This is a genomic window from Staphylococcus argensis (assembly GCF_002902305.1).
Lineage (GTDB): Bacteria > Bacillota > Bacilli > Staphylococcales > Staphylococcaceae > Staphylococcus > Staphylococcus argensis.
This window is the reverse complement of record NZ_PPPX01000001.1, coordinates 468,728-526,398: the sequence shown is the minus strand read 5'-3', so window position 1 is coordinate 526,398 and position 57,671 is coordinate 468,728. Positions and strand designations below refer to the sequence as shown.

49 protein-coding genes, 2 tRNA genes and 3 pseudogenes (1 of these 54 cut by a window edge) are annotated in these 57,671 nt (G+C 38.0%); 18 read left to right on the top strand and 36 right to left on the bottom strand.

The features are described 5' to 3' along the window. Positions 1 to 618: the 3' portion of an LCP family protein gene (locus CD039_RS02665; protein ID WP_103371011.1), read on the top strand. Its footprint begins 648 nt before the window's first position; only the last 618 of its 1,266 coding nucleotides appear in the window; its start codon lies beyond the left edge, outside the window; the stop codon is at positions 616 to 618. Between the two features lie 21 nt (positions 619 to 639). Then, on the top strand, positions 640 to 1,110 hold the full coding sequence (locus CD039_RS02660) for a DUF2538 family protein (protein WP_002471869.1): 471 nt from the start codon (positions 640 to 642) through the stop codon (positions 1,108 to 1,110). 81 nt (positions 1,111 to 1,191) lie between these two features. Here the strand turns inward: CD039_RS02660 and CD039_RS02655 are convergent, their stop codons facing one another. The 4 genes and pseudogenes from CD039_RS02655 to CD039_RS02640 form a co-directional block, all read right to left on the bottom strand. Continuing rightward, on the bottom strand, positions 1,192 to 1,785 hold the full coding sequence (locus tag CD039_RS02655) for a response regulator transcription factor (RefSeq protein ID WP_103371010.1): 594 nt from the start codon (positions 1,783 to 1,785) through the stop codon (positions 1,192 to 1,194). Then, positions 1,782 to 2,420, bottom strand: a complete 639-nt coding sequence (locus CD039_RS12025) for a sensor histidine kinase (protein WP_240595031.1) — start codon at positions 2,418 to 2,420, stop codon at positions 1,782 to 1,784. Before CD039_RS12025 ends, CD039_RS02655 begins: the two co-directional genes overlap by 4 nt. A gap of 446 nt (positions 2,421 to 2,866) precedes the next feature. Continuing rightward, complete coding sequence (locus tag CD039_RS02645; protein WP_103371009.1) at positions 2,867 to 3,601, bottom strand: ABC transporter permease; 735 nt, start codon at positions 3,599 to 3,601, stop codon at positions 2,867 to 2,869. Continuing rightward, a pseudogene (locus tag CD039_RS02640) lies at positions 3,598 to 4,464 on the bottom strand (ABC transporter ATP-binding protein). Before CD039_RS02640 ends, CD039_RS02645 begins: the two are co-directional and overlap by 4 nt. A gap of 171 nt (positions 4,465 to 4,635) precedes the next feature. Between CD039_RS02640 and CD039_RS02635 the strand changes: the two are divergent. Continuing rightward, entirely contained in the window at positions 4,636 to 5,058 is a 423-nt protein-coding gene (locus tag CD039_RS02635) for a GNAT family N-acetyltransferase (protein WP_103371008.1), read from the top strand. Between the two features lie 207 nt (positions 5,059 to 5,265). Further along, positions 5,266 to 9,684, top strand: a complete 4,419-nt coding sequence (locus CD039_RS02630) for a GW dipeptide domain-containing protein (protein WP_103371007.1) — start codon at positions 5,266 to 5,268, stop codon at positions 9,682 to 9,684. A 211-nt stretch (positions 9,685 to 9,895) separates the two neighbouring features. Here CD039_RS02630 and CD039_RS02625 read toward each other — a convergent pair whose 3' ends face one another. Further along, positions 9,896 to 10,321 carry a MarR family winged helix-turn-helix transcriptional regulator gene (locus CD039_RS02625; RefSeq protein WP_103371006.1) on the bottom strand — a complete coding sequence of 142 codons (426 nt, stop codon included), beginning with the start codon at positions 10,319 to 10,321 and terminating at the stop codon, positions 9,896 to 9,898. Positions 10,322 to 10,783: 462 nt separating this feature from the next. Here CD039_RS02625 and CD039_RS02620 point away from each other — a divergent pair, with 462 nt between their 5' ends. Both CD039_RS02620 and CD039_RS02615 read left to right on the top strand, forming a co-directional pair. After that, entirely contained in the window at positions 10,784 to 11,794 is a 1,011-nt protein-coding gene (locus tag CD039_RS02620; protein ID WP_103371005.1) for an acyltransferase family protein, read from the top strand. A 101-nt stretch (positions 11,795 to 11,895) separates the two neighbouring features. Beyond that, positions 11,896 to 13,059, top strand: a complete 1,164-nt coding sequence (locus CD039_RS02615) for an aminotransferase class I/II-fold pyridoxal phosphate-dependent enzyme (protein ID WP_103371004.1) — start codon at positions 11,896 to 11,898, stop codon at positions 13,057 to 13,059. A gap of 51 nt (positions 13,060 to 13,110) precedes the next feature. On the opposite strand, the gene CD039_RS02610 is transcribed toward CD039_RS02615, so the two are convergent. The 5 genes from CD039_RS02610 to CD039_RS02590 all read right to left on the bottom strand — a co-directional run bounded on the left by CD039_RS02610 (position 13,111) and on the right by CD039_RS02590 (position 18,417). Continuing rightward, entirely contained in the window at positions 13,111 to 13,560 is a 450-nt protein-coding gene (locus CD039_RS02610) for a MarR family winged helix-turn-helix transcriptional regulator (protein ID WP_103371003.1), read from the bottom strand. A 228-nt stretch (positions 13,561 to 13,788) separates the two neighbouring features. Then, the gene (gene menB / locus CD039_RS02605) at positions 13,789 to 14,607 is read right to left on the bottom strand and encodes a 1,4-dihydroxy-2-naphthoyl-CoA synthase (protein ID WP_002471904.1); all 819 of its coding nucleotides are present in this window, start codon (positions 14,605 to 14,607) and stop codon (positions 13,789 to 13,791) included. Position 14,608: 1 nt separating this feature from the next. After that, positions 14,609 to 15,406, bottom strand: coding sequence for a 2-succinyl-6-hydroxy-2,4-cyclohexadiene-1-carboxylate synthase (gene menH / locus CD039_RS02600; RefSeq protein ID WP_103371002.1), 798 nt, complete (start codon positions 15,404 to 15,406; stop codon positions 14,609 to 14,611). After that, positions 15,393 to 17,072, bottom strand: a complete 1,680-nt coding sequence (gene menD / locus CD039_RS02595; protein ID WP_103371001.1) for a 2-succinyl-5-enolpyruvyl-6-hydroxy-3-cyclohexene-1-carboxylic-acid synthase — start codon at positions 17,070 to 17,072, stop codon at positions 15,393 to 15,395. Before menD ends, menH begins: the two co-directional genes overlap by 14 nt. After that, positions 17,065 to 18,417, bottom strand: a complete 1,353-nt coding sequence (locus CD039_RS02590) for an isochorismate synthase (RefSeq protein ID WP_103371000.1) — start codon at positions 18,415 to 18,417, stop codon at positions 17,065 to 17,067. Before CD039_RS02590 ends, menD begins: the two co-directional genes overlap by 8 nt. A gap of 183 nt (positions 18,418 to 18,600) precedes the next feature. On the opposite strand from CD039_RS02590, the gene CD039_RS02585 reads away from it, so the two are divergent. Continuing rightward, on the top strand, positions 18,601 to 19,539 hold the full coding sequence (locus CD039_RS02585; protein WP_070502992.1) for a 1,4-dihydroxy-2-naphthoate polyprenyltransferase: 939 nt from the start codon (positions 18,601 to 18,603) through the stop codon (positions 19,537 to 19,539). A gap of 149 nt (positions 19,540 to 19,688) precedes the next feature. Here CD039_RS02585 and CD039_RS02580 read toward each other — a convergent pair whose 3' ends face one another. The 3 genes and pseudogenes from CD039_RS02580 to CD039_RS02570 all read right to left on the bottom strand — a co-directional run bounded on the left by CD039_RS02580 (position 19,689) and on the right by CD039_RS02570 (position 21,335). Beyond that, positions 19,689 to 20,276: a GNAT family N-acetyltransferase gene (locus CD039_RS02580; protein WP_103370999.1), complete on the bottom strand. Its 588-nt coding sequence runs from the start codon at positions 20,274 to 20,276 to the stop codon at positions 19,689 to 19,691. 110 nt (positions 20,277 to 20,386) lie between these two features. Next, positions 20,387 to 20,956, bottom strand: a pseudogene (locus CD039_RS02575) (peptidoglycan recognition protein family protein); the annotation flags it as partial. Beyond that, positions 20,937 to 21,335 (bottom strand): phage holin family protein, encoded by a 399-nt coding sequence (locus CD039_RS02570; protein WP_103370997.1) that lies wholly within the window; start codon positions 21,333 to 21,335, stop codon positions 20,937 to 20,939. The gene CD039_RS02570 and the pseudogene CD039_RS02575, both read right to left, overlap by 20 nt. Before the next feature lie 307 nt (positions 21,336 to 21,642). On the opposite strand from CD039_RS02570, the gene CD039_RS02565 reads away from it, so the two are divergent. Next, entirely contained in the window at positions 21,643 to 22,782 is a 1,140-nt protein-coding gene (locus CD039_RS02565; RefSeq protein ID WP_103370996.1) for a hypothetical protein, read from the top strand. A 180-nt stretch (positions 22,783 to 22,962) separates the two neighbouring features. On the opposite strand, the gene CD039_RS02560 is transcribed toward CD039_RS02565, so the two are convergent. Then, on the bottom strand, positions 22,963 to 23,565 hold the full coding sequence (locus CD039_RS02560) for a CPBP family glutamic-type intramembrane protease (protein ID WP_103370512.1): 603 nt from the start codon (positions 23,563 to 23,565) through the stop codon (positions 22,963 to 22,965). 4 nt (positions 23,566 to 23,569) lie between these two features. After that, positions 23,570 to 23,755, bottom strand: a complete 186-nt coding sequence (locus tag CD039_RS02555) for a YkvS family protein (protein WP_002471890.1) — start codon at positions 23,753 to 23,755, stop codon at positions 23,570 to 23,572. A 286-nt stretch (positions 23,756 to 24,041) separates the two neighbouring features. On the opposite strand from CD039_RS02555, the gene CD039_RS02550 reads away from it, so the two are divergent. After that, entirely contained in the window at positions 24,042 to 25,031 is a 990-nt protein-coding gene (locus CD039_RS02550; RefSeq protein ID WP_103370995.1) for a lipoate--protein ligase, read from the top strand. 86 nt (positions 25,032 to 25,117) lie between these two features. Here the strand turns inward: CD039_RS02550 and CD039_RS02545 are convergent, their stop codons facing one another. Next, positions 25,118 to 25,336: an IDEAL domain-containing protein gene (locus tag CD039_RS02545; protein ID WP_103370994.1), complete on the bottom strand. Its 219-nt coding sequence runs from the start codon at positions 25,334 to 25,336 to the stop codon at positions 25,118 to 25,120. 279 nt (positions 25,337 to 25,615) lie between these two features. Between CD039_RS02545 and CD039_RS02540 the strand changes: the two genes are divergently transcribed. From CD039_RS02540 to CD039_RS02530, 3 genes are all read left to right on the top strand, one after another. After that, positions 25,616 to 26,182 carry a competence protein ComK gene (locus CD039_RS02540; protein ID WP_186303058.1) on the top strand — a complete coding sequence of 189 codons (567 nt, stop codon included), beginning with the start codon at positions 25,616 to 25,618 and terminating at the stop codon, positions 26,180 to 26,182. Between the two features lie 232 nt (positions 26,183 to 26,414). Next, a tRNA-Asn gene (locus CD039_RS02535) sits at positions 26,415 to 26,489 on the top strand. A 3-nt stretch (positions 26,490 to 26,492) separates the two neighbouring features. After that, positions 26,493 to 26,581: transfer RNA gene (locus CD039_RS02530), tRNA-Ser, on the top strand. Positions 26,582 to 26,908: 327 nt separating this feature from the next. Here CD039_RS02530 and CD039_RS02525 read toward each other — a convergent pair. The 8 genes from CD039_RS02525 to CD039_RS02490 all read right to left on the bottom strand — a co-directional run bounded on the left by CD039_RS02525 (position 26,909) and on the right by CD039_RS02490 (position 37,734). Next, the gene (locus tag CD039_RS02525; protein WP_103370993.1) at positions 26,909 to 27,643 is read right to left on the bottom strand and encodes a halocin C8 precursor-like protein; all 735 of its coding nucleotides are present in this window, start codon (positions 27,641 to 27,643) and stop codon (positions 26,909 to 26,911) included. A 291-nt stretch (positions 27,644 to 27,934) separates the two neighbouring features. Beyond that, positions 27,935 to 29,446: a bifunctional metallophosphatase/5'-nucleotidase gene (locus CD039_RS02520; RefSeq protein WP_103370992.1), complete on the bottom strand. Its 1,512-nt coding sequence runs from the start codon at positions 29,444 to 29,446 to the stop codon at positions 27,935 to 27,937. 178 nt (positions 29,447 to 29,624) lie between these two features. After that, positions 29,625 to 30,983, bottom strand: coding sequence for a TrkH family potassium uptake protein (locus tag CD039_RS02515; protein WP_049406746.1), 1,359 nt, complete (start codon positions 30,981 to 30,983; stop codon positions 29,625 to 29,627). Between the two features lie 18 nt (positions 30,984 to 31,001). After that, positions 31,002 to 32,963, bottom strand: a complete 1,962-nt coding sequence (locus tag CD039_RS02510) for a S1C family serine protease (protein WP_103370991.1) — start codon at positions 32,961 to 32,963, stop codon at positions 31,002 to 31,004. A gap of 361 nt (positions 32,964 to 33,324) precedes the next feature. Beyond that, entirely contained in the window at positions 33,325 to 34,119 is a 795-nt protein-coding gene (locus tag CD039_RS02505; protein ID WP_103370990.1) for a TerC family protein, read from the bottom strand. A gap of 324 nt (positions 34,120 to 34,443) precedes the next feature. Next, positions 34,444 to 36,006 carry a peptide chain release factor 3 gene (locus tag CD039_RS02500; protein ID WP_103370989.1) on the bottom strand — a complete coding sequence of 521 codons (1,563 nt, stop codon included), beginning with the start codon at positions 36,004 to 36,006 and terminating at the stop codon, positions 34,444 to 34,446. 20 nt (positions 36,007 to 36,026) lie between these two features. After that, a complete protein-coding gene (locus CD039_RS02495; protein ID WP_167386221.1) occupies positions 36,027 to 36,260 on the bottom strand; it encodes a YueH family protein in 234 nt (77 codons plus the stop codon). Then, complete coding sequence (locus CD039_RS02490) at positions 36,250 to 37,734, bottom strand: UDP-N-acetylmuramoyl-L-alanyl-D-glutamate--L-lysine ligase (protein WP_103370987.1); 1,485 nt, start codon at positions 37,732 to 37,734, stop codon at positions 36,250 to 36,252. The genes CD039_RS02495 and CD039_RS02490 overlap by 11 nt, the downstream gene beginning before the upstream one ends. Before the next feature lie 624 nt (positions 37,735 to 38,358). Here CD039_RS02490 and CD039_RS02485 point away from each other — a divergent pair. After that, positions 38,359 to 39,534 (top strand): diglucosyl diacylglycerol synthase, encoded by a 1,176-nt coding sequence (locus tag CD039_RS02485; protein ID WP_103370986.1) that lies wholly within the window; start codon positions 38,359 to 38,361, stop codon positions 39,532 to 39,534. Beyond that, positions 39,512 to 40,696, top strand: a complete 1,185-nt coding sequence (gene ltaA / locus CD039_RS02480; protein WP_103370985.1) for a lipoteichoic acid biosynthesis MFS flippase LtaA — start codon at positions 39,512 to 39,514, stop codon at positions 40,694 to 40,696. Before CD039_RS02485 ends, ltaA begins: the two co-directional genes overlap by 23 nt. A gap of 83 nt (positions 40,697 to 40,779) precedes the next feature. Here ltaA and CD039_RS02475 read toward each other — a convergent pair whose 3' ends face one another. From CD039_RS02475 to CD039_RS02465, 3 genes are all read right to left on the bottom strand, one after another. After that, positions 40,780 to 41,292: a 2'-5' RNA ligase family protein gene (locus tag CD039_RS02475; RefSeq protein ID WP_002472217.1), complete on the bottom strand. Its 513-nt coding sequence runs from the start codon at positions 41,290 to 41,292 to the stop codon at positions 40,780 to 40,782. 91 nt (positions 41,293 to 41,383) lie between these two features. Then, entirely contained in the window at positions 41,384 to 42,130 is a 747-nt protein-coding gene (locus CD039_RS02470) for an esterase family protein (protein WP_103370984.1), read from the bottom strand. Positions 42,131 to 42,216: 86 nt separating this feature from the next. Beyond that, positions 42,217 to 43,809, bottom strand: coding sequence for an alanine/glycine:cation symporter family protein (locus CD039_RS02465; protein ID WP_103370983.1), 1,593 nt, complete (start codon positions 43,807 to 43,809; stop codon positions 42,217 to 42,219). Positions 43,810 to 44,221: 412 nt separating this feature from the next. On the opposite strand from CD039_RS02465, the gene cozEa reads away from it, so the two are divergent. Beyond that, positions 44,222 to 45,307 (top strand): lipoteichoic acid biosynthesis protein CozEa, encoded by a 1,086-nt coding sequence (gene cozEa / locus CD039_RS02460; RefSeq protein ID WP_103370982.1) that lies wholly within the window; start codon positions 44,222 to 44,224, stop codon positions 45,305 to 45,307. Between the two features lie 231 nt (positions 45,308 to 45,538). Here the strand turns inward: cozEa and fabI are convergent, their stop codons facing one another. The 7 genes from fabI to CD039_RS02425 form a co-directional block, all read right to left on the bottom strand. Beyond that, on the bottom strand, positions 45,539 to 46,309 hold the full coding sequence (gene fabI, locus CD039_RS02455; RefSeq protein WP_103370981.1) for an enoyl-ACP reductase FabI: 771 nt from the start codon (positions 46,307 to 46,309) through the stop codon (positions 45,539 to 45,541). Positions 46,310 to 46,610: 301 nt separating this feature from the next. After that, entirely contained in the window at positions 46,611 to 48,449 is a 1,839-nt protein-coding gene (locus tag CD039_RS02450; protein WP_103370980.1) for a monovalent cation:proton antiporter family protein, read from the bottom strand. Between the two features lie 9 nt (positions 48,450 to 48,458). Then, a complete protein-coding gene (gene mgtE / locus CD039_RS02445) occupies positions 48,459 to 49,844 on the bottom strand; it encodes a magnesium transporter (RefSeq protein ID WP_103370979.1) in 1,386 nt (461 codons plus the stop codon). A gap of 25 nt (positions 49,845 to 49,869) precedes the next feature. Next, positions 49,870 to 50,721: an RluA family pseudouridine synthase gene (locus tag CD039_RS02440; protein ID WP_103370978.1), complete on the bottom strand. Its 852-nt coding sequence runs from the start codon at positions 50,719 to 50,721 to the stop codon at positions 49,870 to 49,872. Further along, complete coding sequence (locus tag CD039_RS02435; RefSeq protein WP_049406699.1) at positions 50,721 to 51,530, bottom strand: NAD kinase; 810 nt, start codon at positions 51,528 to 51,530, stop codon at positions 50,721 to 50,723. Before CD039_RS02435 ends, CD039_RS02440 begins: the two co-directional genes overlap by 1 nt. A 12-nt stretch (positions 51,531 to 51,542) precedes the next feature. Continuing rightward, entirely contained in the window at positions 51,543 to 52,178 is a 636-nt protein-coding gene (yjbM, locus tag CD039_RS02430; RefSeq protein ID WP_049406696.1) for a GTP diphosphokinase, read from the bottom strand. A 30-nt stretch (positions 52,179 to 52,208) separates the two neighbouring features. Further along, entirely contained in the window at positions 52,209 to 52,556 is a 348-nt protein-coding gene (locus CD039_RS02425) for a UPF0738 family protein (RefSeq protein WP_103370977.1), read from the bottom strand. 285 nt (positions 52,557 to 52,841) lie between these two features. Here CD039_RS02425 and CD039_RS02420 point away from each other — a divergent pair, with 285 nt between their 5' ends. From CD039_RS02420 to yjbH, 3 genes are all read left to right on the top strand, one after another. Then, a complete protein-coding gene (locus CD039_RS02420; protein ID WP_103370976.1) occupies positions 52,842 to 53,423 on the top strand; it encodes a CYTH domain-containing protein in 582 nt (193 codons plus the stop codon). 135 nt (positions 53,424 to 53,558) lie between these two features. Continuing rightward, on the top strand, positions 53,559 to 53,930 hold the full coding sequence (locus tag CD039_RS02415) for a globin domain-containing protein (RefSeq protein ID WP_213407215.1): 372 nt from the start codon (positions 53,559 to 53,561) through the stop codon (positions 53,928 to 53,930). A gap of 16 nt (positions 53,931 to 53,946) precedes the next feature. Then, positions 53,947 to 54,735 carry a protease adaptor protein YjbH gene (gene yjbH, locus CD039_RS02410; RefSeq protein WP_103370975.1) on the top strand — a complete coding sequence of 263 codons (789 nt, stop codon included), beginning with the start codon at positions 53,947 to 53,949 and terminating at the stop codon, positions 54,733 to 54,735. A gap of 567 nt (positions 54,736 to 55,302) precedes the next feature. On the opposite strand, the gene pepF is transcribed toward yjbH, so the two are convergent. Both pepF and CD039_RS02400 read right to left on the bottom strand, forming a co-directional pair. Continuing rightward, positions 55,303 to 57,111 (bottom strand): oligoendopeptidase F, encoded by a 1,809-nt coding sequence (gene pepF / locus CD039_RS02405; protein ID WP_103370974.1) that lies wholly within the window; start codon positions 57,109 to 57,111, stop codon positions 55,303 to 55,305. A 65-nt stretch (positions 57,112 to 57,176) separates the two neighbouring features. Beyond that, positions 57,177 to 57,671 (bottom strand): annotated as a pseudogene (locus CD039_RS02400) (hypothetical protein); the annotation flags it as partial.

Sequence of the window (57,671 nt, the reverse complement as noted above, 5' to 3'; positions counted from 1 at the left end):
CGTGGTCAAAGACAAATGGAACTGTTACAGTTACTCTTTGCGAAAGCGCAAAAAGTTGATTCTTTAAATAAACTTGATAATGTGATTAAAATTGTTGGTAAAAATTCTAGTCACAACTTAAGTTACAAAGAAATTCGTGCGCTCGCTTCTACTTACCTGAAGAGTGGTGTAGATATTAAGAAATCACAACTCTCAGGTAATGATGATATGCTCGATGGTATTTACTATTATAATCCAGACATAAAAAGTATAATGAAATCATCCAACCTTTTACGTAAAGATTTAGGTTTATCACCTATCAAGAATAAACGAGACTTCTTAAATCAACGAGTGATTGATCGTTACGGTGAACTCGTACCACAAACGCAACTCGACGATGATTTACTAGATAAGAACCAGAATGACACGACAAGTGACAAAGATGATGATAAGACTTTACATTCTAAATCTAATAAGGATCAAGATGACGACCAACAAGGTCAAGGTGGCAATCCAGCCAATGGTAATCAAGGTCAGAATCAGGATCAAGCACCTGCACAAGACTCAGATCCTAATCAATCCGGGCAGTACGGCCAAGATCCTAACAATCAACAACAAGGTGGCTATGACGTCTACTAATTTCTGAAAGGAGTGTGCGCGATGTCACGCAAAACATATGAGAAACTCTCGCACATTAACGGCATGTTCAACATATTAGAACAGCAGATGATTCATAGTAAAGATATGGCACTATTTAGAGGCCAGCTCTTCTATGTGAACCATGAACATCGTGAGAATTACGAAGCGTTGCGTATTTACTATAAAGACAGTGAAACGAATCCTGTAGTCGACGGTGCATGTTATATAGTGGCATTACCTGAAATCTTCGACAAAGTAGATGTATTCGAATCTGAACTTCCTTTCTCATGGGTTTATGATGAAAATGGTGTCACTGAAACGATGCAGTCGATCAGTGTGCCAATCCAATATTTAATCGCAGCCGCACTTGAAGTAACGAATGTCAATATCTTTACACCATCTGGCTTTACGATGGGTATGAATAACTGGAATATTGCTCAGATGCGCATCTTCTGGCAATATACTGCCATCGTACGTCAAGAAGCCCAATAAGAGATGAAGAAAAGGCGTTGTTCCTCCGCGAACAACGCTTTTTTCATGCTCCAATATTTCTCAAATCTAGCCTTAAATCCATCACTTCTCTACAGCTTTCTTACAAGCTTCGAAACGGTTGTCTACTTCTAATTTTTCGATAAGCGTAGAAGTGTAATTGCGGACCGTTCCGTTCGATAAATAAAGTGCTTTCGCAATGTCTTTACTTGAATGTCCTTTCCCAATTTCTTTCAGCACAAGTTGCTCTTTAGCCGTTAATGGATTTCTTTCTTTAAACACTGAAGTCATGAGCGAGGTACTATATTCTTTCTCACCTCTCATCACTTTATACATCGTCTCCACTAATTCATCTACAGAACGTTCTTTCAGTACATAGGCATCGACATCGTTCGCTACTGCGCTTTCGAAGTATCCAGGACGTTTAAATGTAGTAACGATAATAATCTTCGTCGGCATGTCTTGCGCTCTTACTCGGGCAAGCACATCTAACCCGGAAAGTTGAGGCATTTCAACGTCTAATATCGCGATATCTGGTGAATACGCTTCAATTTGTTGGAAAGCTTGTGCGCCATCGCCCGCTTCTCCTACTACAGAAATATCATCATGCATTTCAATGAGTTGTACCATCGCTTGGCGTAACATCGTCTGATCCTCAGCTATTGTGATTCGTATCAAAGTTGATCACCTCTCGGAACTGTAATTTGTACTTTCAGACCCTTGTCATTCGTCACTTTAAGTGCACCATTCACTCTAGTCACACGCTGTTCAATACTGTATAAGTTAGTGTTACTTTCTAGACCACGTCCGTTGTCATGCACTGTTAATGTAATCGTCTCTTGATCTTCTTCCAGACTACAGCATACTTTCGTCGCTCCGGAGTGCTTAATCACATTATTCAACGCTTCTCTCAAGATCATGGCTAAGATAGATTGTTTAGAGGGACTGAGTACACGCGCTTTCTCCTTATGGGTAAAATGAAATTCAAAATTCGCATTCTCTAATAAAGCTTCCATTCCTTGTACTTCTTCTTCAAAGGATTGGACCTTTAAATCATTGATAATATTTCTAACTTTATGGAGCGCTTCTTTAGAAAGTTGATTAACTGTCTCCATCTCTTTCTTTGCTTTGTCTGTATCTTGATCTATCAACTTCATAGCGAGTTCAGATTTTAAGCTCAGACTTGCAAAGACATGGCCTAACGTGTCATGAAGATCCTGACCAATGCGATTGCGTTCTTGTTCTGCAATGAGCACATTTATATGACGGTTCTTCTCATCAAGTTCTTGTTTCAACTTGCGATTTTTAACCATTCGCTTATTACCTATTAATATCATGACGATAACTGCGTAAAATAAAATAAGTGTAAAAAAATGTGAGAAGTTATAAAAGATTAAAGTAACCGTCAAACAACCGCTCATCGCTAACAACATCGTAAGAATAAACCACTTCTGAAATCTTTCCTGTACTATAAATGGAATAAAGAAAGCACTGTAAAAGAAAAACAACGATACTTCGGGTGTCATGCTATATACAAAGCTAATAGTCAATATACAATAAATAAGAAAACAACTGTACAACACATACGTATTCAATATAGGATTACATACAATCATTAATGAATAAACGAGACCGAACATTATAACTAAGATAATATTTAACCACATCGGTCCTCGAGGATGCATGAATAATCCAATAACGAGCATAAGTAAATATATTAATGAAGATAAGTGAATTAAGCTGATATTCAACTTTTTTCTCACTGTGATGCACCTCGTTTTCTTTTCAACAGTAAAGCTATCACTACAAAAATGATACTATATGTTATTAATACTAGCATAGACTGCCAGTTAAAATGCTCCCCTTTGCCGATATCTAAAGCGATTTGTTTCATGTGATAAGTTGGAGATTTATAAGCGATCACTTTTAACCACTCTGGAAATTGACTCACTGGGAACCACAAGCCACCTACCATCGCTAGGACGATGTATAGAATATTTCCTAGGCTACTCGCTTTCTGTAAATCATTGACTTGTGCAATAAGTACGCCAATGGATAAGAACAGGCTAGCACAGATCCACAGTGTCAGACCTGAAATTACCCACTCATTCATGGCCATTGATACATCACGTACAGTAGCAGCCACGATAAAGATCACAATTATCGATAAAGCAAATTGAATCATCGTCTTCAATACTTTCGTCATGTAGTAAGTAAAATAACTCATACGCGTATTAAGTAACTGTTTCTGCCAACCTATTTGTTGCTCCTCTATTAAATCCAACGGAAAGCTCATTAAACAGAAACTCGTTAAACTGAAAGTCACCATACTGTACATATATTCTTTGTAGAATGTGTTCTGTTGGGCTGTGGGAATATCAATAATTGCAGTAAATAGTAAATAGAAGACTAATGGTAACAATATTGATAATGCTAAATATACTTTCTTTCGAAATAACATTTTAATTTCTACACCTAAATACGTCAGTATCACGCATGTTCACCTTCCTTATAATCATTAAATATAGTCTCTAATAATGATGATTTAGTTATTTCTATATCATTAAAATCTACGCCGTAACCTGCAAGCTCTTTGAGTGTGGTTGCAACATTTGTGGTAGTAAATCTTAATAATTTATCTTTTTTTATACTTTCCACATATTGTAATTGGGATAGTTGGTCTTCATAGTCTTTAGTTACAGATATTACAGAATAACGCTGTGTTTGTTTCAAGGTTTGAGGTGTCGTTTACGTAGTAATACTCCCTTCATCTAAGACGACGATACGGTCAGCCATTCGCTCAACCTCTTCGATATAATGTGAAGTGTAAAATATCGTAGTCCCTTGTTGTTTAAATTGCGTAATAATCTTCCAAAAATGACTGCGCATTTCAACATCCATCGCACTCGTAGGCTCATCCATAATAAGTAATTGAGGCCGACCAACGATAGCAAGTGCGAAAGCTAATATGCGTTGTTGGCCTCCTGACAAGCGATTTGCAAATTGATTAAGTTGTTGTTCTGTAAAATGAGTTACGTCTTGAAATTGTTTTAAAGAGATTGGATTTTTAACTATTTTTGCATAAAGATGATATAACTCTTTCACCTTTATCACTTTTGGAAACTGAGAGGTTTGAAACAGTATTCCTAAATGATCTTTAGCTAGTAATCGCTGAGGATCTTGAATATCACCTTTACTCTGTTTCAACTCCCCTATCAAAATATTAATTAACGTCGATTTTCCTGCTCCATTTTTACCTATGAGCGCAGTACATTCCCCGCTAGGTATGTTAAAGTTCACGTCTTTTAGCACTTGTTTCTTCTGAAAGCCTTTTTCCAAATGTTTGATTTCAATCATGCGTTTCCCTCCTCAAGTTGTCTTAACCCTATGTTACAAATCGTCAAATGAACACAGTAGTAGCGTCTGTCACTACTTCAATGTGACAAATGTCATCTTCCAAACACTCTGATGTGAAATTTTAGACGGAGTAAGATATAATTGCTTTTAAAACTTCGAGGTGGGAGATAGATGTTTAAAAAAGTAACGAATAAAGAAGAATTATCGGATGCATTTTCAATAAGAAGAGAAGTATTTGTACACGAGCAAGGTGTACCGATCGAAAATGAACTCGATTCATACGAAGAGGTCGCGACACATATCATGGGATATGCCGAGAACAGGGAACCTTTCGCAGTTGCGCGCTTTCGACCTTATGAAGATGTAGCTAAAGTTGAGCGTGTGGCGATTAAATCATCCTATAGACAAGGCGGTAATGGCAGACAGCTGATGCAGTTTGTAGAGGAAGTTGCGCAGAAAGAAGGTTACTCAGCATTAGTTCTCAACGCACAATGCCAAGCTGAACATTTCTATCTTTCTTTAGGTTATGAGGCAGAGGGAGAAGTATTTTTAGAAGAAAATATTGAGCATATACGTATGACAAAGCAGATTTAAATAATGATTATACACTTTGTCTTAAAGTTGTAATGAAAATATAATATATCTGATATTTTAAGCGTAGGCACGCGTAATTCAATCAAATTATGTGTCAACTACGCTTTTTAAGATTACTTTTATATTACAATCCAGTGAAATTCAAGATTTTACACATACTCCGTATTATAATGTATTTAAATTTTGTATACATAAAGGAGTAGTTATATGGCTAATTTAAAGTTTAAATTCAAAGTGCCTTCAATTATCGCGTTAACGTTAGCAGGTACAGCTTTGACTACACATCATGCTCATGCGGCTGAAAAAACACAAGATCAAACTTCAAATTCTAACGTTCTTGACGATCAGCACGCATTAGATCAATCAAAAGAAATTAAAGATGAAATTAGCAACCCGACGACAAATATTTCAGGGACACAAGTTTATCAAGATCCTTCTATTGTGAAAGCGCCTGAAACAGCAGATACAGAATCATACGACGCTCAATTAGATTCGCTTAATAATGCTGCAGATAATGAAACTGAAGCGCAAGACGAAAGTACAGACGAAACGTCACAAGAGACTGACGTTCAACAAGAAGCACAGGCTTCTCAAGATGGACAAATTGAAACGTCAAATGTAGAAAATAGCGCAACAGACGCTCAAAGTGATGATGTGAGTGCGCAAGATACTGAAGCTAACACACAAGATGGTGTCGTAGCGTCTACGGATTCATCTCAGAATGATGATGACACTGCAGACACGGATCAAGACTTTTCTAAAAACGAAACAGTATCAGAAGATGCGACAACTTCAACTGACGTCGCACAAGACGAAGCTACTGAAACGCCTGTAACTACTCTTGATAATGAAGATGTAGCTCAACCTGTTACGGATGCTCAAAACGAAGATGCACAATCTACAGAACAAGAGACAACAGCGACGACAGACGACACAGCTTTGACTACTGAAAAAGATGCTAACGAAGACACTACAGGCCAGGACGACAAAAATCACGAGAATGTAAGCCACTCAGCGAGCCAACATGATTTAGATAATGAAGCTCAAGCTTCAACAACTCATAAAGTTGAAGATAATAATCACAATATTGTTGATAAAGTAGACAATTCAACTACACAAAATGATGAACATAACCCATCTATCCAAGACGTAGATGCTAACAGTACAGAGGTGGACACTGATTTACACGTAACTTCAACTGAAGACGCAGATGCAGCACAATCTGACAAACATGGTCAAGAAACAACTGCTAAAGCGGCTCAAAGCAATGATGCGAAATCAACAGACTCAGAAGGTGCTACTCAAAGTGCATCCACATCAGACGACGACTCAGATGTAGCTAAAGCTAATGAAGGCCTTACACATGCTACACCAACTGATGCGGCGCATGTTCAACGTACGTTAACACCAGTTCAAATCACTGCTGCACCTGATAAACAAGGCGTAGTCGAAGGTCATTATCAAGCAGATCATGACAAATTTGTGGAAGATGAGGTTTCTGAAACAACAACGCCATCCGATGAAGACGAAAGTAATCTTGCTGATGCAACACCAACAGATAAAGCGCACGAACATCATACTTTAACAGCGGCTCAAGTAACTGCTTCGCCTAATAAACAAGATGAAGTGGAACGTCATTTTGAAGAAGTTCAAGCAAAATATGTAGCAGCAGATGACGATGTTGATGTTCCATCTAATACATCGACATTCAGAGCAGCTTCTAAAGCACCGAAGTTGAAATTGCCGAAGTATGCACCTAAAGTGAATTCTTCAATCAACAATTACATTCGTAGTAAGAACTATAAAGTGCCAACTTACGAGCAAAGTATCGCGAGTTATTTGCCACAATTCAACTATCGTTATGGTAAACCTGAAGGTATCGTGATGCATGATACAGCGAACGATTCTTCTACAATTGATGGCGAAGTGAACTTCATGAAGAATAACTATAGTCTTGCGTTCGTACATGCTTATGTCGATGGTAACCGTATTATCGAAACAGCCAATACTGACTATGGCGCATGGGGTGCAGGTCCTGTTGCCAACCAACGTTTTATCCATGTTGAGCTCGTTCACACACATGACTATGATTCGTTCGCACGTTCAATCAACAACTATGCGGATTATGCAGCAACGAACCTACTCTACTATGGTTTGAAACCAGACAGCGCTGAATATGATGGTCAAGGTACAGTGTGGACACACCGTTCTGTAAGTAACTACTTAGGTGGCACGGATCACGTCGATCCACATGGTTATCTTGCAATGCACAACTATTCGTATGATGAGCTTTATGATTTAATTTATGAAAAATATTTAATTAAAACGAACAAAGTCGCACCTTGGGGAACTGCAAGCTCTGGTACAACGACACAACCGTCTAAACCTGCACCAAGTCAACCTAAACCATCTACTTCAACAGGTAAACAAGGTACACTGTCAGTAAACGCTAACAGTGGTGTGGCACGTATCAATAGTTCTAATAAAGGCTTATATACTACGGTTTATGACCAAAAAGGTAAAAAAGCGACACAAACGAACCAAACATTGAAAGTGACTAAGGCCGCTTCACTTGGTTCAGAAAAATTCTATCTCGTTTCTGATTACAACAAAGGCAATTTAATCGGTTGGGTACATCAGAACGATGTGAACTACAACAAAGCAGGCGCAACGAAATCAGTCAACCAAACATATAAAGTGAAGTCTGGCGAAACACTTTACCTCGTTCCTTGGGGTACGTCAGCTCAAAAAGCAGGTACAGTATCTGGTAAAGGACTCCAATCATTTAAAGCTACGAAACAACAAGTGATTGGTTCAACACCTTATATTTACGGTACAGTAAACAAACTTTCTGGTTGGATTAGTGCTTCACACTTAACAAGTACAGCACAGCCTAAACCAGCGCAACCGAAGCCGAAAGCACCTGCTGCGTCAGCGAAGCTCGTCGTTACACCATTAACGAACGCGCAAGGTACAGTAGCTAAATCTAATCATGGCCTTTACACAACCGTTTACGATCAAAGCGGTGTTCAGAAGTCATATCTTAACGGCAAGACGTATCAGTTAACGAAGAAAGCAACTTTAGGTCAGAAATCGTTCTACCTTTTAACTGATAAAAATACGAATATCGGTTGGATGTTAACAAGCGATGTGGCTTACAAAGACACAACACCTAAGAATGTTACTACAGCTGTAAGTAAGATTGGTCAAGTTAAGACGAATAACTCAGGTATTCGCGCAACTGTCTTTGACCCAGCTGGTAAAAAAGCAAACGTTTATGGCGGCAAAACTTTTACTATTACAAAACAACGCACTCAAGGCAACGAAACGTATGTCTTGTTACAAAATGAACGTCAAAATACACCAATCGGTTGGCTCAATGCGAAAGATATTCAATTGAAAAACTTAAGCAAACCAACTGCAGCGAAAGGTCAATATACGATCAAACCATCAACTCAAGGTCTTTACTCTATCCCTTGGGGTACGAATAAACAGTTGTTGGATAACTTGAAACAAGCACACAACAGTGTCTTTAACGTATCGAAATCAATTAAAGTGGATAATAACGCTTACCTTTACGGTACGACAAACAATAAGACAGGTTGGATTAATAGCAAAGATTTAACGCCTGTAAAAGCAACTGCGCAAAGTGGAAAAGCGGTTACGAAAGAGGCCGCTGCAAGTAAGGCAACGCCATTCTCATATGAGTTTGTCGTAACGAACAAAAATGGCCTATACTATAGCTCACCTACTGCGAAGAACGGCACAGCACTCACTGGCGCTTATGCAAGTATCTTTAAAGTCATCGAACAACAAACAGTAAACGGTGTAACATGGTATCATGGTAAGCTTTCAAACGGTAAACTCGTGTGGATTAAGGCGTCTGATTTGAGCAAAGCTTTAGTGAACTACTACCGCTCTAACATGACACTCGATCAAGCTGCGAAATTGCAATACAACTTAGCTTACCGTCCACAAGTACAACACGTTCCTGGTAAATGGACGAACGCTTCACTTGCTGAAATCAAGGCAGCGATGGATTCTGATAAACTCGCTAAAGACGCAACTCAGAAATACCAGTTCTTAAGACTCGATATGGCTCAGAATCTATCTGTTGCTTCACTCAACAAATTACTTGCTGGTAAAGGGATTCTTGAAGGCCAAGGTGAAGCATTCAGTGAAGCTGCGAAGATGTACAATATCAATGAAATTTATCTTATTTCACATGCCCTACTTGAAACAGGCAACGGTACTTCAACGCTCGCAAATGGTGGTAACGTCGTCAATAATAAAGTCGTTACTACTGGTAAGAAGTATTACAACATGTTTGGTATTGGCGCAGTAGACAGTGATGCTGTTCGCGGTGGTTTCAATTATGCGAAACAAGCAGGTTGGGATACTGTGAAGAAAGCGATTGTTGGCGGTGCACACTTCATCGCTGGCCGTTACATTCACGAGGGTCAGAATACGTTGTATAAAATGCGTTGGAACCCTGCTAACCCAGGTACGCATCAATATGCCACTGATATTGGATGGGCGAAACAAAATGCTATCCGTATTAAGTCATTCTACGATCAAATTAAACAAACTGGTAAATACTTTGATGTCAATACGTATCAAAAATAGTATAGTCGATTGAAATCAAAGGAATAAATCATAAACTTAACCCTTCAGTCATTGCTTCATTACAATGATTGAAGGGTTTTATTATGTAAATATTATTTTTAATAGCGACGTCATACGACAATAAAGCAGAAACAGCATACATAAGGTACATCGTTAGTTGACTACTGAGCTGCCCCAATAACTCATTAGTATATGAACTATTATTCTCTCGTTAAGCATCTATAGTCTTATCACTATCAGTCAACTTTTCCAACAATGTCGCGAGTTGCGCTTGCTCATCTTGAGCTAAATTCTGTCCCCGTACTTCAAGGAGAGAGACACGTGCTTCATTTATTTGGCGTACAAGTTCTAGTCCTCTTTCAGTGAGCAACAAATCTTTACGTCGCATGTCTACTGGAGACGTCTGACTTTTCACGTAATCGAGACGACGTAGTTTCTTAATCCAGCGCGACACCAATGATTGCTCTCTACGTAACTTGTGCGTAATGGCATGTTGAGACATCATCTGTTGATTATATAACAACCTTAATATGACGAACTGTTCATGGGATATATCGACTTTACTACCTATTTGCTGACTCACAAGTTCCAAATCCTCATTTAAAGAAGTGATAATTGTTTCGAGTTGTTTATACATGCGTTGTCCTCTCTTATTTAAGTTCTATCTGTAGTTGTGAATGACGGTTAAAATCAGTCTGGGAGATCATTAAAAATTACAATAAGCACAAGCAATAGCTATGCAGTCATCCCATTTGGAGAGAAGTTAGTTGTTGATAAAAATATTAACTCATGCTTGTCGCAGATGCTGCCCGTACTTGGGATAGCTTGCGATTTCACAAATACGAGTCAGACTTGTGGGGGTGTGATTACGAAATCAAGTCGATTTCTGTCTCACTCCCTCTTTACTAAGATCTCCCATTCTATTATTCACTTTTGCTACATGATGTAATGCTACACTTATACTGAATTTAAAAATATTATACGTTGCCCTCCCATTAAATACAAACAATTTTGCCACAATAATGCGATATTGTTGCATTAGCAACACTTTGTATAATAAATTATTAGATGTTATAAATTTTTTGAAGGAGCTAAATTTATGGGTAAGTCCTTACAAAGAGACTATTATTTTGACAATGCACGAGCGATATTAATATTTTTCGTAGTTTTCGGTCATCTTTTACAACCATATAAATCTGAAAGTCCGATTCTATCGGCGCTATACTTAACAATATACAGTTTTCACATGCCAGGATTCCTCTTCATCTCTGGTTATTTTGCGAAGAAAATTGGAGAACAAGGTTATTTAGAAAAGGTCTCTAAAAAGTTACTCATTCCTTACTTTATCTTCTTTGCCTTTTTCTCATTTTACTATTACTTTACCGGGCAAACTGATAAAGTGACATTCGATCCGTTCAACCCTGTATTCGCGTTATGGTTCTTGCTGACATTATTTTTATTCCATGTCATTCTCGTCATCGTTAAGGATTACAAACCCTATATCGTCTTACCAGTCGCAATTATCATCTCGCTATTCGCAGGGTTTTCATCGAATATCAATGAATATTTGAGTTTCTCAAGAACGATTATCTTCTTCCCAATCTTCTATATTGGTTATTTGTTCCAGAAACGACATACAGCGTTCTTGCGTGACAAACGTCTCATACCGATTTCAATCGCCATACTCATCAGTTTCTTTGTGATTTACTATATCCACCCTATCAATGCGGATTGGTTGCTTGGCAGTACACCTTACACCTCTTTAGAGGACGGCGATCAAGGTTTATACAGTCCATTGAAACGCCTAGTGCTATACGTCATTATTTTAGTGGCGATGTTCTCAGTCTTTAATCTCGTTCCACAAGACCAACATTGGTTCACCTACATGGGTGGTCGCACTCTCCAAGTTTATCTATTACATGGATTAGTCATTGGCGTAGTGAGAGGTTTTGAACTTTACCTATTCAAAGAACCGATTTCAATTATGACTTATATTTATCTCATCGGTCTGAGTGCGTTGATTGTTTACATTTTAACAACCAACTTTGTAGTAAAATGGTCGAATCCAATCATTCATTTGAAACGACCTTCTCAATTTAAATCGAAATAATTCGTAAGCCGAATTGCAATCTCTTGATTTATGTTAGAATAGACTTAATTTAATTCTTTCGACATGATAGAGTGAGCAATTCGGTTTTTTGAGGTGAAAATATGAAATTAGTGTTAAACCAACATTCTAAATACTTACAAGCACCAAGTATTCGACAATTTTCCAATCGCATGAAAGGCATGACGGATTGTGTCAATCTTACTATTGGTCAGCCTGACTTTCCTATGCCAGATGTAGTGAAAAAAGCATATATTCAAGCTATTGAAGAGGATCATACGAGTTACTCACACAATAAAGGGCTCCTCGACACACGTGAAGCGATTAGTGCGTACTTTAAACAACGCTTTGCAGTAGATTACGATCCAGAAGAAATTATTATTACAAATGGCGCGAGTGAGGCGCTCGATACAGCACTTCGCAGCATCATTGATGAGGGCGATGAAATTATTATTCCTGGCCCTGTATATGCAGGCTACATTCCTCTCGTGAAGACTTTAGGAGGTACACCAGTTTATATCGATACAACTCAAACGGATTATAAGGTAACGCCTGAAGCGATCAAGTCTCATGTTACTGACAAGACGCGTGCAATACTTTTAAACTACCCTACTAATCCTACAGGTGTCACGCTCAGCTATGATGAAGTAGCAGCGCTCGTGGAGACTTTAAAGCAATATGAAATCTTCGTCCTCAGCGATGAAATATACGCCGAGAACACTTTTAAAGGTCACCATACATCTTTCGGGCAGTTTACAGAGTTACGAGACCAACTTCTGCTCATTAGTGGGTTGAGTAAATCTCATTCTGCCACAGGCATCCGTATGGGCTTTCTGATGGGTCCTGAATACTTGATTGAGAAACTCACATTCATGCATGCGTATAATTGTATTTGCGCGAATGTGCCCGCTCAAATGGCTTGTAAGGCTGCTTTACAAGAAGGTTTAGAGGCTCCGCAATATATGAACGAAGCTTATATCGAAAGACGCGATTATTTAGTACGTCGTCTCACAGAACTCGGTTTCGACTTAGATGCGACACCTGAAGGCGCTTTCTACATCTTCCCTAATATTACACGTTTCACTGATGATGACTTTAACTTCTGTGTGGACGTTCTTGAAGAAACGCATGTAGCGATGGTGCCAGGTTCCGCATTTACTGATTATGGACAAGGCCATGTCCGAATCTCTTACGCTTACCCATTGTCACAGCTCGAAGAAGGCATGGACCGTCTTGAAAGATTTTTAGACAAACACTATCGTTCATAAAATGTGAAAAAAGCGATTGTTGGTTAACAATTTCCAACAATCGCTTTTGTGCTATTTCTTGTATTTTTCAATGATGTTTCGATCAGTAAATTTACGTAGTAAGTTGTAATAAGTCACAGTGTCTTCTTCTGGCATGTCAAATTGTTGAATGACATCTTCGGAAATCTTACTGAATTGTTTCCTAAGGTCGATGCCGTCTTGTGTAAGTTCAATCTTCACACGACGTTCATCTTCAAGCGTACGAATTCGATTAATAAGACCTTTCTTCTCAAGACGCTTAATAATCGGACTAATCGTACCAGAGTCTAAATAGAGCTCTTCACAAAGTGTCTTGATATATATCGGACGATCCGTGTCGATATACAGTAACACAATGTAATTCGGAAAACTAATGTCATATCTTTTCAAATACTGATTAAATTGATTCACTATTTCTTTGTTTGTTACGTAAAATAAGAAACAAAGTTCTTTTCTTAGTTCATCACCGTATTCTTTAGTCATAATACACTCACCTCATCAACTATAATATATTCTAAATATTAATATCTGTCAAACATTAATTATCAGATGATAAGATTTTATATCTAATGTGTTAATATTTTTATACTTATCGTATATATAACAGTTAGCAATAAATACAATACATCCATGTATAGAGTTATAAAAATAAAGCGATTGAATGTGTCTTACACTCAACCGCTGTCTTCATCATTATCTTGATTCTTTGAATTAAGGGAATTTAGGGAACTGATCAAAGTCTGGTTGACGTTTCTCTTTGAAAGCGTCGCGTCCTTCTTTCGCTTCATCAGTTGTGTAGTATAATAATGTAGCATCTCCGGCCATCTGTTGTAAACCTGCTAAACCATCTGTATCTGCATTCATCGCTGCTTTTAAGAAACGAAGTGCAGTAGGTGAATGTTGCATGATTTGTTGACACCATTTTACAGTTTCATCTTCCACTTCATCAAGCGGAACGACAGTGTTAACTAAGCCCATATCTAATGCTTCTTGCGCATTGTATTGACGGCATAAGTACCAAATTTCACGCGCTTTCTTATGACCTACGATACGTGCAAGGTAACCTGAACCATAACCTGCATCAAATGAACCCACTTTAGGACCTGTTTGTCCGAAGATAGCATTGTCTGCAGCAATCGTTAAGTCACACACTACGTTTAAGACGTTACCGCCGCCGATAGCGTAACCGCGAACCATCGCAATTACAGGTTTCGGAATAACACGGATGAGACGTTGTAAATCGAGTACGTTAAGACGAGGGATTTGATCGTCGCCTACATAACCACCGTGTCCACGTTTCTTCTGATCTCCGCCAGAACAGAACGCTTTGTCGCCTTCACCTGTTAAGATGATGACAGAAATACGTTCATCATCACGAGCGCGACTAAATGCATCAATCATTTGTTGCACTGTATCAGGTGTGAAAGCGTTACGTACTTCAGGACGGTTAATCGTAATCTTCGCAATACCTTCATAGAATTCATATTTAATCTCACTATATTCTTTGAGCGTTTCCCACTGTCTAGACATGTTAGTCCTCCTCATTCATAAATCTTAATACTATATTATCAAATTCCGTTATATTTTCCACGTTGATTGTATGGCCCGCTTCTTCCACTATATGCATGGTTGCGTTAGCAAGAGCAGGCTGCAAACGTTCTGCAATTCGACAGAATTTATGATCTAATTCCCCTACGATAATGCAAGTAGGCGTAGTAATCTGGTCTACCATAGGCCAGAGGTTAGGCATATATCCTGTGCCGTAGTCGCGTAGTGCTTTTGCAAGACGACTCGGTGTTTGTGAGAGTCTTAAATCTCTAACCCCGCGTTGCATTTCTTTAGGGAGTTGCTTTTGCGTTTGAAAAAGAGGGAGTTTCTCCCAATCGTTGACAAACACTTCAATCCCAGCAAGATTTAATACCTTCGCACGTGCGTCATCTACACGCTGACGTTCAATTCTATGTTCGTCATCTTCTATGCCTGGTAAAGTGCTTTCAAGTATTAAACCGCTAAGTTTCATTGTACCATATATTGCATAATAAAGTGCGACACGACCACCCATAGAGTAACCCTGTAAATAGAGTTGATAGTCATCAAATTGTTTCAACACGTCATCCAATGCATTACAAATAAATGGAAAATCCCATGTTTCTGCTTCACTCGACTGATCTTCCCCATGACCTGGCAAGTCAATGAGTAAGACGTTCGTCTGCTGTCGCAAAGCATCTAAATGTGGATGGTAAGTTCGTTGATCGCTAATAAACCCATGCAACATAATAAGTAGTTGCTCAGACTGTTGCTCTGCTGGATAAAAATTATAATTCAACATCAATCATATCACTCAATTTCTGATAGAGATTTTGGTGTTGTTGATGGTTATCATCACGTTCGGTCATCACTTCGTAGATATGACCACCAAACTCAGACAACTGCATTTCTTTAAATGATTGTAAATCATCATAGCGCTCAAATGTAAAGTTATAAAGTAAGGCAGTATGCTCGAAGTCTAAACCTGTTGGTGTACCAAAGAGCTGTTCGAAATAATCACTTGCAGATTGTTTCTGTGGCAAGTAAGAGAAGATACCTCCACCATCGTTATTCAAGATAACGATATTAAGATGAATATCATGCATTTTAGCCATCAATAAACCGTTCATATCATGATAGAACGCAAGGTCGCCAATCAGGAGCGTCGTCTTTCTATGTACTGCCATACCTAGTGCAGTAGAAACAACGCCGTCAATACCATTTGCGCCTCTATTCGCATAAATCATCGCTGCACAATCTGTAGCTAAGTTGTCAACGTCACGAATCGGCATACTATTACTCACAAACAACGTATCTTCAGCAGTGAGTTTCTCTAAAAGACGAGCGACATAAGCTGATTCGTCGGAAGCGTGTTCAATATAATCTTGAAGCTCGACTCTTGCACGTTTCTCTAATGACTGCCAGTGACTTAACCAGTTATGACGCTTCGTAGGCTCGAGCTCCATGATTTGTCTGAAGAAGTCATTCGCCGACATCTCATAAGAAATATGCGGTGCAACTGGATAAGCATCAGGTTGATCATTATTCTGTACTAGAATTTGATATGCTTCAGTACGTCCGAGCCATTGATTAATCACTTTAGAGACGACGGGTTTGCCCACTCGAATAATAAAGTCTGGCTCTACTTGTAAACCTGCTCTGAATAGCAAGTCATAAGTCGTAATAACATTAGGATGTTGACTTTGACGTAGCTGGCTCAATGGATCAGCGAGGATGGGTAAATCATGTATCGTGGCAAACTTGAGTATTTGTGACACATCTTGATGTTGCATATCTCCTACCACAATCAAACCTTTGTCCTTGTCTAAGCTGGATTGAATATGATCCATCGAAGCTGTTTTTTGATAATGCGGAATCGCATAGGTCTCTGAAGTAAGCAAGTCTAAGTTACTTAAATCCGGCGTTAACGGCTCTCTGAATGGCAAGTTAAAATGTATAGGGCCACGATGAGGACCATATAAATGCTGACTTGCTTTCTGCAATTGAAATTGAATCGTTTGCGCCATCGCTTCAGGATAATGCCCATCAGCAATAGGAAAGTCAAATTGATAATGGACATAATTCTCAAACATACGTCCCTGATTAATCGCTTGAGGCGCGCCAATACCTCTCAACTCATGAGGACGGTCACTCGTCAACACTACAAGGGGTAGTCGACTAATCTGAGACTCTGCTATTGCAGGCGTATAGTTTGCTGCAGCTGTACCTGAAGTACACAGAATAGCAACGGGTCGTTCGCTCCCTTTCATCAAGCCTAAAGCGAAGAATGCCGCACTGCGCTCATCAGGATGCACCCAAATCTTTATATCCGGATGCGCTGCAAAGGCAATCGCTAATGGTGTAGAACGAGATCCTGGACTGATAACCACCTCATGAATACCATAAGCATAAAGTTCAGAGGCGAGCTGGTATACTTGTTTCGTTAAAGCTTCCTTGTGTTTAGTCATTAACTTCTACTCCTAATGCTTTCATCATCGGTTTAAATTTCACTGAAGTCTCAGCTACTTCTGCATCTGGATCAGAATTACAAACAATTCCACAACCGGCAAATAGAATTGCTTGGTACTGTTTAAGTAACATTGATCTTATCGCAACGATAAACTCACAGTCATCATCCATATCGATATAACCTACTGGAGCGCCATAAAGTCCACGTGTTCCAAATTCATAACGTTCAATATAGTTAACAGCTTCTTCCTTAGGATAACCGCCCAATGCAGGCGTAGGATGCAATCTATCTAATAATTTAATATAGGCATTCTCTTTCAGTGACGCCTTAATTTGTGTATAGAGATGATAGAGATGATCGTTCGTTAATATTTCAGGCTTACGATTGTAATCCACTTCTGTCACGTAATCCTCAATATCTTGCAGAATACTATCCACTACAAATTGATGCTCATTCAAGTTCTTCGGATCATTTAAAAAGGCCTGAATGTTCTTCTCATCAAGTTGTTCGTCATGTGTACGACGTATCGTTCCAGCCACCGCTTTAGTAGAAAGCACGTTATCTTCAACTTCGATGAGTTGCTCTGGTGTTTGAGAGAAGAAGATGCTCTCTTCAGACTCAAGCACAAAGAGATAACTATTCTGTTCCCCAGTTAATGCGCGTTGTAATAAGTACGGCACTGAAATCGGCTGTTCAAATTGAATCAACCTTCTACGTGCGAGCACAATCTTCTTCGTTTCATCAAGTTCCTCTACTGTTTGTGCAACGAGATCACGCCATTCATCCTTGAATATATCTTCTATGCGTGTGATATCTTTCGGTGGTTCGATTGAGGATTCAGGACGTTCTGTCAGATGTTGAACGATGGCTTTGAAACGCTCTATATCAAATTCTTCCCGTGGAACTGTATACGTGACATATGTGACACCGTCTTCCATCGTGCTCAATATTTCAGGTAAGATAAAATGATTGATGCCAAATTGGCGCCATTCATCTCCTGACTTATGTGCTGAGAATTGAAAGCCTCCACATATTTTTAAGTGATGTTTAGCAGAATGAGGATGAATGCAATCGATTCGCTCTTTGTCTTTTTCCCATTCACGGAAGATGGATTGTTTATTTTCAAAGTCATTTTTATATCTTTTAAGTGCGTTAAAACCAAAAAAAGACATTTGATTATTATTCTTTTTAAAGTAGAACCGATTGCCCGCTTCATCTTCAGTCAGTTGAAAGAGTTCTACAAGATTTAATTCGCGGTCAATCTTCGCTTCTACAGAAACGAAATCATGATTACTTTTATAAACACGTTCTATGATTTCATCTTCCCTGACCTCAATAGTCATGCATGTCACTTCTTTCAATACAAAATTTATTCATTATAATATTGTACCATCTTTCAGAAACTGTGTATTTATTATTGCTTAAATCAATACAAACAATAATTCGCCATTTGACCTCTTTTACAACTTCTATTAAAATTAATTTGATTCATAAAAATTAATATACGAATAAGAGGTATGATATGAATGGCTTCTCAATATCAACAATATTCTACTGTCCGAAAGTATTGGCAATTAATGAGACCCCATACACTTACAGCAGCCATCGTTCCGGTATTAGTTGGAACCGCAACGGCTAAACTCTTTATGACAGGTAGCGAAGACCATCTGAAGTTCAGTCTCTTCTTAGCGATGCTCATCGCTTGTCTCTTAATACAAGCTGCTACCAATATGTTTAATGAGTATTATGATTTCAAGAAAGGCCTAGATGACCATACTTCCGTAGGGATTGGTGGTGCAATTGTACGCAATGGGATGAGCCCTAAACTCGTGCTCAATCTCGCTATTGCATTCTATATCATCGCGGCACTACTAGGCATCTTCCTCGCTGTAGCAAGCTCATTCTGGATTCTACCAGTTGGTTTAGTATGTATGGCTGTAGGTTACCTGTACACGGGCGGTCCAATGCCGATTTCATGGACTCCGTTTGGCGAGTTATTCTCTGGCGTGTTTATGGGCATGGTGATTATACTCATCGCTTTCTTTATCCAAACAGGCAACTTACAATGGTATGCGTTCTGGATTAGTATTCCAATAGTGATTACGATTGGTTTGATCAATATGGCGAACAATATTCGTGACCGTGTGAAAGACAAAGAAAGCGGCCGTAAGACGTTACCTATCTTATTAGGTAAAAATAATTCCGTACGCTTAATGGGTCTCTTATATATTGTCGCATATTTATTTGTAATCGGACTCATCATCTTCCATCCAGGTGCATCACTATTCTATTTACTCGTACTGTTATCATTTAATATGCCAATTAAAGCAGTTCGACGTTTCAAGAAGAATGATACACCACAAACTATGATGCCTGCAATGGCAGCTACAGGAAAAACGAATACAATCTTTGGTATCCTTTACGCGCTAGGTATTTATCTTAGTGGTCTTGCTGGCGTTATTTAAGAGATAAGATCTCCCTTATAAAAGGATCCAATATGGAGCCCCAACAAAGTATTCAACGCGCTTTGTTGGGGCTATTCTTATGTCATCTTATGATGTTGAGTCTTATGTTGTATCGTTCTTGCTAAAAGTTACGTTTTACGTCTTACCTTTTACGAATGATTAGAGCGATAACGTTCGCGTGCTACATCAGATAACACCATGTGGTAATGTTCGTGACCATAAAGATCGATCGTACCTGCTGATTCGAAACCAAGTTTGTGATACAAGCTCAACGCTCCTGTATTATCCACATCGCAGTTCAAACTCCATTGATAATCAGGATGCTGACCTATCACATGTCTAAACAACGCTGTGGCAACACCGCGTCCTCGATATTCAGGAAACGTAGCTACAGTTTCGATATACCACTCATCGTCTTTCGCTTCTTTCGTCGGCATCGGCAAACCATATGATCGAATGTCCGCGTCTAGATCTAACTCTAACCACGCTTTCTCAAGTTCCATCTCATCTTTACCCGGATAAGCAATCAAACATCCAGCTACTTGGCCTTCAATTAAATAAACCCATATATTATCAATGTGACCTCGATATTTCACATCTGTCATACTACGTTCAATCACATCTAATAAACGTGTACGCTCGATATGACGAACTAAATCTGTTTCAAGCCCTTCCCAAATGATATAACTTAAACGTGCGAGCTGTTCAGTATCTTCAGGTTGCGCTTTTCTAATCATAATTTCAAACTCCTAAATTGTTATTTGTTAGTCTTTTATATTATATAATATTTTACTAAATAAACATAATTATATACCTAGGATGATGTCCTATGCAGAAGTTTCAATTACATATAACGTGCTACGAGTTGATCAATGCGAGCCATATCCTCACGTGCATAACCACACGCTGCTAAGAGATTACCCGGATCTCGTTTGTCACTCTGTATCTCTTGATGTCCTGGCATTTGGTTCCAGTGATTGATTCCCCACGACTGACACAACGCTGCCATGACACGACAAGCATTGTCCAACGATTTTAAAGAGCGTTGTCGATCAGAGAAATAGCACGCTTCTAGACCAAACGCGCCATCATTCGCATCGATGCCATACCATAAATTATCCGTCACCGTGTTATACATCACATGCCAAGCTTTCTCGTCTATAGGTATACAGACGATAGCTTCTACATCGTCCACAAATATATGCGCTGAAGAGGTCCTTTCCCAAGGTATATTGTACGTACGCGTGTAGTAATCAACATTATTCTGAGCTGTACTGTCTATATTGCCCGTATCGTGAAAGACTGCAAATATCGGTCTACCCGTAGTTAATCTGGCTCCACATCGCCGTGTTCCTAGAGGTAACAGTTGTCGATAAACAGGAACATTATTCCAGTAATCAATGAGTATCTTCGTCATGTTTCACGTCTCCTTTGTTGTACATCATTAATTTGTCGCTCAATTGTTTAGGAACCGGGATGCCCATAGCTATAGCATTCTCTAGTACACTCGTTAACTCACCTACGATGTAAAATAGAACAAAACTATTAATAAACATCCCATGCATTTGAAAGATTACATCTATAAGGTTGCCTGCTAGGATGACACATAAATAACCGATCTTTCGCATATAACCATTCAGTGCACTTTTACTCCACAATTGACCTTTACAAAAAGCTTTCAATAAACCCGTAATCACATCTGTAATCATGAGTAATATCAACGCGTTAATCAGCAGCCAATTGCCTGAGTAGAAGAGAGAAGCGCCATGTACAGTAGATAGCGTTAAATAGTCCATCGTGATTTCAACCTCCTTTCAACATTGATTCAAACTAAATATCGAAAATAAAGGTATTGGAGGTTAAAACAATTAGAATCGAAGACTTGGAGTTTAAATTGGAGTAGTAAAATTTAAGCTTTTCTCGCTGATGAGTAGAATTAATTAGAATATTATTCTAATGTTATATTTTCAATTGAGTGGAGAGGTGTTTTGCTATATAATAACTTTAACAATGAAAACAAAGGCGCGTTCGTCGTCTTCTCCTTATATTCAACCCTCATTTGTAACTGTTACCATACGACAACCTAAGATAAAGGAGACATCAATGAGCTCTCGTTCGCATTTATACCAACCTTCTGAACTCAAACTCATGTTAAAGCAACCTCAAGCACCGCTCGCCTACCACTACCAAAGACATCTAGGAGATGAGAACATGACAAATTACTTAACTAAAGCAGAATTCTATAAACATAAGCAGAAATTGGATAGGAAGCACGCAGCTCTTGAAAGCAATATTTCAACGCATCAACAATCGCTTCAGCATTTACAAGCGTATGAAGACTTTACTAAGAAGACGCTCAACCAATTACAAGAGAATCAACAACACGCATTAGAGCATGTCCAATCAGAAATGACTGTCATGAGACAAGACAATCAGCACTTTTACGAATTACAAACGGAAGCGAATGATAAACTGAGACGCGAGTTAAAGCAAGAGTATAAGGATTTCGTTAAAGATACGAAAGAGGACAATAAAGCATTTAAATCTGAGTTAAACTTAAATTTCGATAAGTTTAAAGATGGAATGGAAAACAAATACTCCGAATTTAAGCAAGAAATGAAGGCTGAGTATGCTCAGTTTAAAAAGGAGAACAAATCTGATTTCGCGTCCTTTAAAAGCTATATGGAAGAACAATTCACTCACTTCAACAATGAAAGAAAAGAAGAATATGATCGTTTCAAAAATGATATGGAGAAGAAATTCGAACAAACTCGCAATGAAATGAAAGATGATTTTAATTATTTCAGAAACGAAATGAAAAATGATTTCGAAGCGCATAAAAATGAAATGACTCAATTCAAAAGTGAGATGAAGGATGAATTCAATTTACTTCGAGAAGATATGAAAGATTTCAGAAAAGAAATGAAGGCTGATTTCGATTCGCTTCGTGAAGAAATGAACGATTTCAAAAAAGAGATGAAAGCTGATTTCGACTCGCTTCGTGAAGAAATGAATGATTTCAAAAAACAGATGAAAGCTGACTTCGACTCGCTTCGTGAAGAAATGAATGACTTCAAAAAAGAGATGAAAGCTGATTTTGACTCACTTCGTGAAGAGTTGAATACAAAAATTGATAATTTGTTAAAAACACTAGAGCAAAGAGAGAATCGCTTACTCGTTAAGCTCGGTTTATTATTCACTATCATTAGCATTGTAGTATCAATCATATTGCTCTTTATCTAATTTGGTTTAAAAAATGTTTTAAAAGACCTCCACCATAATTTGGCAACCTGCTATTGAAAGTTAAGAACCAAACATGGTGGAGGTGTTAAAAATATATCGTTTGTCATTAAATAAAATCAGAACTGTCATTTATTTTAATAAACCTAAAACAAAACAGTTATGTACTCACCTATCAATGAATCAAGCATTAAAAATCAGTAATACGACAATCGCCACAATTTGCGCTACGATGGTTGTCGCAATCCGTCTTGTATATAGATAACTTGCTGATAATATTAATTGTGCTACAAAGATAAATAATAACAATGCTTTATTATCTAAGTAGAAGAACAGTGAAGCTGAAGCTAAAGCAGTAATAACGATACTTATCCATTTAGGTACCTTCAACTGCAGGATGCACTTCTGTAAAACGGTTCTCATATACAATTCATGACAAGGAATCACTAATAATAGTGTCACTAGCATTTGCCATTTGAAATAAACGCCCGTTCTAGAAAGCATCTTAATCAATGAAGCGTATTTAATATCAGAAGTGATTGCTGCAAATATCAACTGTAGGATAATCAGTACAATAGCTGTAACAATGCCCCACCCTATTGATGTAAGCAATCGTTTCGACTCTATATCTCTTTGATAGAAGACGTAACTGATCCCTGCAATCAGCATAATACCTGTATAGAGGTACCAGTATTCTTGTCTTTCTCCCCACATGATATAAAGAATGATATGAAAAACTATAAAACTAAGGATAAACCACAATAGTGCTTTTGAAACTTTTCCCATATTCTTATCCTTCTTGATCTATAATTTTATAACGTTTGTGATTGATAACTGTTTTTTCAGGTAAATCAAGCTCTTCAAAGTTATCCATAATTGTCAAATCTACAATTACAGAATTATCATTAATTTTCTCTACACGTCCTTTTAAACCATCATAAAATTCTACAATATTTCCTACTTCTGCGACAGTCATCTTAAGACCTCCTAGAATGTTAACTAGATAGTATTGTACTAAAAAAACCGCGACAAATAAACAGATAACCATTAACTCTAGAAGGAATGAAGAGGAAATTATCCGCTTTATCAAAGCTTTCAAGATTGTCACAGTATCGTCGCATTTCAAGCCTTCAAGATGAGTAAAAGAGTAGCTTTTTACCTCAATTTAAGGCATAAATAAAGTGAGGGGAATAGTAGCGTCAACTATGATGACATCTCATTGATGAACAATATTACCACTAGGGTATAGGAGTGAATGCACGATGAAATTTATTAGTAATAACAACATCACAGATCCAACTTTAAATCTAGCAATGGAAGAATATGTACTTAAACATATGCCGAATGACGATAGCTACTTCCTATTCTATGTCAATAGACCTTCAATCATCATAGGCAAGAACCAAAATACACATGAAGAGATTAATAAAGATTATGTGACTGAACACGGTATCGATGTCGTTCGTCGTATTTCAGGCGGTGGTGCAGTATATCACGACACAGGTAATTTGAACTTCAGCTTTATTACAGATGACGACGGTAATAGTTTCCATAACTTCAAGAAATTTACCGAGCCGATCGTTCAAGCTTTACAGTCCTTAGGTGTCGAAGCTGAAATGACTGGTCGTAACGATATTCAAGTGGGTAATGCGAAGATTTCTGGAAACGCTATGGTAAAGGTTAAATCTCGTATGTTTAGTCACGGCACACTTATGCTCAATAGTGAGTTGAGTGAGGTTCAGAATGCTTTAAAAGTTAATCCGGCCAAAATTAAATCTAAAGGGATTAAATCAGTAAGAAGTCGTGTCGCAAATATTGTGGAATTTCTAGATGAACCGATTTCTATTGAAGAATTCAAAAGCATTATTTTAAAAACAATATTCGGTGAAGCAGACCATGTTGAAGAATATCACCTTACAGATGAAGATTGGAAAAATATAGACCAATTAAGTAATGAAAAATATCGTACTTGGGAATGGAATTATGGTCGTAATCCGAAATATAATTTCGAAAGAAAAGAGAAATTTGATAAAGGCTTCGTACAAGTGAAACTCGATGTACGCAGAGGTCGTATTGAAAATGCGAAAATATTTGGGGACTTCTTCGGTGAAGGAGACGTAAGTGAGATTGAAGAGGCGCTCGTCGGTACATTACACGATTTCAACAGTATTAAAGAGGCACTTTCACATTATAGTATTTACCACTATTTCGGAGATATTAACAGAGATGAACTCATTCGCTTAATGTCATAAAGAATGATTAAAGGACGTCGTGTTAAATTAGTGATTCTAAACTTTAACACAGCGTCCTTTTGTTCATCGAGGAAGAATGACTTGAGTTATCCAACGAGACATGCCTCCAATTCATTGTATTCTTTAGTATAGCGCTTAAATTCTTCTTCATTTTTATTCTTGAGTGCTTCATCGATTAAATTCTCAAGCTCTTGCTTACGCACATGACGTAGCGCTTGATCGATGATAAGCTCAATTCCCAAATCGTTGATCGTGTTGATAAAAGCTTCAAGTGTTTCATACTTCAAATTTGCTTTGTTCTGCATGTGAATGCAACTCCTTTATTTCTATTTGTTAGTATTATACATACTTTGATATTTGAAATCAATGAATTTTCAGATATTTATTAGTAGAATTTTACCCTTTGGCAACCTTCAGTTTTTAAGTAATTACGAGCGTTTGCGGTCATTTTTTAAGTTGTGGAAAACCGTAAAATCGAGTTATATTATGAGTTTATTTTTCGATTGGGTTAGTATATGATTATCTTACAGATTCATATTAATTTAGAAGTAAATGTGCAATTACTTAAAGGAGGTTTCATCATTATGAAACTTGATATTATTCAGCAAGAAGACATGGCACTTTACCCTGTTAGCAATGGTAGAGGAATGCATGCAAGCACCAAAATCCTGAAAGTTGATTCACCATCACTTATTATACCGAGAAAGCCTCAGAAAGTGTTAGAGGCCTCGTGTAGGTTCTACGGTGCCCCCTACTTACATAAAAAGAATGAAGCAACCCGTATAACCGGAATTACAAGTAAGCCACCCATTTTATTAACGCCGCTATTTCCAACTTATTTTTTCCCTACGCATTCAGACCGTAAATCAGAGAACGCTTGGATAAATATCCATTATGTTGATAAGATTAAAGAACTCAAAGATAAAAGATGTAAAATCTTTTTCGTTGATAATCAAACCTTAACCATTAATGTTTCAAAACATAGCTTGGATCACCAATACAAAAATGCTATTTTATATAATTTTTTAATGGAGCGCGCAGTCAAAGTATTTACTAGTGATCCTAATAATCCTATTGACTATGCTAAAAAGGAACTGAACATTTACGAAGTGCTTATTAAATACGCGAAACTATTTCAACATAAAGAGTAGTTTCTAACTATTCTCTGAATTACAATACTCCCGGTCGTCTTCCCGAAGTGGTCGGGAGTATCTATATTAAAAATCAGTCATTTTATGCAGTATTTTGTCATTAAAGTTATTAAATAAATTTTAACTATATCTATACAGAGTGTAAATATTCTTTTATTTTTTGGGTTCAACCTCTTGAAAAAATCTGTGTACTTGCTATAATAATACTTGTGCTTGATAGAAATCACATTAATCCACAGTAGCTCAGTGGTAGAGCTATCGGCTGTTAACCGATCGGTCGTAGGTTCGAATCCTACCTGTGGAGCCATATGGAAACGTACTCAAGTTGGCTGAAGAGGCGCCCCTGCTAAGGGTGTAGGTCGCGAGAGCGGCGCGAGGGTTCGAATCCCTCCGTTTCCGTTAATACTTATTGCTCGTTATATCTCGTAAATCGAAACGTTGATATAACGAGCTTTTATTTTATATTGATTGTACACTTTTAACGGTTAGCGATAAAAAAATCACTAGCCTTTAATTTTTATATTGCCCGTTCCAATTAAAACTCTAAAACCTCAGCAAGTATTTAGTACTCTTACTGAGGTTTTCTTTAAAATTATGAAACTATATTATGATTAGTTTATAAATTTTTACTTTCTATTTCTTTTTATTAAAATACATCAGTGTGATTACTATAGAATACACAAATAGAAAAATTATTACAAATGTTGTCATTCTATCACCTTTTCTTTATTTACAAATATAGTTAGTTGCTCCTGTACAACCTAGTGAAGTTATAAGACCACAAATTGTTGCTAATGAGAAACCACCCCAACCAGTTGTTATACCTAAAGCTGCAGCAGCAGCCCAACATCCACCGGCTCCACCAGTACCACATAAAGCTCCTACTGCCCATTCACACCAGCTACGTTCTTTAGGTGGTAAGTTCTTGTAAGAATCTTCTTCAATTTTGTTTTTAGTAGTAGTTTTAAAATTTTCATCATAATATTGTCCATTTTTATCTATATTAAACTCGTAATAGGGTTTGTCATTTAAAACACCTTTCATATTAATAAACTTCTTATTATCATGTTTGACAAATTTAGAATACATCATATGATCATAGAAAACCTTTTTATTTGCCTCATTATACTTTAACTCTATCATTGCTAAATTTTTATTTTGTTTAGCTAATTTCTTTCCAAACACATAATTAACTGAATATACGTTTGTATTCTTACCTTTATCCAAATGAACAATGATATTATTATCTTTTATTGAATTAATTGATGTAGAATTTGCATGTTTTTGATATACATCTGATTTTTTGATTTTTTCGATTATACGTTGTTTAGTCTTACTATCAACATTACTTTCAGGTTTATTTACTTCATTAGTAGAGGCATTTGCACTCTCATGATTAAGCGGGATGCATAAACTTAAAATTACAAAAAATGATAATAACAATAAAAATGACTTTTTCATAAAAAATTCTATCCTTTTTACTTTATAATTTTATAATATCATTACTTTTGTTTTCTAGTTAAATATTCCCTAAGTGTTGATTATTAATTCCTAATTGTTTAGCAAAAGAATATTTATATTGAGCATTTCTATATTAGATTCAACTTTCATAACACTTCATTATTGATTGTAAACGAGATAAATAATCTCAATTCTTTACAAAAAAAGGGAGAACGCATCCACATTTTATACGTCCTCCCACTCTCAAATATTCGTATTACAGAACTAAATTTCAGCCACAAACAAACGTTACTACTTCAATTTCACTTTAAACGTCTGCTTGTGCTTTAATTCATATTCATCCTCTTGTAACTGTTGAGCAATTCGCTCACCCATCGTATTTTTATCAGTATGGTGAATAATCGCTGTATCGAGAATTTGCTGATAGTTACGGTAGCAATAATCTGTCATGACTACGCGATACATATGATCTAAATCAATATTGTGCAGTGTAACTCGATGATTAGGTGGTTGAGTCATATCGACATCATACTCTACTCCTTGCCAGAATGTGCATAATGTTTCATCGATAATCGTTAAGCTGAGCTCTCCGTCATTAAACTCTAAATGTCCATAACTGTATTCAAGGATTTGTTTAATATCTGCACCTTTCACCGTAATATCAATAGGGACATCTGGGTGCGGATAAGCTTCGAAGATATCTTGGTTAGTCACTTGACCGCTCAAACCTCGTTCGCCATTACACGGTAAATGTACGCACGAAATGTCAAAGGCATGCTCTCTTTGAATGCTGTCATGCAAGAGTTGAATGAACGGATGCGGACGTGTCACAACATCTTCTAAACCATCCACCGTTAAATCTCCTACCTGCTCGCTAATTATCTCATCCATCCAGTGTTCGACTGCTTTGCGATCGTAATACGTCGTAGTTAGCAGCGTGAAATCTTCTGGATACTGATTCAAATCCACAATTTCAGAATTGACGAAATCTACTTCGTAGGATGTCGTATGTTTTTTAAAATTCACATTGACATGAACGAGTTGTTCCGCATTCTGCCCCGCTTGTACGTAGAGTGTTTCATTATCTCTACCGATGTAAGTTTGATGCTGATGACCTGTAATTAATAAATCGATAACACCTAGATTTTGAATAATCTTCTCTGCTTCATTCACTTCTTGATCATGCTCACGCGGCTTCTGACTTAATTGGTTTAAACCACCATGATAAATCACAATCAGAAAGTCTGGTGATTCGCTTTCGTGGATATAGCGAATCCAACGTTTCGCCGTTAGCATTGTCTTGGCCATACTCACATCAGATTCCATTTCAAAATGTTCCCTTTTCATTAATCCGTCTGACGTTAAACCAACGATAGCTATTTTCACACCTGAAATCGTCTTAATCGTATAAGGTGTGGAGAAATAAGGCTCTTTCGTACGTTGATATTCAATATTTGCTGAAAGCCACGGAAATCTGGATAAAGCGATAGAACGGGAGAAGAATGGCAAGCCAAATTTAAATTCATTTGGACTAATTCCACTCGCATCGTAATGCATGGCATTCATCAACTTGATCATAGGATGACGTTTATACGGCGCTACAATTGCGTAGTAATAAGCAGCTAGAGAGCCTGCTAGACTTCCCCCACTGTCTAACAGAATAACGTTAGGGTTATTCTCACGTACACGATTGACATACGTCCCTACACGGTAAATATTCGATCCATCTGGCCCATTTAAGAAATAACTATGCATGTCAGAAGTCGCTATTACATCTATAGATATATTTTTACTTTTTTTCATCTTTTTCTCGCTCCTAACTATCTTCTTTAGTTTAACATGTGACCATGATGAGTGAATAGAAATATTTCATTCACCGCTTCGCTATATACATTTTACAATATATAAAAAAGGCAAGAACGAAAGCAAGAAATCATCAAAAATGATACTTACTTTGTCCTTACCTGTTTAAATCAATAAATTAACCAATTTGAATACGTTCTTTCGGATATTGATACTTATCTGGTTCGCGACGACCGCCTATCATGATGATAAAGGTAATCAAGCCTACACGTCCGATAAACATCAGTATCATAATGACCACTTTCGAGACGTCATCTAAGTTGCTCGTAATGCCTAGCGATAAACCACACGTTCCGAACGCTGACATGACTTCGAAGAAAATTTGTAAGAAAGACATCTTACCATTCTCAACCACGAGCATAATAATGACACCTATAAATGTGAGAACGCTGGCCATCGTGAAGACGGCGAAGGAACGTTGAATATCTAGCCCGTGAATTTCACGATTAAATACCTTAATCGCTGTTCGTTCGTTATTATTGTTAAAGTTAAGTAAGAAGAGGAGCAGAATCGCAAACGTTGTCGTACGAATACCCCCTCCTACTGAACTAGGTGATGATCCGATGAACATGAGTAATCCCATAATCAGATTCGTCGCTTGTCCAAATTGACTTACGTCGATAGTCTGTAAACCCGCACTACGTGTAGTAGATGACTGGAACATCGCGTAGAACAGTTCCTTGTGCCAGGACATCCCTTTAAATAGATGATTGTGTTCTAATAACAAGATAATCAAGAAACCGAAGATAAATAATGCGAAATAAGTGACCGTCGTTATTTTAGCAAATAATGAAAAACGGAAATTCGGAATCCGATTCTTGATATACGCTTTCGTTTCCAATAATACCGGAAAGCCAATGGAGCCTAAGACGATTAAAAACATGACAATCGTTTGAACGAAATAGTCATTCGCGTACGGCATTAAGGATTTACCAGTAATATCGAGCCCTCCGTTAGTGGTGGCTGATACTGAAACGAACACGCCCTGCATCAATGCATAATTCAAATCGTGACTGTCTCGATAGAAATAGAACGCGAGTAGTAACGCACCTACGAGTTCGATAATCAGAATCGTTCTCACGATTTCTATAATCAATTTCACTGTACCACTCATATTGTCCTTATTGTTATCTAACATGATGAGCTGGCGTTCACGGATACCAATATGTTTACCGAGGACCACCCAGAGCAGTGTACCGATGGCCATTACACCAATTCCACCGATGTTGAGAATGATAATAATGATAATCTGACCAAAGGTAGAATACGTTGATGCGATATCAATCGGCGATAGGCCTGTCACACTCACTCCTGAGACAGCTACGAACAATGAATCGATAGGATCAACATCTACACCCGGTTTATGCACAAATGGAAGGTTGAGTAATAAGAACGCGACCACAATCGCAAAGAGATAGTACATTACAATACCTTGTTGAGGACTCGATTTTTTTAATAATTGATTGAAAATGGACAACCTTAATTCACCTCAAGATTACTTCAATTTAATTTGAATATCTTTAACCTTTCCATTTCTGTATATTTTAGCTGTTAAAGATTTATGATCATCTTTATGATTGAAGATAATTTGTCTATATCTTAATTTATCTTCTACTTCTTTATCATCTAACTTCACGATAACGTCATTTTTACGCAAACCAGCTTTATCTCCTAGTGAACCATCATTCACATCTTCAACGACAATCCCTTTATCGACATCATTTGGCAGATTAAGCGATGCGCGTTCACCCTCATTTAAATCGCCTAAATTCGTTACTTTAATGCCTGTATTTGGATATTTGACTTCGCCTTTATCTTCTAGCTGCTTAGCGATCGATTGCGCATCATTAACTGGCAATGCAAAGGCCATACCTTCAACTTTATCCATATCAATCTTAAGTGAAGCAATACCGATGAGCTTACCACGACGGTCAACTACAGCGCCGCCTGAGTTACCCGGGTTGATTGGTGCATCCATTTGAATCGCATTCATCAACTCATCGTACTCACCATCTTTATCAATGTCGACAGGTACGTGACGATTGAGTCCAGAAATAATTCCTTTAGAGACGCTGCCTTTGAAATCCACACCTAGAGGATTACCGACTACGATGATAGGTTCGCCGAGCACAAGAATACTAGAGTCGCCCATCTTAATCGGCTTCACATCACTCTGTTGTTTAACATTTGCTTTCACTACTGCGATATCGGACCATTTATCCGTACCTATTACAGTTCCAGTAGTCGAGTCATTGTCACCATATGTAATCTTCTGTTTCTTCTTGTCACCTACCACATGGGCATTTGTCATGACATAAATAGCGTCGTCTACTTTCTTGTAGACGACACCTGAACCTAGTTCGTTATCTTTGCCAGATTCTTGTGTTTCTTTGTCTGCAGAAGAGCGCGACTTATCTGTGTCATTTTCAACTGTAACTACAGAGTGAATCGCTGAATTTGCACTTTTCATCGTCTCTGTGTAGTGTTTATCGTCATCGTTGTTGCTTTGGAAGAGATGATTGGATCCTTTACCATTGTTATTAACGTTATTAAAGATTGCAAATATGAGTATGATTAACAGTAAGACGCCTAGCGCAATGAGCAGTTTTGCCCAATGTTGCGTTAAGAAATTGCGCACTGTTTCTAGAATGTCTCGCTGTTTACCATGTTTGTCAGAAGATGTTGTACTTTGATCTCTACTTGTTGTATTCAAGTGATGCGCTGGTTTCTCCTCATCATCCGAAACATAACGCTCTACTCTAGACTGTTGTGCTTGTTCTGAGTAAAAGTTTGAACCCTCATTAGATGCTTTATCCTCACGTCCATCTCGAAGATGATCTTTCTCAGATACTTTCTTGTGATTTCCCGTTTTATCCTGATGGACAGTCTTTTGAGGACGTTTAGAGGCAGATACATCTTGTTCACTATCACGGCCACGTGCACCTTGCTCTATGTCGTCGTTGTGACTCCCCTTTAGATGTTGTCTCGTTTCTTGCTTATCATTATTTAAAGAGTGCGGTTTCTGAGTTTGATGGTGTGCGTCGGAAGATTCCAACTGCATCGATTCACCCGAATCTTCTCCTAGTTGCGTTTCAGATTCCATATCTTGTGGAACCTTGTCATCATTTGAATTGTTTACCTCAGAGTGTTGTGCATCTACTTCATTCTCTTCGGTTTGTTCAACTTGACGACGATAATCCTCAGCCTCTTCTTGAACTGCGCGTTCATGTTGGTGCTGTATTTCTTCTTGTGTGAGCTTCTCGATGCGTGCTTTACGCATATTGTCTTTCACACGTTCCTCGTTATTCTTCGCCAGTTGCGCTTCTCGTTGTTGTTCCCTTTCCTGTCTTTCTTGTTCTCGTTTCACACGTGCTTCTCGTTCTTCATTGTGGAAAAATTCACGTCGTTTACGCTTATATTTATGGCGTGGAATAACGTGTTTTTCATTCTTGTCCACACACAGCCCCTCCATTCAAATCTGAACATTTGTTTATATTATGACATATTAGAGCGGCAATTGCTTTGTAGTTAGAAGAATTTATTAACATTTCTACAACTCAATTGCTTATCTTAACTGAAAAATATTTTATCTTAATTGTAGGATAAAACCAACAGAATTATCAATTCTTAGTAAGATAAGAAGTGAAGTTATTCTATGAGTTGACTTAAAGTATCTTATTGGTGCCCCATCCCTTATCCTAGCGCGAATCTTCCCTATCTTTCTCACCCCAATCGTTGAGCTTCAATAAAAAACACGCTTTAAATTACAATTTGTAGAAGTAAAATGCAATGTTAAAGCGTGTATATATATGAAAGGGTTATTTACTTTGTTTCTTGTTCATTCTCAATGACGTTAGCCAACCTACAATCACTAGGATAATCATCACAGACCAGAAGATGATTTGCCATAACATACTATGCGGGAATGACTCTGGGAGGACACCTACATCTTTATGTGCGAGGACTAAGACGACAAGCTTAATTCCTACCCAGCCGACGATAGCAAATGCTGCGCCTTCTAATCCTGGATATTTGTTCAAGAGTTCCACAAACCAAGTGGCTGCGAAACGCATTAGAATAACGCCAATCATACCACCGAGGAACATCACGGCAAACTGACCTAAATCCATACCGCCGAAGTGAATTCCTAAAGTAGGTAACGTAAAGGCAATTGCCATCGCTGCAAGCATAGAATCAATCGCAAAGGCAATATCAGCAAACTCTACTTTAAAGACGGTAGACCAGAAATGCCCTTTACTGACTTTCTGTTCTTCTTCTGATTCAGTTGATTCTACGTCATCAGGATTCTGAGGTCCTTCATCTTTATTTTTAAAGAAATGATAGAGATTCTTCGCAGACATGTAGAGCAAGTAGATTGCTCCTGCAGCTTGAATATACCAGAAATTAACGATAATACTAATAAGAAATAAAGCGATAAATCTAAAGATAAAGGCGCCCAACAGGCCATAGAACAATGCTTTCTTGCGCTGTTCTGGTGGAAGATGCTTCACCATTACAGCCATGACAACAGCATTGTCAGCAGCTAATAACCCTTCGAGAAAGACTAATACGACGAGCACCCACAGATAAGGTAATATTAAACTCGGATCCATCAAGGACAACTCCTTCAAATATTATTGAATACAAATAGAGACCTATGCCATCCGTCAATCGAATATATGCCTATTTCACAAAGAAATATTTGCACTTCTAGACATAATTCATGACAGTAGCAAAGGTCTCACTTAGCAGATAATATTTGCCCACTTTACCGGAAGATATAGTCTTCGTAATGACGACAAAGTGACGCTATTCGACAGTGGCTGTGCTTTGTCATATGACAACCACTCTATATCGAATAGTTAAGTTACTCCCCTCTGACTATGTTAGTCATAGGTATGCTATTTGTTAAAGGTAATTATACACAACTCTAATAGTTATAACAAACTATATAATTTAATTTCAGGGAATTTCTCTTCAAACCATCTTGTCGCAAATTCATTTTCAAATAAGAAAACGTATTGGTCATAGCGATCTTTAACTAATATTGAGCGTGAAGTATTCATCTTATCTTTGATATCTTCTTCATTCTCAATCCAACGCGCAATCTTCTGACCTACTGGTTCCATGACCACTTCGACGTTATATTCTGTGTTAAGGCGATGCTCGAACACTTCGAATTGTAGTTGTCCCACAGCACCAAGAATAATTTGATTAGTGTGCAACGTTTTATAGTACTGAATTGCACCCTCTTGCACAAGTTGTTCAATACCCTTGTGGAAGTGTTTCTGTTTCATAACGTTTTTCGGTGACACTTTCATAAAGCGTTCTGGCGTAAATTGAGGTAAGTCTTCAAACTCAAATTTTTGATTTCCACCTACTAAAGTGTCGCCAATTTGGTAGTTACCCGTGTCATAAAGTCCGATGATATCTCCTGAAACCGCATGGTTCACAGTTTCTTTATCGTCGGCCATAAATGATGTTGAACGTGTAATCTTTTGTTTCTTATTCGTACGCTGTAGTTTCACATCCATACCGCGTTCGAAAGCACCACTTACGACACGCATAAACGCAATACGGTCACGATGTTTAGGATCCATGTTAGCTTGAATTTTAAAAATGAATCCTGAGAAATCAGTATCATAAGGGCTCACTTCACTACCATCTTTCGTCTGTCTTGCATTAGGCATTGGTGCGTGATCTACGTACGCATTCAAGAAATTCTCTACACCGAAGTTAGCCAGCGCTGAACCGAAGAATACAGGTGTGAGTTCACCGCCTAACAATGCATCAGTATCGAAGTCTTCGCCTGCTTCATCTACGAGCATTAACTCTTCAATAGCCTGTTCATAAGCAGAATCATTCGCAATCGGATGAGACTCTTCCAATTCGAAATCGTCATTAAGATGAAGTAAATTCTCTTCATCTCTAAATGGTTCAATCGTCTTCTCATTACGATCAATAATACCGAAGAAATTCTGACCCATTCCAATTGGCCAATTCATTGGATACGTTTCAATATTAAGTGTTTCTTCAATTTCATCAAGTAATTCAAACGGTTCTTTCCCTACTCGATCGAGCTTGTTGATAAAGGTGAAGATAGGAATGCCTCTCATCTTACAAACTTTAAACAGTTTAAGTGTTTGAGGCTCAATTCCTTTCGCACAGTCGATAACCATGACTGCACTGTCGACTGCCATCAATGTACGATACGTGTCTTCGGAGAAATCCTCGTGTCCTGGGGTATCAAGAATATTAATCTTATAGTGATCATAATCAAATTGCATCACAGAACTTGTAACAGAGATACCACGTTCTTGTTCCACTTTCATCCAATCACTTGTCGCAAATTTACCCGTCTTCTTACCTTTAACGGTACCTGCTTCTCTAATCGCACCACCGAAAAGCAGTAATTTTTCAGTTAATGTTGTCTTACCAGCATCCGGGTGAGAAATGATGGCAAAGGTTTTTCTAGATTCAACTTCTTCTTTGATAGACATGCTTTAACTCCTTTAATTATTTATTGTAACCATTGAATAATTTGTCTAGCTATATGTTCAGCATCATCGTCATCCATTAAGATAAATAAATGCATCACGAGTTCCGTTTCGACTTCTTGTTCGTCTTGCGTATCAGGAAGTAACATTGACCATTCCAAATCAGGTATGGCTATCAATGTCGCTCGTTCTGACTCATTTTTATAAATATAGACTTTACGTGCTACTTCTGCTAACTGGACCTCTTTAATCTTCAACCGGTCCACCGCCGAATTTCTTATACGCCGCTTCTAAACCGATTAAATCATCACGATGAGGTACTTTAACATGCCCAGGCATGATTTGATAAGGTTCACGTCCTTTAGAAGCAAGCACGACGGTATCACCTGGCTCAGCTACTTCAATAGCGTGACGAATACCTTCAGCACGATCATCAAACTCGACATAGTTATCATGTGTAGCACCTTTAGCAAGCTCAGCAGTCAACATCTTAGGATCGTCATTGGCTGGGTTGTCTGGTGTGAAGATGACGTAATCTGCGCGACATGCAACGGTTCCCATTTCTGGCGTCTTGCCCATGTCTCTTTCTCCAGCCATGCCTACGAGGAAGATCAGTTTCTGTTTAACGAAAGGTTTTACTGCGTCGATCAATTTATTCATTCCGTCAGCTGTATGCGCATAATCGATAATCAAATCAATTGGCAGATCAGGATCGAGCACTTCAAGACGACCTTCAACTGGTTCTAAACGAGGTACTACTCGGCTGAGTTCTTCGAGGCTGATACCTGTACTCCATACAGCGATAATAGCAGCCATAATGTTAGAAATATTAAACTTACCTACATATGGGGATTGAATAGGATATGTACCGAAAGGCGTTGCTAAATCAAATGTGACACCTTGTAACGTTTCTTGAATATTGGTAGCCATAAATTGGGCTTCATTATCTATACCATATGTGAAGGCTTCGAACGGTGTAACCGTCGCCAAGTATTCGGAGAAATCATCATCTTTATTAAGCACTACGAATTTGTCTTTAGAGAGGTCTTGACCAAGTTGACTAAAAAGCAACGACTTCGCGTGCCCGTACGCTTCCATTGAACCATGGAAATCTAAATGATCTTGCGTTAAGTTCGAAAAGATCGCAACATCGAATTCAACGCCACGCAAACGTCCTAAAGCTAGGCCGTGACTTGAGACTTCTAACGTCATTGCTTCGGCATCTTTTTCAACGGCTTCTTGTATCTTTTTAGTTAAAGAAACTGTTTCAGGTGTCGTGTTCTCGCCTTTAGATTTCTCTTCATTAATTTGAAAGCCATTCGTTCCTAAATAGGCACTATTCTTATCCAGCGCTCGGTAAATATTATGAATCATTGTTGCGATAGAGGTCTTACCATTTGTGCCTGTGACACCATACGTCGTTAGGTGTTTACTTGGAAAGTCGAATAACTTATTCGCTAATAAACTCGCTACTCGTAGCGTGTCCGGAACGATGATTTGTGTGACATCACCATTAATATCTTGCTCATGATTCACGACAACAACTTCACATCCTGCATCAGCCACTTGCTGACAGAAACGATGACTATCCACTGTGTAGCCTACTGATGCAACGAAGATACTTCCTGGCTTTGCAGTACGAGAATCTGTCGTAATATCGTTCACTTCTTTATCTAAACTGCCGATAACCTGTTTTACTTTAATTTTTTCGAACAATGCACTCGCCTTCACGATTCTCTCTCCTTATTACGTATAATCTATAGTAAAATGTAAGGCTTAATTGTTTTATGCCAATAAGATATATTATACACTTTTTCACTAGTAATATATATGTATAGATAGGCTAATGTTACTACCAATCTTGCTTTAACTTGTACGTAGTAACAACCTATCATTTTATTCACTACTGACATTAAGATAAGATTAATTTACTTTTAATATTTATATAAATTACATATAAATTAAAGAAAAATGTAAAGATTCATGATATGCTAATGGCATAATCAACCTTATTACTTAATTACATGACTTTACATTCTTATCCATTCCGACTCTAACACGTTAGACCCTCTCGACAATCTATGTCGTGGTCATTATAGTCACTATTGATCAACAGAGATTACTAACGATGTGGATAATATTTATGTCGATTATAGTATGACTGATTCCACACAGGGTTGTAAAATGATATAATGTAATGAACTGTATAATTTGAAGTTTAAAAAAAGAGCTGAATAAGCTTTGACAAATGATGAAACAAATAGAGCATTCACAAGGGTTTGAACTCTTTTATACGCCATGTAAATGCGTTACACTAACTTTGAGTTAAATTTGACTACTGGAGGGTGCCTCGTTATGGTGACTCAAACTAAAAAGATATTGATACTTACTGGTTCTTTTGGTAATGGTCATTTGCAAGTGACACAAAGTATAGTTAATCAGTTTCAGAAGATGGATTTAGATAATCTTGAAATTATCGAGCATGATTTATTTATGGAAGCACATCCGATTGTGACAACAATTTGTAAAAAATGGTATATCAATAGCTTTAAATACTTCCGAAACACTTATAAACAGTTCTATTATAGTCGTCCGGACAAATTAGATAAATGTTTCTATAAATATTATGGTTTAAATAAATTACTCAACTTGCTGATGAGAGAGAAACCTGACCTTATACTACTTACTTTCCCTACACCAGTGATGTCAGTATTAACTGAACAATTTAATATGAATATACCAGTAGCTACCGTAATGACAGATTACCGTCTACATAAGAACTGGATTACACCACATTCTGAGCGCTATTACCTTGCCACTGAAGATACGAAGAAAGAGTTTGAGTCTATTGGCATTCCTAGTGACGCAATTAAAGTAACTGGTATTCCTATTGCTGATAAGTTTGAAGACGATATTGATCAGGCACAATGGTTAGCACACAATCAACTCAATCCTGACAAGCCAACCATTTTAATGTCAGCGGGTGCTTTCGGAGTTTCTAAAGGCTTTGATGAGATGATCACGTCAATACTCGAGCGTAGCCCTCAATCTCAAATCGTGATGATTTGTGGTAAAAGTAAAGAACTCAAACGTTCATTGTCAGCGAAATTTAAGGATTACGACAATGTATTGATACTTGGCTATACCAACTATATGAATGAATGGATGGCTTCTAGTCAGCTCATGATAACGAAACCAGGTGGCATCACAATTTCTGAAGCGTTAACTCGGAAGATTCCGATGGTCTTCTTAAATCCGGTGCCTGGTCAAGAATTAGAGAATGCGATTTATTTTCAGGAGAAAGGATTCGGTCGCATTGCTGACACGCCAGAAGAAGCCATTGATGTCGTTTCTAGTCTAACGAATCACCCAGAAACTTTAGCACACATGACTGAAGCCATGCGTAAAGCGAAAGTTCCTTATTCTACATACAAATTATGTAGAGATTTACTTGATTTATTAAATCAGTCAGCACAATATCAAGAAATGTATGGAAAGGTTCCGTTATATGCAAAGTTCCTCCTTAAATAAGCAAAGCGTCAGTAAAAACTTTATAATCATGTTATTGATACTATTTCTAATGGAGTTTGCGCGAGGTATGTACATTCTCGGCTACCTTTCAATGCTACCTACTGCGACATCTGTAGCCGTTGGAATCACTTCATTAGCTGTATCTGTGCACTTCATTTCAGATGCCGTGACCAACTTCGTTATTGGGTTCATTCTCAAGCGTTTAGGTACCAAAGTCGTCCTTACATTAGGCTTTCTACTCGCCTTTGGAAGTTTGTTCTTAGTCATTTGGTTCCCAACACATCCATTTGTACTTATTCTTAGCGCAATTTTACTTGGCGTAGCTGTGAGCCCTATTTGGGTCATCATGCTCGCTAGCGTAGACGATCGACAACGCGGTAAGCAGATGGGTTACGTTTACTTTGCTTGGTTATTAGGTTTACTCGTCGGTTGGATAGGCATGAATCTCGTCTTTAAATTCAGCCCGACACGTTTTACCTTCCTAATGGCGCTCGTAGTTCTTCTCGCGTGGATTATGTACTACTTTGTGAAAATTCGCCTGACTAACTACAATACAAGACCCGTCAAAGCACAATTGGTTCAAATTGTAGATGTAATGAAACGCCACCTTATATTATTTCCAGGGATATTATTACAGGGTACAGCCATTTCTGCGCTACTCCCTATCCTACCTATATATGCGAAACAAACTGTCGGCGTTTCAACTGTAGAGTACACGTTAACTCTAATCATCGGAGGAATCGGTTGTACGATATCCATGCTCTTTTTATCGAAGATGATAGATAATAATAGTAGACAATTTATGCATAGCGTTGTCTTCGGTGGTTTCGTACTCTACATGATATTAATCTTCTCGCTTACTTTGATTACAAATATTTATATTGTGTGGGGCTTAGCGCTCATCATTGGATTGATGTACGGCGTCCTACTTCCTGCTTGGAATACATTTATGGCTGGCTATATCAATCCTAAAGAGCAAGAAGAAACTTGGGGCGTATTCAATAGTGTGCAAGGTTTCGGAGCGATGCTTGGGCCGCTTCCAGGTGGATTTATTGCCCAGTTCACAGGTAGTGAAATTAATACATTCTATTTCTCAGCGGCAGTTTACCTCTTCTTAGCTTTATTCTACGGTATTTACTTTTTAAGATTACGTAAGCATTAGAAAAAGCGGGTGAAAGAATAGTGTTCCATCACTCTTTCACTCGCTCTTCTTATCTGTATTCACTCTTTACTTTATACTGCTTATTAACCTTCTAATGGGTATGTTTCAACAACTTCCCATTTATCTTCGTCATGATTGTATTTTAATAAAGTAAGCTCATTAATTGTTTCTTTATGATCCACACCAGCTAATTTCATTTGACCGTAAATATCTTCAAATTCTTGGCTTGTTAAGTCTTGTGCGATAGTAAAATGAGGAACAAATGGATGTTCAGCTGTTCCATAGAATTTCTCAGTGTTAAATGAATCAAATAATGATTGTAAAGCATCCGTATTCTCTACTTTAAAGTAGATAACATTTTTAGTTGGCGCAAAGCTTGAAGCTTTCGTCGCTTGAATATCCGCTGCGGGTATACCTTGAATACGTTGTTTAATTTCATCTTTTACAGAATCAAAGTCTTTATCATCAATTTCAAATGCGCTCTTAATTGTTAAATGAGGTTTAATCATTGCATAATGTGAATCATAACGTTTACGGTATGCGTTTACCTCATCTTGGAAGTCTTTTGACGGAATTAATGTTAATCCTAATATCATTGAAATTCCTCCTTTGTTTCTCTTACTTTTCATTATATCAAAATTCTGAAAAAAGCGTTACTTATAACTAATGTATTCCTATCTTAATGATTTAAAATGAAATATCATCAGATAAATAATAAATTAGCAGTTCTTCTAATAAGCCTTGCCATGATTTCCAACGATGCCCACCATCAAATTCCTGATATTGAGTGGTTACATTGTTTTTCACTAACAATTCGTGAAGTTCTCTATTTGGAGTTAAAAAGTCCGCTTCTTCACCAGTAGTTGGTAAGTTGAACTTTTTCTCTTCTAATCCAACAACGTGCCAAATATTGAGAAGTTCTTTAAACTGACAGCGTTCAATTAATTGGTCCATCGGTTGTGCAAATTGTGGACTTAAAACGCCAACTTGACTAAAGATTCTCGGATAAGATAAGGCCGTCATCAAAGCAATACTTCCAGCTAAGCTATCGCCAAACAGTATGCGACTATTACCTACTTTAAAAGTCGAGAACGTTTGATCAATATAAGGTAGAATCTCTTGCGTTACAGCTTTCACAGTTTTTGGTGCTTTACTTCCTTGAGGATGGAATTCTTCACGTCGTTCATCTACCGTTTCATAGTGAAAACCAACGAAAATGGCTTTTTCTACTTTGTCCGCTTGTCGTAATTTTTCATATTTGCGATGTAATTGACCAAAGCTAAAGAAATCACGGCCATCAAAACAAATAATCACTTTATGTTTAAATAATTCAGTATAGTCTTTGGGTAAGTAAATAGATAATTTAATCGAACGTCCAAGTGCTTCACTTGGAAAGTCGATTGTCGTAATCTTACCCGGTTGAAATTCGGTCATTCTTAACACGCTCCCTCATACTCCTATCGCTATTGTACCAAGAGACGTGTGAATTTGAAATATGAACTTTTGTCATTCAAAGCGCCTTACATCTTATCATAATCGTCGATGTTGATGTTCGTTTCTTTACGGATGCGTTCTGGATAGTCTTTTAACCAGAAATCAGCATTAGGTACTTCACGAGGATCAGGACGATAAATTGCGTAACGACCAGAACCTAAGCGTTTCTTCTGCATCTCGTAGTCTTTCAGCGCATTCAATGCTTTACGATGAAGTATCCAAATCGCCACAATATTGAGCCATGCCATCATACCTACCCCTAAGTCACCCATACTCCAAGCGACGTCGGCAGTCTTGACAGCACCATAGATGGTCGCGAGTATTAAAAGTATCCGCGTAATGTTCACCCATAATTTCGTCGTTCGCTCAGAAGCATGTCGTGTTAAGTACGAAATATTGGTCTCTGTCGTATAGTAATATGACAGAATCGTGGTGAAAGCGAAGAAGAATAACGCAATCGCAATGAAGTATGAACCAAAGCCTGAGAATAAAGGATCAAAGTGATAATGACTACCTTGGAAGGCCTTATCAATACCGGCTTGCGCGTACATCGCTGTACCAGAATAATCTTTATCACCATTCGCAGTCTGCACGAATATACCGTGATCTTTAATTAAATGCGGTTTGCCGTGAGCGTCACTTCCTCCATCTGTCACGTTATAAGTGCCTGAAATCAAGATGATGAGTGCCGTTGCGGTACATACAAACAACGTATCTACGTATACTGAGAACGCTTGTACAAGCCCTTGCTTAGCTGGATGAGAAACTTCGGCTGCTGCAGCTGCGTGAGGTCCTGTTCCTTGACCAGCTTCGTTTGAGTACAATCCTCTTTTAACACCGATATCAATCATAGCACCAAAGATACCACCAAATGCTGATTCCATACCAAACGCTGATTTAAATATGAGTGAGAATAATGCAGGAACTTGATCGATATTTATAATAATAATAATGACTGCCATAATAATATAGGCAACTGCCATAAATGGTACACAGGCTGTCGCTACCTTCGCGATAGATTTAATACCGCCAAAGATAATCAAAGCAAGTAGAATCGCTAAGCCTATCGCTGCAAACCAAGGATTCACATTAAAGGCATTTGTCATTGAACTCGCAATCGCATTAGACTGAACGCCAGGCAGTAATAGTCCTACTGAAATAACCGTCACTACCGCAAAGATTAGTCCATATATCTTACCAGTACGACCTTTGATACCGCGCTCAATGTAGAATGCTGGACCTCCTCGGTATTCCCCTTTCGTTTCACGTTTGTATATCTGGCCTAAAGTAGATTCAATAAACGAACTACTCGCACCTAAGAAAGCTGTGACCCACATCCAAAATACTGCTCCAGGTCCACCGATGAAGATGGCAGTAGATACCCCTACGATATTACCTGTCCCTACTCGACCTGCGAGCGATAATGCAATCGCTTGGAAACTCGAAATACCTGTGGGCGATTTCTCCCCTTGAAACATCAACCGAATCATTTCTTTAAAATGACGTATTTGTAAAAATCTTGTGAATAATGAGAATATAATACCGGTTAGTAACAATAGAATCACTAACGGCTTACTCCACACAACATCGTTTAACCATGATACAACATGTTCTAACATATGTACCATCCCCCTTTTTTACTTGTTGCGCAAATGGTTATGTTTTTAAAGATTATACACTTTAAAAAATTACCAATCAACTTTTATTCTTTTTATACTAGATGAAAAACTTCACTAAACGCTGTAGCTATCCCTTTTAACTGAGTATAAAAATTTTCTTAAACCACGAGACAATTGCGAATGAAATTCCACTCAAATCATCGAAAATATGAAGTATCTTGAAAGAAGTTCAAAGGAATTTTCTTTTTATGACTTTTAAAGGAAGAGAAGTGGGAAATAAAGTAAATAGTTGTACCAGTAGATTCAGTAGCGCAAAATTTACATATACTCGCAATTTGTACTTTAGTATCACTGGTGAATAAGCTATACTTAGTAGTATCGTATTCAAAGATTAATAGGAGGAAGCTAGCCAATGTTAAACAAAGTTTGGTTTAGAACAGGGATCGCGCTGATCATCTTGTTCGTCTTAATCAGATTGGTTATGGAAGTACATCAAATATTCACTCCTTTCATAATTATCATCCAAGCCGTCTTACTTCCATTCTTGCTCAGTGGCTTTCTATTCTACATATGTTTGCCATTTCAAAAGTTATTGGAAAAATACAAAGTGCCAAGATGGGGTAGTATTCTTATTATCTTCATCGTCTTGATTGCACTTATCGCATTAGTGATTGGCGTTGTTGGTCCACTTATCGTTGCTCAAGTGGAAAACCTGATCTCACAAATCCCAACACTTCAGCGTGAAGCGCAAGACATCATTCACTTTGCACTTAACCAGAAAGACCGTCTACCTGACGATGTGACAAATCGTATCAATAATGTAGTGAAATCAGCAGGTAATAGCGTTACAGATATCTTATCTAACTCTATCAGCTATATTACGTCATTTATCTCTACATTATTCTTACTCATCATGGTGCCGTTCTTCTTAATCTTTATGTTAAAAGACCATGAGCGTTTCATCCCGTTCATCGCACGTCTATTCAAAGGCGAAAGAAAGGTCTTTGTCGTTAACTTACTTAAAGATTTAGATCATACACTTAAATCTTACATTCAAGGACAAGTATTAGTCAGTATTATTCTCGGTATCATGTTATATATCGGTTATACAATTATCGGTTTACGTTACACACTTTTACTTGTAATGTTCGCCAGTGTGGCACACCTCATCCCATTCCTTGGGCCATGGATGTCATTCATTCCAGCAGCTATCATTGGTATCATCCAAAGTCCAGTCACGTTCATTTGGGTCTGTGTCATCACGTTGATCGCACAACAAGTTGAAAGTAACGTCGTCACTCCAAACGTGATGGGTAAATCATTAAGCATCCATCCACTTACAATCATCGTAGTAATCTTAGCTTCAGGTGAACTTGGTGGATTTGGTCTTATCATCATAGCGGTACCACTTTACGCAGTGATTAAGACTGTTGTTAAAAATGTCTTCAAGTACCGTCAACACATTCTTGAAAAAGCAAATAGTGATGTTAAAGACTAAAGTGAGATACAGTAACGTCACAATCCTTTAACAAGCACAATTAGGGTTCGAAGAGATAGTCCTCTTCGAACCCCTTTTTTAATATGAGAATGGTTTCAATTTTCTCCTATACTTTCTTCTTTCACATTTCATTAACTTACTTTACTCATCTATGCATAAGTAACTCATTTCATCCATTGAAAAAGACAGATGTCCTACGACATCTGCCTCTATATCATCATTCTATTCATCTTATTTAATTGCGTGGAATCCTGCATCCACGTGGATGTTTTCACCAGTCACACCACTTGATAAATCACCGAGTAAGAATGCTGCAGTCTTACCTACTTCTTCTTGGTCAACATTGCGTTGTAATGGTGCACGTTCTTCAATTTCTTTCAAGATCGCGTTGAAACCGCCTACACCTTTCGCACTTAAAGTACGGATAGGACCTGCAGAAATTGAGTTTACTCGAATGTTATCTGCACCTAAATCAGCTGCTAAGTAGCGTACATTCGCTTCTAAGCTCGCTTTCGCAACGCCCATTACGTTGTAGTTAGGTACGGCATATTCGCCACCGATGTATGTTGTTGCAACGATACTGCCACCTTCTGGCATTAATTTACTTGCTTCTTTAGCTACAATTGTTAGTGAATAAGAGCTGATGTCTTGAGCGAGTAAGAAACCATCACGTGACGTATCAGAGAAACGACCTCTTAATTCTTCAACATTGGCGAATGCGATAGAGTGATAAACGCCATCAATATTTCCTACTTCTTGACCGATCTTCTCGAAACCGTTCACGACATCTTCATCTTTTTGAACATCGATTTGGTAAAAGTGTTTTTCTGATTGGTTTAAATCATCAACTAATTTATCAAGTTGTTTCAAACTACGTTCTTTACGATAAGTGAATACAAGCTTTGCACCTAATTGATCAAGCACTTTAGCTACACCAAAACCAATACTACGTTTGTTTGCAATACCCATAATTACAAACGTCTTACCTTCTAAACTAAACATATGACTAACTCCTTTAACTTTATTCATAACGTTTCATTCGTTCAGTCAGTTACCTCGATGAGCATCATTCCTATAAAACTCATCAATTTATCGTGTAACTGCTACAATTTTTAAATTGTTCACACCTTTTATTCTAACATTATCATCTTTAATTAAACAATTGTAAGCGCAGGTGTTTCAATTGGTCTGAGATTTTACAATCACTGATAAGGCTCATAGGATGTGCTAGCCATAAAGTAAGTGAAATCTCTCCCATGAGCCTGTTTCTATTTATTTTACTCGAATGAGCTTTCAATACCTATTAAAACTCCAGCTCACGTTTCAACTCATCTACGTACTCCTTGGCACCAGTAACGATGACGCGGTCGCGATAACGTAATTGCGTATCACCGTGCGGCACGATAGACTCGTTATTTCGAATAATCCGTACGAAGATCACATCGCCGCCGAATGGGAAGTTGCGCAGTTGAATGCCCTCATATTTATGGTTGAGCATAGCAATCTCGTAAAGTGATGTCTCAACATTGCTGAGGAGATTAAGCATGTTCGGTGTCTCGATAAGCCCTTTGAGCAAGATCTTATTACTCGTAAAGCTACTGAAGATCTCTATGCCTTCAGCTCGTAACTCTTGATCATCAGAGCTTGACTCTAGACGACAAATCACGCGCTTAATGCCTCGCTCTTTCGCCATCAAAGCAACCTTTCTATTAATATCATCGTCATTCGTTGAACAAACGATAATATCTTTCTCAAATAGACCGAGTCGCTCTAACATCGTCGCCTCATAATCGGCAATTTCTATAATAGTAATATCATCTGATAAACGTCGATTATCACTTAAGTCATTGCGATAATACAACGATACTTTATAAAGTTCTGACGATAGATTCTGAGCGATAGGAATCGTAAGTTGGTTCTTCCCTATCATACTCACTTCAATGCGACGATTACTTTCGTCAGGCACTGGGAAGATCTTTTTAAACACAATCGGCACAAACACACATGTGATGACTGCACTCAAGATGAGAATACCTGATATGTCTGCTGAAATCGTACCCAACTGTTCCGCAATCTTAGCTGCGGCAATCACCAATGACAATGTCGATGTGAGTAAAAATGCTGACGCAATCGTCGTACGCTGATCAAACCATCGACGTATGTACATCACCGGGAAGATCTTCGACGCTAAAAACGCGACAATCAGTACCGGTATAATAATGAGCACTGAAGGCTCTTTAATCAATGAAGGGATGTTCAAGTCTACCCCTACCATGATGAAGAAGATTGGAATAAAGAATCCGTAACCAAAGGAATCGAGTTTCTCTACCATATCTTCGTCAGGTCCAAGAAGTGAGACGATAACTCCGGCCAAGAACGCACCAAGTATATTCTCTGCGCCCACACCTTCAGCAAGGGCGACGAGAAGTAAGATTAATGCAAAGACGGCACGTATACCAATTTGTGTCGTTCCATCCATTAATTTACGTAGGAAAGTCACCTTCTTGAGTTTCACACCTAGAATGTAGAAGATGATCGCAGCCACAACGAGAATGAGTGTTAACCATAATGGCACGTTACTTTTAGAATTCATAGCACCATAAGCCGTTAATAGAATCATTGTAATTAAATCGGCCAAGACAGCTACGAGTAAGATGAACTGGCCAATCGTGGTACGCATCACGTTCATTTCCTTCAGTGTCGGCACGACCACACCTAATGAAATGGTCGAAATGATGATAACCATCAAGAGGACATCGTCGATTAAGCCAAACCATTTAAACATATAAGCGAACACGATGGAGATAATCATGATTAATGCAAAGACAGTGATCGCCATCCGGAAGTGACCTGGCGTCTTGTTCTCTCCTTGTTCTTCCTTCGCTTTAGTTCGTGGATCCTTTCTAAAGGTCTTAAAATCAATTTCTAATCCACTCAAGAACATGAGAAAGATAAAGCCTAAAGTGGACAAAATATTAAGCATGGCATCCTTTTCTACTAAATTGAGAAAAGAATGCCCGATGATAATACCCATGAGTACTTCCGCAACTACTACAGGGATGAAATTGAGATTTAGTCTATTAACGAGTATCGGTGTGAGGAAAGCAGCAAGGACAACTACAACAAGAGATACAAATTCCATAGTTCCTCCTTAGATTAAATAGCTCATTAATGTAGTAGCTAGGCCGAAATAAATCAACATACTAATAATGTCGTTGATTGTTGTGATAAACGGACCACTTGCTACAGCTGGGTCAATATTGAGTTTATTCATAATTAATGGAATCACTGCACCCATCAATGTACCGACTGTCATCGCTGCAGTTAAACTACCGCCGACAATCGTTGCGAGAATAGGTTGACGATGTAGCACGATAATACAAAGTATCAATAAGATACCACATACGACACCACTGATTAAACCGCTTCCCGCTTCTCTTAATGCGACTAAGAATTTACTTTGTTCATTGATTTCGCCTGTAGATATTTTACGCACAGAGACGGCAAGAGACTGCGTTCCGGAGTTACCGGACATCCCACTAATAATCGGGATAAAAGCACCTAGCAATGCGACTTTGGATAGCGTGTCTTCAAATGAACCGATAAGCGTAGCAGTAATCATACTTAAGAAAGTCAGTGTAATCAGCCACGGGAGCCTTTTACCTGCAGTCTTAAACACGGAATCGTGCTTAGCGTTAACGTCAGACACACCGGCTAAACGAGAGTAGTCTTCGCTTGCCTCTTCGTCCATAACGTCTAAGATATCATCGATAGTGATGATACCAAGCAAGTGGTCTTGATAATCTACAACCGGCATCGCGATAAAGTCGTAGTCACGCATCTTCTGAGCAACATCTTCTTGGTCGTCCGCGACATTTGCACTCACGACACGCTCGCTCATTACATCTTCAATGTAAGCATCGTTCTCAGCTACGATCAAATCACGTAACGAGAGCACGCCCACTAACTGTTTGTGATCATTTACAGCAAAGATGACGTAGATCGTCTCGGCGTCAGGTGCTTGCTCTTTAACGTGCATCAAGGCCTCTTTCACCGGTGTTGTCACTTTCAAGGAAATGTACTCCGTAGTCATGATACCGCCGGCAGTATCTTCCTCGTAATGAAGTAAGGCTTTGATTTCTTTCGCATCTTCTTTATTCATTAAAGTGAGCATGCTAGCGACTTTCTGTTTAGAAAGCTGATTCATGATATCGACAGCGTTGTCGGAAGACATGTTCTCTAATACTTTACTCGCGTAGTTGGCGTTCATCGTATCGAAGAGAGGATCGTATTCTTCCTCTTCAAATTCGAGCTGTTCAAAGAAATCAGCGACTTCTTCAGGGGATAACACTTCGAAGATACGTTGCCTAATCTCGTCATCACTATCCTCGAAGTATTCACTCTGTTCGTATGTATGCATGCCGAGGAACTCATCTCTAAATGCATCAATATCATTATCAAGCAAATGCTGATCTAACAGAGATTTGTTGTAAACTTCTTCCTCATCAATATATTTATTATCGCGTTCGTTCGCCACAATACTCACCTCCGAATCACCACTATTATACCATATTAAATATGGTTTCTATTGAGTGGTAATTATCTTTAATTTCTATTTGTTTATTCGTTATTGGATGTTGAAAATGCACACAAACACATCTTAGTAACTGAATTGAATACTTAGAATGTGCCCCTCCATATAATGAGTCACCCACAATGGGATGATGAATATGTGCAAAATGTACTCTCAACTGATGCGTCCGCCCTGTGATGAGTTGGGCTTCACACAAGCTATAGTTATGACTCGTCTGTAATGTTGTATATCGAGTTAAAGCGCGTTTCCCTTCAGCGGTCACTTGTCTTTCAATAATACTATTACTCCGTCGACCAATGGGCGCATCAATTAACCCTTCCCTAGGTGTATGCCCTTCACATACAGCTAAATACCATTTTTTCAAATGACAAGAAGACATAAGATGATGGATAAAGCCATGTTTCGCAAAGATGACTATCCCTAAAGTATTACGATCTAAACGTGTCACAATGTGAGGGACAGTTTCATCAGTGGATTGTAAATAGCCTAGGGCCTGTTCAATCAGGCTACCATGCGGATGTTCTCTCGAAGGCGCACAATTTTGCTGTGCCCCTTTTGAAACGATGAGCAGAAATTGATCTTCATACAAGATCTTTAAATCTTGTTGAAAGGGTTGAAGATAATCACTGTACTGCTCTTCTTGCAAGTGCACGTCGACGATATCACCTGGCTGTAATACCTCTCTCACTGTAACAAATCGGTTGTTAACAAATAGAGCGCCATTACGTTTAATGGCGCTCAAAGTCTTCTTAGAATAGCGTTGTGCTTGAAGGAATTCACGCAATAATTGCGTAGACTCCACACGATAGCTTAACTTCATCACTCATCTTCCTCACTAGATATAAACGAGTCATGCACACGTTTCCAGAACGGAAATGGTCTGAAACGCGCAAAGCGTATCTTCTCATCAGCTACTCGGAATTGTATAGCATTGACATTCTTATGACGGATACTGACATGGTCAATCGTCGTAAGAATAGTATCGATATTCACAGGCTTAATGAGACAGGTATGATGCTTCGGTAACACAAGGGGTGAACCGACTGTTCTAAAGACTCTATTATTGATAGAAGCGATTTCTGTTAATTGCATCGCTTCGAGAGATGGATGGATGAGTGCGCCACCAAGCGCTTTATTATATGCTGTTGAACCAGAAGGCGTCGAAACACAGAGACCGTCCCCTCTGAAACGCTCGAATTGCTTACCTCGAATGTTGACGTCCACTACTAGTGTCGAACCATTTTCAGTCTTCATCGTAGCTTCATTAAGCGCGAGATGACGGGTTTCATAACCATTGTCGTTGTAGCGTACAATCAGTTCGAGTAAAGGGTATTCAATCACTTGAAATTCTGAGTTCGTAATCTCGATAATCAGCTTTTCTACTTCGTGGGGTAACCAATCAGCGTAGAATCCTAAATGCCCCGTATGCACACCGACAAATGCACATCGTGACAACATATGACTGTATTGATGAAAGGCCTGAAGTAACGTACCGTCTCCCCCTACTGAAATCACAATTTCAGGGTTGTCTACATCTTCGACCATTTCAAAGTCTTGCATATAATTCATCATCTTATGCTTTAACGCATTAGACTTTGAATCCCCTTTCGATAAGATTGCATAACGCATATTCACACCCCACTACTCATTATCATGCTTTTTCGCTCTTTTTTTCGAATAATATTTCTGCGCTTCTTGAATTTCATCTTTAATCTCAGACATTTCTTCATCAAGTAAATACGCCGCTTCTGCCGCCCTTTCGAGACGATGTTGAATCTCTGGCGGATAATCTCCATCATACTTATAACGCAAAGTATGTTCGATGGTTGCCCAGAAATTCATCGCTAACGTACGAATTTGTATTTCAGCCAAAATCTCAGTTCCCCCATTGAGCGTTTCTATAGGGTAACCGATGATGACATGATATGACCGATATCCACTTTGTTTAGTATTATTAATATAATCTCTCTCTTCAACTACACGGAAATCCGTTCTTTGACGTAGTAAATTCACCACAACATCAATATCATCGACAAATTGACACATGATGCGCAATCCAGCGATATCGTACATTTCTTCATGTAAACGATCGAACGGGATGCGTCGTTTATTCGCTTTATCGATAATGCTCGTCATGGGTTTCACACGTCCTGTGACGAATTCGATCGGAGAAGCTTGCTCAGTGACATCGTATTGCTTTCGTAAACCTTTTAACTTTATCTTCAGTTCATCTACAGCTTGCTTATATGGAGCTAGAAACTGATCCCATTGATTCATAATGCTCACTCCGCTTCGTACTACTTATCTTTAATTTAATTCAAATGTTTCTTCTACAGCACTGACAAATTCCTTACCGTAGTTAGAATTCCCTTCAATATTATCTAATATATAACTTAATTCTTCGTCGAAATGTTCAAGTTTTAAGTCGTCGTTAACAATTACTTTCTTACCTTTATTGTTATGTAACATCGACCAAGTTTCTTGAACGAATAGTAAATAAGAATAGGATTGTCCATCATCAAGAATATAGGCAAAGGCATAGTTATCACTATCTACTAACATTTGCCCTGCTTCTGTTAATCCTTCAGTTGGTTCTTCTGTATAGCAACGAATACTATCATCAGTTATTTTAATCTCATTAACATATATACGCATGCTCTTCCTCCTTATTCGTAAATCATTTTAACATAATTTAATCTTACATAACACGTAACTTGTCATGCGCTTTATGCAAGTAACTGAAGCCCTTACTGTGTAGGTTCAATGACTTCGAGATCACTTTCTAAAGTTAAAAATATTTATTAATTCTCCTGATCATTATTTATCCACTCATCAAATAACTATGCTTCAATGATGAGAATATGCTACGCTACAACGCATGAAACGATTCCTATATAATATGATTAAGCGTGATTACACTAACATAGAGGAGTGAAATTGATGGCTACTAATAATGAAATAGAATTTAAACAACTGCTATCTGAAACACAATACACACAAATCGAAGACGCATACTTTCAACAGGCAACGCCTTTTACGCAAACGAATTACTATATAGATACACCTGATTTCGTTCTCAAAGATCATTTATTTGCGCTTCGTATTCGTGAGAAAAATGACAGTCTTGAAATGACGCTGAAAATCCCTGCAGAAGTGGGGTTACTTGAATATAATTTCGAAACGACAATCCGACCCGAAATGGATGATGTGCTCGACCCAAGTGATATACCACAAGATATTATTGACGAATTGAAGTCTATCGATGCAAATATTGAACGTCTTACTGTCTTAGGCTCACTCACGACGAAACGTATGGAAGTTAATTTAGACAAGACCTTACTCGTTCTGGATCAAAGCAATTATTTAGATAAGACAGATTATGAACTTGAATTTGAAGTTGAGAATCATGATGAAGGTCGCAAAAAATTTGAACGTATATTAAATCAATTTAATATTGATTATCATGAACCAGATAACAAAGTGAAACGATTCTTTGACCGTAAATCTGAACTTTCAAATTAGATGATTATTCATCGGGTCATATCTTGTCCTAGTCGGTTAAACCTTGTAACCGCCTAGTCTATGCAGAGTCGAATTACTTCCATATGTAAAAATTCATGTTATATTAGTAGTAGATTAATTAAATTTGGTGAGGTTATGGCACAAACACCCTATAATATTATTGGTCAAGAAGCATTGTATGCAATGATTGATCATTTCTATAGATTGGTCGAACAAGACGATCGAATTAACTATTTATTTCCTGGAGATTTTAAAGAAACTAGCAGAAAACAGAAACAATTTCTCACGCAATTTCTAGGCGGTCCACAACTCTACACAGAAGAACATGGGCATCCGATGTTGAAGATGCGCCACATGAACTTTCACATTTCACCTTACGAACGTGATGCTTGGCTTGAAAATATGCATGAAGCGATTCAAACTGCTGACTTTCCTGCAGGCGTAGGTGATTACTTGTATGAGCGCCTGAAGTTAACCGCTAATCACATGGTCAATTCCGAAAAATAATTGTAGGTGAAACCACATGACTGGAGAATTAAAAATGTTACAACCGAATAGTCGTGAAGATACTAATCTTTCACCTGTGAGTAAGATAGAGATATACTCATTTTTCGATCCATTTAGCAAAGATTGCTTTAAACTCTCCGCTATACTATCTAAACTCCGTATAGAATATAAGCAATATATACGCGTGAGACATATTCTTAATCCTTCATTACGCGTCTTGACGAAATGCCAAGCGCAAAGTACTTCAGAACTTGATAATATTGCCTTAGCTTACAAAGCAGCTGAGCTTCAAGGACGTGTGAGAGCTGAACGGTTTATTCACCTCATCCAGAATGAGATTATTCCGAAGCGCGATATTATCACTGAAGAAATGGTCAACGATTGTATTTGTAATGCAGGATTAGATTATAATGTGTTCAAAGAAGATTTGAAGCACAATAAACTCAAAGAAAGCTTGCAAGTTGATTTGCATATTGCGCGTGAAATGGAAATTAATGAGGCACCTTCCCTCGTCTTCTTCAGTGAGGATGTTCATGAAGAAGGTTTGAAGGTAGAAGGGCTTTATCCATACCATATTTACACGTATATCATCAATGAATTGATGGGTCATTCTATTGAAAAAGAATTGCCACCATCGATAGAAAGATATATCCAATACCAACAATTGGTAACGAAAGAGGAACTTTTAACGATTTATGAGTGGCCTGAAAAGGTGCTTGATAAAGAGTTGAAAAAGTTAGCATTACAACAAAAAGTTGAAAAAATGGATTGTTTAGAAGGCAACTTCTGGAAGTCAAAGATTTGATTGCCGCTAACTCATATTGCATCCAAAGCGTGCAATTTAACATTAAAAAAATAAATAAATGATTGTTAAACCGCTCCATAACGAATATGGAGTGGTTTTTTTATACCTATCTTTAGTAGACATGCGCAACCGATCAATTACGGAAGCCACTTTAGGAGTGTCCATGTTCTGAAAGTCAATCTGTTGCAAAAATTATTTATTTATACTTTGACTAAAGAATAGTCTCAGCTCTTGTGACTCTCTCAAGAGAAATTAGACAAACTTAAGACTACATTTATTTACTCAATACATTAATTCTGTAATATATTTCATCACGCATGCATATACATCTATGTGAATAAGCAGGATAGCATTTAAAAAAGGATATAAAAAAACGCCGTGTCTGTTATACACGGCGCTAAACAAAGGGGATGGGAGAAATTTTTCACTTCAAACAAAGGGGTATGTTTGTTATGTGATTAATTTCATGTTCATAATATAACACGCCCCCAACCCCTTTTCAACCTAAAAATTGACTTTCATTGTATTTGTCACAAACTGTTCATATTGTAAGCGAATACAATGAAATTAAGCTTTCATAAGCTTTTCAAAAGCATCTAATTTTTCTTCAAATACCTGACAAGCTTGTTCGATTGGTTCTGGAGTTGTCATATCTACGCCAGCGTTTTTCAAAATTTCAATTGGGTAGTTAGAGCTACCTTTTTTCAAGAATTCGTTAATATATCTTTCAACTGCAGGCTGTCCTTCAGTTAAGATTTGATGACTTAAACTTTGAGCCGCACTGTATCCAGTTGCATATTGATACACGTAATAGTTCATATAGAAATGAGGAATACGTGACCATTCTTTACTAATCGCTTCATCCGTTTCAACTGCATCACCAAAGTAAGTACGGTTTAACTCTGCATACTCTTGATTCATGCGTTCAGCAGTTAGTGGTTCGCCCGCTTCTTCTATTTGATGAATCTTATGCTCAAATTCTGCGAACATTGTTTGACGGAATAATGTCGCACGGAAACGTTCTAACTCTTGGTTAAGTAAGAGTAATCGACGGTCGTCATCTAAGTGTTTATCCATGTAATCACTTAATAAAGCTTCGTTACATGTAGATGCTACTTCTGCTACGAAGATCGTATAGTCACTTGAGTTAGATGGTTGATGCTTACGACTGAAGTAACTATGTGCTGAATGACCAAATTCATGTACCAATGTATATAGATCTGAGACAGTATTAGACCAGTTAAGAAGAATGAATGGGTTCGTTAAGTGCGCACCAGAAGAATAACCACCTGAACGTTTACCTTTATTCTCATACACATCGACCCAGCGATTCTCTAAACCTTCTTTAACCACTTCCATATACTCTTCGCCCATAGGTTGCAGCGCTTCTAACATCCATTTCTTCGCTTCTTCATATGGCATTTCGAATTTAACGTCTTTAACGAGTGGTGTATAAAGGTCATACATCTTCATGTCATCGAGACCGAGTAACTCTTTTCTCAATTGAGTATAACGGTGCAGTAATGGAAGATATTTATGCACTGTTGCAACTAAGTTGTCATAAACTTCTTCAGGAATATGATTATTACTTAATGCTGCTTCACGTGCAGAATTATAGTTATGTGTACGCGCATTAAAGACATTCTTCTTCACTTCACCAGCTAATGTAGAACTTAAGGTATTGTTGTAAGCACCATATTTAGCATATAAATTATCGTAAGCAGATTGACGTAATGTACGATCATCTGATTCTAAACATTTAATAAACGTACCTTGAGTTAATGGATGACGTTGCCCTTCGGAGTCTACAGCGTCTTCAAATTCTAAATCTGCATTACTAAACATTCCATAGACATTCTCTGGTGTAGATAATGCATCTTGTGCTTCTGTAAGTAACTTCTCTTTATCTGCACTTAACACGTGCGGACGTTTCTCATTGATGAATTTCAAGTCAAACTCATAGCGTTGAAGTCCTTCGTGTTCCTTAACAAACTGCTCAATCTTCTCTTCATCAATTTGTAAGATTTCCGGAATTAAGAAGCTCCAACTTGAGCTGAACTTAATCACGAGTTGATGCGCACGTGCTTCAAAGCCTGTATATTTACTGTTAGCTGTATCTTGGTCTTGTTTCAAATGCGCATATACGTAGACTTTCTCAAGTTTGGATACGAGTTCATCTTCAAGTGCTAACGCTTGATATAACGTTTCCGCACTATCTCCAAGATGACCTTTAAATTCTTGTTCTTTACCAATTTGCCCTTCAACTTCTTTAAAAGCTTCTTCAAATGCTTCGTCGCTTTCAAAGATGGTTGTTAAATCCCATGTATATTCTGGATATTTACGTTCTTGTTCTTCCCTAGTTAATTGTTGACTCATAACTGTAAACCTCCTACATATTCATATTAGTACAATTTTCTCACGTCACTCTTATTTTTGCACGTCTAAAGCGACCACTCTTTCATTTCTATACTTTGAATCACCCTACTATAATGATCAATGAGTTGTTCTCCAATTTCTTGGACATTCGGGATTGTATGAATAAAATGACGAAATTGAAATAATTCATGAGCAAGTTGAAAAGGTTCGTTCCCTAATTTTCGCATGTAACAATATTGTAGTTGCCAAGCGACGGGATGCGTTCGAATGTACAGTTGATTAGGCAGGATAAATCCTGTCACTTTATTGACTTGTTGTTGCGTCCACTGCAAATGATAAATCGCATTTAAAGTAGGTTCATGAACACTGTTCTGTCGTCGACATATTTGTACATATCGCTCCACTCGTCTATCACTTAATTTATACAGTCCTGGAGTTGATACTTCCTCACTTTTACGAAATAACTCCTCGATTCCCATCGTGCGTTTACTACCGACAAACCATTGACCGCCTATATGTTGAACTCCCATAATACTCACCAGACTCTGCCGTTTTTCCGA

Excerpts from the sequence above, each read along its gene's own strand:
- CD039_RS02620 (WP_103371005.1), top strand. The coding sequence starts at position 10,784 with ATGGGTAAGTCCTTACAAAGAGACTATTATTTTGACAATGCACGAGCG.
- CD039_RS02630 (WP_103371007.1), top strand. The coding sequence starts at position 5,266 with ATGGCTAATTTAAAGTTTAAATTCAAAGTGCCTTCAATTATCGCGTTA.
- CD039_RS02470 (WP_103370984.1), bottom strand. The coding sequence starts at position 42,130 with ATGACCGAATTTCAACCGGGTAAGATTACGACAATCGACTTTCCAAGT.
- ltaA (WP_103370985.1), top strand. The coding sequence starts at position 39,512 with ATGCAAAGTTCCTCCTTAAATAAGCAAAGCGTCAGTAAAAACTTTATA.
- CD039_RS02485 (WP_103370986.1), top strand. The coding sequence starts at position 38,359 with ATGGTGACTCAAACTAAAAAGATATTGATACTTACTGGTTCTTTTGGT.
- CD039_RS02450 (WP_103370980.1), bottom strand. The coding sequence starts at position 48,449 with ATGGAATTTGTATCTCTTGTTGTAGTTGTCCTTGCTGCTTTCCTCACA.
- CD039_RS02465 (WP_103370983.1), bottom strand. The coding sequence starts at position 43,809 with ATGTTAGAACATGTTGTATCATGGTTAAACGATGTTGTGTGGAGTAAG.
- CD039_RS02550 (WP_103370995.1), top strand. The coding sequence starts at position 24,042 with ATGAAATTTATTAGTAATAACAACATCACAGATCCAACTTTAAATCTA.
- cozEa (WP_103370982.1), top strand. The coding sequence starts at position 44,222 with ATGTTAAACAAAGTTTGGTTTAGAACAGGGATCGCGCTGATCATCTTG.
- CD039_RS02660 (WP_002471869.1), top strand. The coding sequence starts at position 640 with ATGTCACGCAAAACATATGAGAAACTCTCGCACATTAACGGCATGTTC.
- CD039_RS02415 (WP_213407215.1), top strand. The coding sequence starts at position 53,559 with ATGGCACAAACACCCTATAATATTATTGGTCAAGAAGCATTGTATGCA.
- CD039_RS02635 (WP_103371008.1), top strand. The coding sequence starts at position 4,636 with ATGTTTAAAAAAGTAACGAATAAAGAAGAATTATCGGATGCATTTTCA.
- CD039_RS02505 (WP_103370990.1), bottom strand. The coding sequence starts at position 34,119 with ATGGATCCGAGTTTAATATTACCTTATCTGTGGGTGCTCGTCGTATTA.
- CD039_RS02475 (WP_002472217.1), bottom strand. The coding sequence starts at position 41,292 with ATGATATTAGGATTAACATTAATTCCGTCAAAAGACTTCCAAGATGAG.
- CD039_RS02435 (WP_049406699.1), bottom strand. The coding sequence starts at position 51,530 with ATGCGTTATGCAATCTTATCGAAAGGGGATTCAAAGTCTAATGCGTTA.
- CD039_RS02420 (WP_103370976.1), top strand. The coding sequence starts at position 52,842 with ATGGCTACTAATAATGAAATAGAATTTAAACAACTGCTATCTGAAACA.
- CD039_RS02610 (WP_103371003.1), bottom strand. The coding sequence starts at position 13,560 with ATGACTAAAGAATACGGTGATGAACTAAGAAAAGAACTTTGTTTCTTA.
- yjbM (WP_049406696.1), bottom strand. The coding sequence starts at position 52,178 with ATGAATCAATGGGATCAGTTTCTAGCTCCATATAAGCAAGCTGTAGAT.
- CD039_RS02590 (WP_103371000.1), bottom strand. The coding sequence starts at position 18,417 with ATGACTATTGAGGTCAGGGAAGATGAAATCATAGAACGTGTTTATAAA.
- CD039_RS02525 (WP_103370993.1), bottom strand. The coding sequence starts at position 27,643 with ATGAAAAAGTCATTTTTATTGTTATTATCATTTTTTGTAATTTTAAGT.
- CD039_RS02570 (WP_103370997.1), bottom strand. The coding sequence starts at position 21,335 with ATGGACTATTTAACGCTATCTACTGTACATGGCGCTTCTCTCTTCTAC.
- menH (WP_103371002.1), bottom strand. The coding sequence starts at position 15,406 with ATGTTGAATTATAATTTTTATCCAGCAGAGCAACAGTCTGAGCAACTA.
- CD039_RS02500 (WP_103370989.1), bottom strand. The coding sequence starts at position 36,006 with ATGTCTATCAAAGAAGAAGTTGAATCTAGAAAAACCTTTGCCATCATT.
- yjbH (WP_103370975.1), top strand. The coding sequence starts at position 53,947 with ATGACTGGAGAATTAAAAATGTTACAACCGAATAGTCGTGAAGATACT.
- CD039_RS02580 (WP_103370999.1), bottom strand. The coding sequence starts at position 20,276 with ATGATTAGAAAAGCGCAACCTGAAGATACTGAACAGCTCGCACGTTTA.
- CD039_RS02585 (WP_070502992.1), top strand. The coding sequence starts at position 18,601 with ATGGCTTCTCAATATCAACAATATTCTACTGTCCGAAAGTATTGGCAA.
- menB (WP_002471904.1), bottom strand. The coding sequence starts at position 14,607 with ATGTCTAGACAGTGGGAAACGCTCAAAGAATATAGTGAGATTAAATAT.
- fabI (WP_103370981.1), bottom strand. The coding sequence starts at position 46,309 with ATGTTTAGTTTAGAAGGTAAGACGTTTGTAATTATGGGTATTGCAAAC.
- CD039_RS02560 (WP_103370512.1), bottom strand. The coding sequence starts at position 23,565 with ATGGGAAAAGTTTCAAAAGCACTATTGTGGTTTATCCTTAGTTTTATA.
- CD039_RS02545 (WP_103370994.1), bottom strand. The coding sequence starts at position 25,336 with ATGCAGAACAAAGCAAATTTGAAGTATGAAACACTTGAAGCTTTTATC.
- CD039_RS02555 (WP_002471890.1), bottom strand. The coding sequence starts at position 23,755 with ATGACTGTCGCAGAAGTAGGAAATATTGTAGAATTTTATGATGGTTTA.
- CD039_RS12025 (WP_240595031.1), bottom strand. The coding sequence starts at position 2,420 with ATGGTTAAAAATCGCAAGTTGAAACAAGAACTTGATGAGAAGAACCGT.
- CD039_RS02520 (WP_103370992.1), bottom strand. The coding sequence starts at position 29,446 with ATGAAAAAAAGTAAAAATATATCTATAGATGTAATAGCGACTTCTGAC.
- menD (WP_103371001.1), bottom strand. The coding sequence starts at position 17,072 with ATGACTAAACACAAGGAAGCTTTAACGAAACAAGTATACCAGCTCGCC.
- CD039_RS02565 (WP_103370996.1), top strand. The coding sequence starts at position 21,643 with ATGAGCTCTCGTTCGCATTTATACCAACCTTCTGAACTCAAACTCATG.
- CD039_RS02440 (WP_103370978.1), bottom strand. The coding sequence starts at position 50,721 with ATGAAGTTAAGCTATCGTGTGGAGTCTACGCAATTATTGCGTGAATTC.
- CD039_RS02425 (WP_103370977.1), bottom strand. The coding sequence starts at position 52,556 with ATGCGTATATATGTTAATGAGATTAAAATAACTGATGATAGTATTCGT.
- CD039_RS02615 (WP_103371004.1), top strand. The coding sequence starts at position 11,896 with ATGAAATTAGTGTTAAACCAACATTCTAAATACTTACAAGCACCAAGT.
- pepF (WP_103370974.1), bottom strand. The coding sequence starts at position 57,111 with ATGAGTCAACAATTAACTAGGGAAGAACAAGAACGTAAATATCCAGAA.
- CD039_RS02625 (WP_103371006.1), bottom strand. The coding sequence starts at position 10,321 with ATGTATAAACAACTCGAAACAATTATCACTTCTTTAAATGAGGATTTG.
- CD039_RS02540 (WP_186303058.1), top strand. The coding sequence starts at position 25,616 with ATGAAACTTGATATTATTCAGCAAGAAGACATGGCACTTTACCCTGTT.